The 53,652-nt window shown below is 58.4% G+C and carries 63 protein-coding genes and 2 tRNA genes (2 of these 65 running past the window's edge); 32 read left to right on the top strand and 33 right to left on the bottom strand.

Translation table 11 applies throughout. The annotated features are described in order from the left end of the window. Positions 1-956 carry the final stretch of a caspase family protein gene (locus tag B3527_RS15825; RefSeq protein WP_290480552.1) on the top strand. The gene continues 1,492 nt to the left of window position 1, outside the view, so 956 of the gene's 2,448 nt are visible here — the last part of the coding sequence; its start codon lies off the left edge, out of view; it ends in the stop codon at positions 954-956. A gap of 79 nt (positions 957-1,035) precedes the next feature. Here B3527_RS15825 and B3527_RS15830 read toward each other — a convergent pair. Further along, positions 1,036-1,112: transfer RNA gene (locus B3527_RS15830), tRNA-Arg, on the bottom strand. Positions 1,113-1,243: 131 nt separating this feature from the next. Here B3527_RS15830 and B3527_RS15835 point away from each other — a divergent pair. Then, positions 1,244-2,245 (top strand): TraB/GumN family protein, encoded by a 1,002-nt coding sequence (locus tag B3527_RS15835; RefSeq protein ID WP_206992069.1) that lies wholly within the window; start codon positions 1,244-1,246, stop codon positions 2,243-2,245. 4 nt (positions 2,246-2,249) lie between these two features. Here the strand turns inward: B3527_RS15835 and B3527_RS15840 are convergent, their stop codons facing one another. The 3 genes from B3527_RS15840 to B3527_RS15850 all read right to left on the bottom strand — a co-directional run bounded on the left by B3527_RS15840 (position 2,250) and on the right by B3527_RS15850 (position 4,720). Next, entirely contained in the window at positions 2,250-3,065 is an 816-nt protein-coding gene (locus tag B3527_RS15840) for an inositol monophosphatase family protein (protein WP_206992070.1), read from the bottom strand. A gap of 34 nt (positions 3,066-3,099) precedes the next feature. Beyond that, on the bottom strand, positions 3,100-3,495 hold the full coding sequence (locus B3527_RS15845; RefSeq protein ID WP_034816976.1) for a helix-turn-helix domain-containing protein: 396 nt from the start codon (positions 3,493-3,495) through the stop codon (positions 3,100-3,102). Positions 3,496-3,790: 295 nt separating this feature from the next. After that, positions 3,791-4,720: an N-formylglutamate amidohydrolase gene (locus B3527_RS15850; RefSeq protein ID WP_290481432.1), complete on the bottom strand. Its 930-nt coding sequence runs from the start codon at positions 4,718-4,720 to the stop codon at positions 3,791-3,793. Positions 4,721-4,880: 160 nt separating this feature from the next. Here B3527_RS15850 and cpdR point away from each other — a divergent pair, with 160 nt between their 5' ends. The 4 genes from cpdR to B3527_RS15870 all read left to right on the top strand — a co-directional run bounded on the left by cpdR (position 4,881) and on the right by B3527_RS15870 (position 6,020). Then, positions 4,881-5,240: a cell cycle two-component system response regulator CpdR gene (cpdR, locus tag B3527_RS15855; protein WP_034816978.1), complete on the top strand. Its 360-nt coding sequence runs from the start codon at positions 4,881-4,883 to the stop codon at positions 5,238-5,240. Continuing rightward, positions 5,240-5,560, top strand: coding sequence for a hypothetical protein (locus B3527_RS15860; protein ID WP_034816980.1), 321 nt, complete (start codon positions 5,240-5,242; stop codon positions 5,558-5,560). The genes cpdR and B3527_RS15860 overlap by 1 nt, the downstream gene beginning before the upstream one ends. 44 nt (positions 5,561-5,604) lie before the next feature. Then, positions 5,605-5,679 (top strand) — tRNA-Val (locus tag B3527_RS15865). A 65-nt stretch (positions 5,680-5,744) separates the two neighbouring features. Continuing rightward, positions 5,745-6,020, top strand: coding sequence for a hypothetical protein (locus B3527_RS15870; protein ID WP_290480550.1), 276 nt, complete (start codon positions 5,745-5,747; stop codon positions 6,018-6,020). A 64-nt stretch (positions 6,021-6,084) separates the two neighbouring features. Here B3527_RS15870 and B3527_RS15875 read toward each other — a convergent pair whose 3' ends face one another. The 4 genes from B3527_RS15875 to B3527_RS15890 form a co-directional block, all read right to left on the bottom strand. Beyond that, complete coding sequence (locus B3527_RS15875; protein WP_290480549.1) at positions 6,085-8,172, bottom strand: catalase; 2,088 nt, start codon at positions 8,170-8,172, stop codon at positions 6,085-6,087. Between the two features lie 162 nt (positions 8,173-8,334). Beyond that, positions 8,335-8,778, bottom strand: coding sequence for a PA2169 family four-helix-bundle protein (locus tag B3527_RS15880; protein WP_290480548.1), 444 nt, complete (start codon positions 8,776-8,778; stop codon positions 8,335-8,337). 93 nt (positions 8,779-8,871) lie between these two features. Beyond that, positions 8,872-10,164: an adenylosuccinate synthase gene (locus B3527_RS15885; protein ID WP_290480547.1), complete on the bottom strand. Its 1,293-nt coding sequence runs from the start codon at positions 10,162-10,164 to the stop codon at positions 8,872-8,874. Between the two features lie 158 nt (positions 10,165-10,322). Further along, positions 10,323-10,943 carry a hypothetical protein gene (locus B3527_RS15890; protein WP_290480546.1) on the bottom strand — a complete coding sequence of 207 codons (621 nt, stop codon included), beginning with the start codon at positions 10,941-10,943 and terminating at the stop codon, positions 10,323-10,325. A gap of 323 nt (positions 10,944-11,266) precedes the next feature. Between B3527_RS15890 and B3527_RS15895 the strand changes: the two genes are divergently transcribed. Together B3527_RS15895 and B3527_RS15900 are read left to right on the top strand one after the other, a co-directional pair. Next, on the top strand, positions 11,267-12,010 hold the full coding sequence (locus B3527_RS15895; protein ID WP_206992076.1) for a DUF7003 family protein: 744 nt from the start codon (positions 11,267-11,269) through the stop codon (positions 12,008-12,010). Continuing rightward, positions 11,919-12,860, top strand: coding sequence for a hypothetical protein (locus B3527_RS15900; RefSeq protein WP_290480545.1), 942 nt, complete (start codon positions 11,919-11,921; stop codon positions 12,858-12,860). Before B3527_RS15895 ends, B3527_RS15900 begins: the two co-directional genes overlap by 92 nt. A 34-nt stretch (positions 12,861-12,894) precedes the next feature. Here the strand turns inward: B3527_RS15900 and B3527_RS15905 are convergent, their stop codons facing one another. The 8 genes from B3527_RS15905 to B3527_RS15940 all read right to left on the bottom strand — a co-directional run bounded on the left by B3527_RS15905 (position 12,895) and on the right by B3527_RS15940 (position 20,323). Then, on the bottom strand, positions 12,895-13,260 hold the full coding sequence (locus tag B3527_RS15905; protein ID WP_290480544.1) for a hypothetical protein: 366 nt from the start codon (positions 13,258-13,260) through the stop codon (positions 12,895-12,897). A 355-nt stretch (positions 13,261-13,615) separates the two neighbouring features. Next, positions 13,616-13,819, bottom strand: coding sequence for a helix-turn-helix transcriptional regulator (locus B3527_RS15910; RefSeq protein ID WP_290480543.1), 204 nt, complete (start codon positions 13,817-13,819; stop codon positions 13,616-13,618). Positions 13,820-13,825: 6 nt separating this feature from the next. Further along, a complete protein-coding gene (locus B3527_RS15915) occupies positions 13,826-14,287 on the bottom strand; it encodes a hypothetical protein (protein WP_290480542.1) in 462 nt (153 codons plus the stop codon). A 351-nt stretch (positions 14,288-14,638) separates the two neighbouring features. Then, complete coding sequence (locus B3527_RS15920) at positions 14,639-16,105, bottom strand: flavin-containing monooxygenase (protein WP_290480621.1); 1,467 nt, start codon at positions 16,103-16,105, stop codon at positions 14,639-14,641. A gap of 79 nt (positions 16,106-16,184) precedes the next feature. Next, complete coding sequence (locus B3527_RS15925) at positions 16,185-16,766, bottom strand: acyloxyacyl hydrolase (RefSeq protein WP_290480540.1); 582 nt, start codon at positions 16,764-16,766, stop codon at positions 16,185-16,187. Between the two features lie 67 nt (positions 16,767-16,833). Then, on the bottom strand, positions 16,834-17,421 hold the full coding sequence (locus B3527_RS15930; protein WP_206992082.1) for a flavodoxin family protein: 588 nt from the start codon (positions 17,419-17,421) through the stop codon (positions 16,834-16,836). A gap of 112 nt (positions 17,422-17,533) precedes the next feature. Further along, positions 17,534-19,129 carry a phosphoglycerate dehydrogenase gene (gene serA, locus B3527_RS15935; RefSeq protein WP_290480539.1) on the bottom strand — a complete coding sequence of 532 codons (1,596 nt, stop codon included), beginning with the start codon at positions 19,127-19,129 and terminating at the stop codon, positions 17,534-17,536. Between the two features lie 30 nt (positions 19,130-19,159). Then, a complete protein-coding gene (locus B3527_RS15940; protein WP_290480538.1) occupies positions 19,160-20,323 on the bottom strand; it encodes a phosphoserine transaminase in 1,164 nt (387 codons plus the stop codon). 136 nt (positions 20,324-20,459) lie between these two features. On the opposite strand from B3527_RS15940, the gene B3527_RS15945 reads away from it, so the two are divergent. Further along, complete coding sequence (locus B3527_RS15945; RefSeq protein ID WP_290480537.1) at positions 20,460-21,296, top strand: TauD/TfdA dioxygenase family protein; 837 nt, start codon at positions 20,460-20,462, stop codon at positions 21,294-21,296. Here B3527_RS15945 and B3527_RS15950 read toward each other — a convergent pair. Continuing rightward, the gene (locus B3527_RS15950; protein WP_290480536.1) at positions 21,293-21,946 is read right to left on the bottom strand and encodes a lysoplasmalogenase; all 654 of its coding nucleotides are present in this window, start codon (positions 21,944-21,946) and stop codon (positions 21,293-21,295) included. The two genes, B3527_RS15945 and B3527_RS15950, sit on opposite strands and share 4 nt — an antisense overlap. Before the next feature lie 4 nt (positions 21,947-21,950). Then, positions 21,951-22,352, bottom strand: a complete 402-nt coding sequence (locus B3527_RS15955) for a YkvA family protein (protein WP_206992088.1) — start codon at positions 22,350-22,352, stop codon at positions 21,951-21,953. 65 nt (positions 22,353-22,417) lie between these two features. Between B3527_RS15955 and B3527_RS15960 the strand changes: the two genes are divergently transcribed. Further along, positions 22,418-23,197: an SDR family NAD(P)-dependent oxidoreductase gene (locus B3527_RS15960; RefSeq protein WP_034817023.1), complete on the top strand. Its 780-nt coding sequence runs from the start codon at positions 22,418-22,420 to the stop codon at positions 23,195-23,197. Between the two features lie 118 nt (positions 23,198-23,315). Here the strand turns inward: B3527_RS15960 and B3527_RS15965 are convergent, their stop codons facing one another. Together B3527_RS15965 and B3527_RS15970 are read right to left on the bottom strand one after the other, a co-directional pair. After that, positions 23,316-24,077: a vWA domain-containing protein gene (locus B3527_RS15965; protein WP_206992089.1), complete on the bottom strand. Its 762-nt coding sequence runs from the start codon at positions 24,075-24,077 to the stop codon at positions 23,316-23,318. A gap of 196 nt (positions 24,078-24,273) precedes the next feature. Next, complete coding sequence (locus B3527_RS15970) at positions 24,274-25,167, bottom strand: acyl-CoA desaturase (protein WP_290480535.1); 894 nt, start codon at positions 25,165-25,167, stop codon at positions 24,274-24,276. 224 nt (positions 25,168-25,391) lie between these two features. Here B3527_RS15970 and B3527_RS15975 point away from each other — a divergent pair, with 224 nt between their 5' ends. Both B3527_RS15975 and B3527_RS15980 read left to right on the top strand, forming a co-directional pair. Beyond that, positions 25,392-26,573, top strand: a complete 1,182-nt coding sequence (locus tag B3527_RS15975) for a hypothetical protein (protein ID WP_290480534.1) — start codon at positions 25,392-25,394, stop codon at positions 26,571-26,573. A gap of 350 nt (positions 26,574-26,923) precedes the next feature. Further along, positions 26,924-27,403 carry a thioesterase family protein gene (locus tag B3527_RS15980; RefSeq protein WP_290480533.1) on the top strand — a complete coding sequence of 160 codons (480 nt, stop codon included), beginning with the start codon at positions 26,924-26,926 and terminating at the stop codon, positions 27,401-27,403. On the opposite strand, the gene cdd is transcribed toward B3527_RS15980, so the two are convergent. Then, positions 27,400-27,807, bottom strand: a complete 408-nt coding sequence (gene cdd, locus B3527_RS15985) for a cytidine deaminase (RefSeq protein ID WP_206992092.1) — start codon at positions 27,805-27,807, stop codon at positions 27,400-27,402. The two genes, B3527_RS15980 and cdd, sit on opposite strands and share 4 nt — an antisense overlap. Positions 27,808-27,893: 86 nt before the next feature. Here cdd and B3527_RS15990 point away from each other — a divergent pair, with 86 nt between their 5' ends. The 3 genes from B3527_RS15990 to B3527_RS16000 all read left to right on the top strand — a co-directional run bounded on the left by B3527_RS15990 (position 27,894) and on the right by B3527_RS16000 (position 30,529). Then, a complete protein-coding gene (locus B3527_RS15990) occupies positions 27,894-28,817 on the top strand; it encodes a nucleoside hydrolase (protein ID WP_034817030.1) in 924 nt (307 codons plus the stop codon). Next, on the top strand, positions 28,814-29,650 hold the full coding sequence (locus B3527_RS15995) for a ribokinase (RefSeq protein WP_290480531.1): 837 nt from the start codon (positions 28,814-28,816) through the stop codon (positions 29,648-29,650). Before B3527_RS15990 ends, B3527_RS15995 begins: the two co-directional genes overlap by 4 nt. An 87-nt stretch (positions 29,651-29,737) precedes the next feature. After that, positions 29,738-30,529, top strand: a complete 792-nt coding sequence (locus tag B3527_RS16000) for a S1/P1 nuclease (RefSeq protein ID WP_290480530.1) — start codon at positions 29,738-29,740, stop codon at positions 30,527-30,529. 3 nt (positions 30,530-30,532) lie between these two features. On the opposite strand, the gene rpoN is transcribed toward B3527_RS16000, so the two are convergent. The 7 genes from rpoN to B3527_RS16035 all read right to left on the bottom strand — a co-directional run bounded on the left by rpoN (position 30,533) and on the right by B3527_RS16035 (position 35,776). Next, a complete protein-coding gene (gene rpoN, locus B3527_RS16005; RefSeq protein WP_290480529.1) occupies positions 30,533-32,026 on the bottom strand; it encodes an RNA polymerase factor sigma-54 in 1,494 nt (497 codons plus the stop codon). Positions 32,027-32,047: 21 nt separating this feature from the next. After that, positions 32,048-32,782 carry an LPS export ABC transporter ATP-binding protein gene (lptB, locus tag B3527_RS16010; protein ID WP_034817035.1) on the bottom strand — a complete coding sequence of 245 codons (735 nt, stop codon included), beginning with the start codon at positions 32,780-32,782 and terminating at the stop codon, positions 32,048-32,050. A 98-nt stretch (positions 32,783-32,880) separates the two neighbouring features. Further along, on the bottom strand, positions 32,881-33,402 hold the full coding sequence (locus B3527_RS16015) for an LptA/OstA family protein (RefSeq protein WP_051608017.1): 522 nt from the start codon (positions 33,400-33,402) through the stop codon (positions 32,881-32,883). After that, positions 33,389-34,063, bottom strand: coding sequence for an LPS export ABC transporter periplasmic protein LptC (gene lptC, locus B3527_RS16020; RefSeq protein ID WP_051608018.1), 675 nt, complete (start codon positions 34,061-34,063; stop codon positions 33,389-33,391). The genes B3527_RS16015 and lptC overlap by 14 nt, the downstream gene beginning before the upstream one ends. An 88-nt stretch (positions 34,064-34,151) precedes the next feature. Further along, positions 34,152-34,766, bottom strand: coding sequence for a ribonuclease D (locus B3527_RS16025; RefSeq protein ID WP_206992096.1), 615 nt, complete (start codon positions 34,764-34,766; stop codon positions 34,152-34,154). Between the two features lie 68 nt (positions 34,767-34,834). After that, positions 34,835-35,317, bottom strand: a complete 483-nt coding sequence (locus tag B3527_RS16030; RefSeq protein ID WP_206992097.1) for a YaiI/YqxD family protein — start codon at positions 35,315-35,317, stop codon at positions 34,835-34,837. A 6-nt stretch (positions 35,318-35,323) separates the two neighbouring features. After that, positions 35,324-35,776 carry a GNAT family N-acetyltransferase gene (locus B3527_RS16035; RefSeq protein ID WP_290481135.1) on the bottom strand — a complete coding sequence of 151 codons (453 nt, stop codon included), beginning with the start codon at positions 35,774-35,776 and terminating at the stop codon, positions 35,324-35,326. Positions 35,777-35,871: 95 nt separating this feature from the next. Between B3527_RS16035 and B3527_RS16040 the strand changes: the two genes are divergently transcribed. Continuing rightward, complete coding sequence (locus B3527_RS16040; RefSeq protein WP_290480527.1) at positions 35,872-36,810, top strand: NAD(P)H-dependent flavin oxidoreductase; 939 nt, start codon at positions 35,872-35,874, stop codon at positions 36,808-36,810. Between the two features lie 67 nt (positions 36,811-36,877). Beyond that, positions 36,878-39,076, top strand: coding sequence for a M3 family metallopeptidase (locus tag B3527_RS16045; RefSeq protein WP_290480526.1), 2,199 nt, complete (start codon positions 36,878-36,880; stop codon positions 39,074-39,076). An 82-nt stretch (positions 39,077-39,158) separates the two neighbouring features. Here B3527_RS16045 and B3527_RS16050 read toward each other — a convergent pair whose 3' ends face one another. Both B3527_RS16050 and hpf read right to left on the bottom strand, forming a co-directional pair. Further along, positions 39,159-39,629: a PTS sugar transporter subunit IIA gene (locus B3527_RS16050; RefSeq protein WP_206992101.1), complete on the bottom strand. Its 471-nt coding sequence runs from the start codon at positions 39,627-39,629 to the stop codon at positions 39,159-39,161. A 23-nt stretch (positions 39,630-39,652) separates the two neighbouring features. After that, positions 39,653-40,246: a ribosome hibernation-promoting factor, HPF/YfiA family gene (gene hpf, locus B3527_RS16055; RefSeq protein ID WP_034817049.1), complete on the bottom strand. Its 594-nt coding sequence runs from the start codon at positions 40,244-40,246 to the stop codon at positions 39,653-39,655. A 308-nt stretch (positions 40,247-40,554) separates the two neighbouring features. On the opposite strand from hpf, the gene B3527_RS16060 reads away from it, so the two are divergent. Both B3527_RS16060 and B3527_RS16065 read left to right on the top strand, forming a co-directional pair. Next, positions 40,555-42,339 (top strand): PAS domain-containing sensor histidine kinase, encoded by a 1,785-nt coding sequence (locus B3527_RS16060; protein WP_290480525.1) that lies wholly within the window; start codon positions 40,555-40,557, stop codon positions 42,337-42,339. 25 nt (positions 42,340-42,364) lie between these two features. Beyond that, complete coding sequence (locus B3527_RS16065; RefSeq protein ID WP_290480524.1) at positions 42,365-42,697, top strand: response regulator; 333 nt, start codon at positions 42,365-42,367, stop codon at positions 42,695-42,697. Between the two features lie 8 nt (positions 42,698-42,705). Here the strand turns inward: B3527_RS16065 and pspF are convergent, their stop codons facing one another. Beyond that, entirely contained in the window at positions 42,706-43,794 is a 1,089-nt protein-coding gene (gene pspF, locus B3527_RS16070; RefSeq protein WP_206992104.1) for a phage shock protein operon transcriptional activator, read from the bottom strand. Positions 43,795-44,005: 211 nt separating this feature from the next. On the opposite strand from pspF, the gene B3527_RS16075 reads away from it, so the two are divergent. The 5 genes from B3527_RS16075 (at position 44,006) to B3527_RS16095 (ending at position 45,942) form a co-directional block, all read left to right on the top strand. Next, positions 44,006-44,137, top strand: a complete 132-nt coding sequence (locus B3527_RS16075) for a hypothetical protein (protein ID WP_255342029.1) — start codon at positions 44,006-44,008, stop codon at positions 44,135-44,137. A 30-nt stretch (positions 44,138-44,167) separates the two neighbouring features. Next, a complete protein-coding gene (pspA, locus tag B3527_RS16080; RefSeq protein WP_034817055.1) occupies positions 44,168-44,860 on the top strand; it encodes a phage shock protein PspA in 693 nt (230 codons plus the stop codon). A gap of 113 nt (positions 44,861-44,973) precedes the next feature. Further along, a complete protein-coding gene (gene pspB, locus B3527_RS16085) occupies positions 44,974-45,228 on the top strand; it encodes an envelope stress response membrane protein PspB (protein ID WP_034817057.1) in 255 nt (84 codons plus the stop codon). A 12-nt stretch (positions 45,229-45,240) separates the two neighbouring features. Then, positions 45,241-45,687, top strand: coding sequence for an envelope stress response membrane protein PspC (gene pspC, locus B3527_RS16090; protein WP_034817059.1), 447 nt, complete (start codon positions 45,241-45,243; stop codon positions 45,685-45,687). A gap of 45 nt (positions 45,688-45,732) precedes the next feature. Then, a complete protein-coding gene (locus B3527_RS16095) occupies positions 45,733-45,942 on the top strand; it encodes a hypothetical protein (RefSeq protein WP_206992105.1) in 210 nt (69 codons plus the stop codon). Here the strand turns inward: B3527_RS16095 and mnmC are convergent. Next, positions 45,922-47,772, bottom strand: coding sequence for an FAD-dependent 5-carboxymethylaminomethyl-2-thiouridine(34) oxidoreductase MnmC (mnmC, locus tag B3527_RS16100; protein ID WP_290484026.1), 1,851 nt, complete (start codon positions 47,770-47,772; stop codon positions 45,922-45,924). The two genes, B3527_RS16095 and mnmC, sit on opposite strands and share 21 nt — an antisense overlap. Positions 47,773-47,925: 153 nt before the next feature. Between mnmC and B3527_RS16105 the strand changes: the two genes are divergently transcribed. The 4 genes from B3527_RS16105 to B3527_RS16120 all read left to right on the top strand — a co-directional run bounded on the left by B3527_RS16105 (position 47,926) and on the right by B3527_RS16120 (position 49,214). After that, positions 47,926-48,096, top strand: coding sequence for a CsbD family protein (locus B3527_RS16105; RefSeq protein WP_084333513.1), 171 nt, complete (start codon positions 47,926-47,928; stop codon positions 48,094-48,096). 106 nt (positions 48,097-48,202) lie between these two features. Continuing rightward, complete coding sequence (locus tag B3527_RS16110; protein ID WP_290480522.1) at positions 48,203-48,490, top strand: GNAT family N-acetyltransferase; 288 nt, start codon at positions 48,203-48,205, stop codon at positions 48,488-48,490. Next, on the top strand, positions 48,487-48,768 hold the full coding sequence (locus B3527_RS16115; RefSeq protein WP_034817077.1) for a GNAT family N-acetyltransferase: 282 nt from the start codon (positions 48,487-48,489) through the stop codon (positions 48,766-48,768). The genes B3527_RS16110 and B3527_RS16115 overlap by 4 nt, the downstream gene beginning before the upstream one ends. Then, a complete protein-coding gene (locus B3527_RS16120) occupies positions 48,765-49,214 on the top strand; it encodes a YcgN family cysteine cluster protein (RefSeq protein WP_290480521.1) in 450 nt (149 codons plus the stop codon). Before B3527_RS16115 ends, B3527_RS16120 begins: the two co-directional genes overlap by 4 nt. On the opposite strand, the gene gcvA is transcribed toward B3527_RS16120, so the two are convergent. Next, on the bottom strand, positions 49,211-50,143 hold the full coding sequence (gcvA, locus tag B3527_RS16125; protein WP_206992108.1) for a transcriptional regulator GcvA: 933 nt from the start codon (positions 50,141-50,143) through the stop codon (positions 49,211-49,213). The two genes, B3527_RS16120 and gcvA, sit on opposite strands and share 4 nt — an antisense overlap. 108 nt (positions 50,144-50,251) lie before the next feature. On the opposite strand from gcvA, the gene cysG reads away from it, so the two are divergent. The 4 genes in view from cysG to B3527_RS16145 are tightly spaced (each overlapping or abutting the next) and all read left to right on the top strand, a layout consistent with a single transcriptional unit that may run on beyond the window. Next, a complete protein-coding gene (gene cysG, locus B3527_RS16130) occupies positions 50,252-51,658 on the top strand; it encodes a siroheme synthase CysG (protein WP_206992109.1) in 1,407 nt (468 codons plus the stop codon). Next, on the top strand, positions 51,655-51,960 hold the full coding sequence (locus B3527_RS16135) for a DUF2849 domain-containing protein (RefSeq protein WP_206992110.1): 306 nt from the start codon (positions 51,655-51,657) through the stop codon (positions 51,958-51,960). Before cysG ends, B3527_RS16135 begins: the two co-directional genes overlap by 4 nt. Beyond that, entirely contained in the window at positions 51,960-52,589 is a 630-nt protein-coding gene (locus tag B3527_RS16140; protein WP_290480520.1) for a glutathione S-transferase family protein, read from the top strand. Before B3527_RS16135 ends, B3527_RS16140 begins: the two co-directional genes overlap by 1 nt. Next, a protein-coding gene (locus B3527_RS16145; protein ID WP_290480519.1) for a nitrite/sulfite reductase crosses the window boundary here: on the top strand, positions 52,589-53,652 show its 5' portion. 595 nt of this gene lie beyond the right edge of the window; the window shows 1,064 of its 1,659 coding nt (coding positions 1-1,064); its start codon is at positions 52,589-52,591; its stop codon lies beyond the right edge, outside the window. The genes B3527_RS16140 and B3527_RS16145 overlap by 1 nt, the downstream gene beginning before the upstream one ends.

Consider the following 53,652-nt stretch of genomic DNA (forward strand, 5'->3'; position numbering starts at 1 on the left):
CGCTCGATGCATTTCGAGAGGCACTGAAGGTCTACAATAGAAGTCGTCTGTCCGATTGGGCTGAAACGCAGGTAAATATTGGAAATGTCCTTCTGGCTCTGTATGAGCGCGGGAAGGACGAAGCACTTGAGCCGTCGATAGGGGCATATCGTAAAGCTCTCTCTGTGCAGCGCCAAAAACACGAGCCGCTTGCCTGGGCCTCCACACAAAACAATCTAGGAATTGCTCTGGTGGCTCGCGGCGAGCGAGGAGATGAGGCAGCTCTGAAAGAGGCAGTTTTGTGCTTTCGTGAGGCGCTGCGAGAATACAGGCGAGAGCGACAACCGTTCGATTGGGCTATGACGCAAAATAATCTGGGTTATGCGCTTTCTGCATTGGGGGAAAATGGTGACGATCGTGCGCTGGACGAAGCAGTCGTTTCCTTTAGATATGCTTTGAATGAGTACACTAGAGAAAAAACTCCATTGGATTGGGCAATGGTCCAAAACAATCTCGGTGCGATATTGTTCGCTATTGGTGAGCAAGGTGATGATTTGGCCTTAGCGCAAGCGGTTGTCGCCTATCGTGAGGCGTTGAAGGAACTCACGCGCGATCGAAGTCCGTCCGATTGGGCAATGACCCAGTATAATTTGGGCTTGGCTCTAGCTGCTATGGATGAAGAGAATGGGGGTGAGACGCTTGAGGAAGCTATTGTAGCCTTTCGTCTCGCATTGTCCGAACGGACCCGCGAGCGTGATCCAGTGAAATGGGCATTTACTCAATACAACCTTGGCGTTGCCATCTTGGCTTTCGAGGAACGCGGGAATCGTTCGGGCGGTTCTGAAGCGGTTGATGCGTTATCCAGCGCGCTGGGTGTTTTTGCAGCCGAGCAGATGCAGGTAGAGCACGACACGGCCTTGCTGGCGCTTCGGCGCGCGCAGCTGCTAACCGGAAAGCTTCCAGTAGAGGCGAGGTGACAATACCAGTCGTGCTTACTATGTGATTACTTTTTGGCGTGAGCCCATGCTGGCGGATGGCCTAAGTCATTGAAAAATATGGCGCACCCAAGAGGATTCGAACCTCTGACCTCTGCCTTCGGAGGGCAGCGCTCTATCCAGCTGAGCTATGGGTGCAAACCGAAGCAGGTGAATACGGCAACCGGCGAGTGAGTGCAACGCCGGAGTGCGGTTTGCGCAGCGCTGGGTGCTTGCGCCTTGATCACTTTGGGCTAGGTCTGGAACAGACACAGATTCAGGAGCCAGACATGCGGACTTTCACCATTGCGATGACCGTCACAGCCATGGCGCTGTTGCTGGGCCTTCCGGCCTGCGGGGCACGGGAAGAGCCCAGCCCGGCAGTGCCTCAGGAAGAGCCCGCAGACCGAGCGGCGCAACTGGAAGCGCAGAAGGCTGCTTATGAGGCCGCGTTGAGCGAAGCGGAAGCTTCCCGAGGGGCAGGGGAGCCAGCCTTGTGGACGCTGCAGGACGAAGACACGACGCTTTACATATTTGGTACGGTGCACTTGCTCCGCCCGGAGTTGGAATGGCGCAGCGATGAGATGGATGCCGCCCTCGCGGAGGCTGATACGGTCGTCTTTGAGGCAGATGTCACAAGCCAGGCTGCGGCGTCCGAAATGATGAAGTTCATCTCCACACAAGGCATGCTGCAAAACGGTCAGCAATTGTCGAGTTTGCTCAGCGAACTGGAGCGCGCAGAGCTTCAAAAGGCGCTTGACCATGTCGGACTGCCACTCGGCGCGATTGAGCCGATGCGGCCGTGGTGGGCGGCGGTGAATCTCTCTGTTCTGCAGATCAAGAAGGAAGGCTTCGACCCGAATGCCGGCGTAGAAACCGTTCTGGGCGCAGAAGCTCGCGCGGCAGGCAAGTCATTCGCCTATCTGGAGACAATAGACGAGCAGTTGGGCCGTCTCGCCAATATGCCCACAGATGTGCAGGTCGATTTCCTTGTGAGCTCTGCCGAGTCCATCGAGGAGGGGGGAGATGTGCTCGATACGCTGGTGTCCGAGTGGGTTGATGGCGATGTGCACGGGATTGGCCTGCTCATGTCCAATCCGGACATGATGGGGTCAGACGATGTCTATGATGCACTGTTGAAGTCTCGTAACGAGATCTGGGTTGGCAAGATCGAAGCCATGCTGGAAGAGCCCGGCACGCGCTTGATCGCTGTCGGAGCCGGTCATCTGGCGGGCGAAGACAGCGTTATCGAAATGTTGGAAGCCAAAGGCTACGAGGTCGAGGGCCCGTAGGCGCTCATGTATCGGCAGACCGGCGGAGCGCCAACAGCGCTTGCTCGAGGATTTCTGCGCTGGCACAGCAGACGATCTGACCGCCGAGCTTTGGTTCGTTGCCACGCCAGTCCGTCGCGAGGCCACCTGCGCCCCGCACAACCGGGATCAGCGCGGCCACATCCCATGCTTTCAGACCGCTTTCCGCCACAAGGTCGATCGTGCCGGCGGCTAGCCGGGCATAAGCGTAGGCGTCCAGCCCATAGCGGCTGATCCGAGCTGTAGCTCTCAGATGGGTCCATGCGCCCTGTTCGGCGGGGTTCAGGATAAAGGGATCTGTCGTGGAGATGACTGCTTCGCGGAGGTCTCGGCAGTCGGAGACCTGGATCGGTGTTTGTGTCCCCGCGCGCTGAACCGCTGCACCCCCCGGCCAGCCGAGATAACGCTCGTCCAGAACGGGCTGGTCAATGATGCCGATGACGGGCGTGCCCGTTTCATCGCACAAGGCAATCAATGTGGTCCAACTCGGTAGGCCGGCTACGAAAGCGCGCGTGCCATCTATCGGATCCAGTAACCAAGTGAACCCGTTCTTCGAAGGTTTAGCGGGGAATTCCTCGCCAGTGACGCCGTGATCGGGCCGTTCCGCTTCGATCAGGGCGCGCATCGCCGCTTCGGCGCCCGTGTCGGCGGCCGTCACGGGGTCAAATTCGGCGTGGGGTATTGTGATCTTGTTGTCGACGGCATCCAGTGCACGAAAATGCGGCCGGATCGCTGACCAGGCCGCATCTGCGAGACGACCTGCAAAGGTCAGCTCATCTTCGAGGGAGTAGGAATTTGTCATGCGGGCATGGGATTGCCCCGCCCCGGGCTGGGCGTCAAGCGACGCCCGTGCTGCTGGTGTCGCCTTCCAGCGCCTTGGCCAGTTCCAGGAGGCGTTTGCGGGGGCGCTCGCCGAGGCGATAGTAGGCGCGAACCAGTTCCAACGTCTCTTTTTGCGAAAGAATATCACCTTCCATGCGTTCGGCGTCATTCGCGGCATCCGGTGCGTCTGCTGCGGGAATGCCGTCGAAGAAGTATTGCACTGAGACGTTCATGGCTTTCGCCAGTTCATAGAGTCGAGATGCCGTGATGCGGTTGGCACCGCATTCATACTTCTGGATCTGCTGGAAACGCACGCCTACCTGACTCGCAAGGTCCTGTTGGGTCATGCCCAGCAGGCGGCGGCGGCGGCGAAGGCGTTTGCCTACGTGCAGGTCGGTTTCATCAGCCATGTTCAGCTCCTTGCGGATGGGACCGCTCTCAGTCCCAAAACGGGATGTTCGGGCTGGTCTCTCGCAAATGGCGTGCCGGTGGTCACATTTGCCTAAAATTTGGGCTGCATTTCCAAATTGCAGGAATTTGCCAAATCATCGGTTGCGTTTTGTGCGCCGCAACATAAATCTGGTCTTGCACTCCGGTGCAGACGCCTCTGGCGTTTCCTCCCTTTGACCTTGGCCGCGCTCTCGTAGCGCGGCCTTTTTTTTGGAAGTAACGCGGATCTGTTGCAATTGCAGGGTATTCCGACGATCAGCGCCGACCGATCTGGGTCGCGACGTCGAGGATTTCGACGACAATAGCGGACAAGACTTGCTGCATTTGCGCAAAGCCGGCACTGGTCTCGACCGCTTGTTCATCCATGTACAGTCCGCGATTAATCTCGATCTGTACCGCATGGAAGTCTCGCTTGGGGCGGCCATAACGACGTGTCGTATACCCTCCTGCATAGGGCGCATTCCGCGCAACGCTGAACCCGTTCGCTCGGAATGCGCGCTCAATTCGCCCCGTCAGACGTGGGTCACAGCTGGAGCCGAACCGGTCCCCCAACACAATATCTGCCAGATTGCGACGCCCAGGCTGGACGCTGGGCATTGAGTGGCAGTCAATAAGGAAGGCCCGGCCGTGCCGCTCCTTCAGACTGCCCAGCTCAGTCGCCAGGCACTGGTGATAGATGTCGTGAATGCCAGACAGGCGCGCTTCTCCTTCTGATCGGGTAAGGCGGCGCGCATAAATCGCCTCTCCCCTGGCTGCGACACGCGGCAAGCAGCCGAGCCCGGCTTCCACACGCGCTGTCGGCATGCCGCAGGGGCGAGGGACTCCATCACTGAACATGTTCGGGTCGAGTTCCCGTGGGTCGCGATTGAGATCAGCGACTGTGCGAGCATATTTCGCCGCCATGAGTATGCCGCCCTGCTCAGGAACGGCGCTGAACAACTCGTCCACGAACGCATCTTCCGTCCGGCGTACGGTGTCCACCGGTACGCAGAGTGCCTCGCGCATCTCATGTGGATAGAGACTGCCCGAATGTGGCGAGGCAAAAATGACTGGCGCCAACATTTTTTCCGGGGTTACCAGCCGGTACGGCGTTTCATAACGAGGCGTGGCCGCAGGGCTGTCCTGCGAACCGGCCGTTCGCTGAAAATGCTCAGGTCTGTCAAGAAATTGGGGGGCGTCTGTCATTCAGCACATCGTTTCTTTGTTTGCCTGAAGGTCAAGCCTTTTCACGAGAATCCAGCCGGTGCCCGCAGTAATTTCCGACTTTAAGTCCGCAGATATTCACGCCTGATTTACCGAACTGCGTCTTTATGCTTAGGGTTCTACCGAGAAGAGGGTATTCCGCGTGACCAAGATTTTGCTGGCCGAAGATGACGATTCCATGCGCTTGTTCCTGGCCGCCGCTCTGCGTCGCGCCGGACACGAGATCCAGGATTACGCTGACGGCGAAAGCGCGTTGTCCGCGTTGGAGCGCGAAGTGTTCGATCTGCTGCTGACCGATATTGTCATGCCCGGCCTTGATGGAATCGAACTGGCACGCCGGGGCGCCGAACTCGACCCGGCCATGAAAATCGTCTTCATTACGGGGTTCGCCGCCGTGGCGCTCTCCTCCGGGGCTCCGACACCTGCAGGCGCGAAAGTGCTGTCCAAACCCTTCCATCTCCGCGAAATCGTGGATGAGGTCGACAAGGTGATGGCGGCCTGATGGGGCGGGGCTCCGACATTGAGCCTCCCAAGCTGCTGAAATCCCTATCCCATGACGCTGGCCGGCACTTCTTTGATGCGCCGGCTGCGATGAGTATGGATGAATGCATGCTGCGCCTGAATTTTCTGGATGGCGCGAACATAGTGTCTCTTACGCCCTCGGAGCTTGGACATTGGTTGTCTTTCGAGTTTGAGGGACATGCCTTTTCCGCAAATGATCCGTTTGGCGAAGTCTGGTTTTTTGCCGAAGATCCTGCGACACCGGAGCCAATACTGCAGAAAATTGCGCTCTGCGTCGTTACACCGCCAAACCCGGCTTGACGGCGCGCGCTGAATTATCCATTACCCCTGCTTCCGAATGGATCGGGCGGTTAGCTCAGTGGTAGAGCACTACGTTGACATCGTAGGGGTCACAAGTTCGAACCTTGTACCGCCCACCATTCCGAAGTCTTCCGAAACCTCCTGAAACCTGCCGCGTTGTTTTAAAAAATGACGGGATGTTTCCATGATTGATCCAGATTTGCCGGACGCCAATATGTTTGTCGTCTATTATACCGGCGGGAAAATGCTGCAGGCCTCCAATATCTCGCTGATGACCAGGAAGCTGGATGAACGTCTGTTTCTTGTTTCGACGCCGGAGACGCAGTCCAGACTCTACCACCACGTCAAACGCCTGGCCCAGCCGGACGCCCTGTTCGTCGGTCGCTTGGACTCCCTGCCCAAATTCAAAGGGATGGAAGAAGGCACCACGAAATGGGTCCGCCGTATGATGGACGTATAAAAAAGGAAGGCGAACTGGCCGCCTTCCTTCATGTTCGTTTCAATTCCGGGGCAGGGGCCTTGTCCTAGCCGTCAAGGTCAACCATCGGTTCGCGATCCCAATGGCGGAGCTTGCCGAGTGTCTTCACGAAACCGGGCACATCTCCGGTCTTGCTGAGCGCGACGCAGCCCTCATCCTTCGCATCCCAGACGCTGGCCTTCTCCATGAGAGGTTGGGCCGTTTCGACATAGCCGATGAATTTGCAATGCGCGAACGCGTCGGCCACGAAATCCCGGCTAGGGGCGTCGTTCTTGACCATGTCTGCCCCCTCTTCGGAGATCAGCAGGGCGACGGCATCGAAGAGGACCGATGGACCGCCATCGATTTTCTCGTCGGCCTCCATGTGCGACCCGTCACTGAGTGTGATGCCGCCCACTTTCGGGCTGATTAGCATCGTCATGCCGCCAGCGGAGGTCACTTCCTTCTTCAGCGCGTTCAGGAGGTCTGCATCCGCGCCGTCCGTAGCAAAGATACCCAGTTTTCGGCCTGCGAAACTGTCTGGAGCGTTCTTCAGGATGCTCAGGGGATCGGAAGCAGGCAAGTCCGTGATGGGAGGGCTGGCCGGATCAGCCGCTGGCGGCATGTCGGTTACGCCGAGGCCATCCGCCACTTTTTTCGCCAAGTCTTCATCGATGTTCAGCAGGTGAGACAGCATGCGAAGACGGATTTCCATCTTCTGAACCTTGCTGAGCTCGAAGGTCAGGGCGTCTGCCATGTGTTTTTGCTCGACCTTGGTCTGGCTCACATAGAATTGGCGGGCCTGGCTGTAATGATCGGCGAAGGATTCCGGGCGCAGGCGCGTCTTTTCTCCGCCAACCGGCTCGGCATAGGATCGATACCCCTTGGCGGGATCTTCGCGCGGTCCGCCTTCTTCCGGTCCCCAGCTGTTCGGTTCGTAATTGGCGCGGCCTTTGGGATTCTCCATCGCCATATGGCCATCCTGCTGGAAATGGCGCATCGGGCATTGCGGACGGTTGATCGGGATATGTGTAAAGTTCGGGCCACCAAGGCGCTTCAACTGGGTGTCGAGATAGGAGAAGTTACGGCCCTGCAGCAGCGGGTCGGCCGTGAAGTCGACGCCGGGCACGATATTCTGTGTGCAGAAGGCGACCTGTTCAGTCTCAGCGAAGAAATTGTCGACGACGCGGTTCAGGACCATGCGTCCGACAATGCGGACGGGCACTTGTTCTTCCGGAATGATCTTGGTCGCATCCAGTACGTCGAACTCAACATTCTCGGCAAATTCCTCGTCGAACAATTGCACACCGAGTTCCCATTCCGGATAGTCGCCCATCTGGATGGCATCCCACATGTCGCGGCGGTGGAAGTCCGGGTCGGCGCCATTGATCTTCAGGGCTTCGTTCCAAGCTACCGATTGCAGGCCCTGCTTTGGTTTCCAGTGGAACTTCACAAAGGTTGCTTTGCCTTCGGCATTCACAAACCGGAATGTGTGGACGCCGAAGCCTTCCATGAACCGCAGGGAACGGGGAATGGTCCGGTCGGACATGATCCACATGACCATGTTCATGGATTCCGGAGACAGGGAGATGAAATCCCAGAAGTTGTCATGTGCTGTCTGGGCCTGCGGGAAGCCCCGGTCCGGTGCCGGCTTGGCCGCATGAATCAGGTCTGGAAACTTGATGGCGTCCTGAATGAAGAAGACAGGAATGTTGTTGCCCACAATATCCCAGTTGCCTTCTTTCGTGTAGAACTTCACGGCGAAACCCCGCACATCGCGCGCAAGATCGGGCGAGCCCTTATTGCCAGCCACAGTAGAGAAGCGGGCGAAGACATTGGTCTTCTCACCTTTTCTCTGGAAAATGTCTGCCGTGGTGACGTCCTCAAGCGTATCCAGTGTCTCGAAATAGCCATGCGCACCGTAGCCGCGGGCATGCACGACGCGCTCAGGAATGCGCTCATGGTCGAAGTGGAAAATCTTTTCACGGAAGATGAAGTCTTCGGTCAGCATCGGTCCGCGCGCGCCCGCTTTCAGATGGTTCTGGTCGTCGGCAATGGGCACGCCTTGCTGGGTGGTCATGGTCTCGTAGCCATCCTCAGTTGACTGATGAGGTGCGCCGCCCTCGTCGAGGGAAAGATCTGGTTTGTCGGACATGAGAGAAATCCATCTGCTGGTTGGAGGGTGTTCTAATCAACTGCGCGACGGGCTCATTGGTTCCTCGCATATGCGGCTTTCATCCCCCTTCGAGGGAATCCAATGAAAGGGGGCGGCTCCAGAAAACAGAACCGCCCCTCAAAATTTCTGCTATGCCTGTATTCAGCCCAAGCTGTCCGCAAAGGCTTCGCCAGAGCGGGCGCTCGAATAGGCTTCTTCCAGAAGGGCGCGGGACTGGCCCTGGACTTCGGACTTTTCAAGGCGATCCTTGATCGAGTCGGCCAGGTGTTCTTCGCCGTCATCAATCGCCTCAAGGGCAGCTTTTCTGTCGTCCTGAAACATGGACGAGAACTCGGTCAAGGCGCGATGAAGCGACCCAAGCGTACCACCCTCAGTTTGGGGTTCGCCGCCGAGAGTACGGACCTGCTGCTGGAAGCGGCTGATCAGTGCTGCGCGATCACTGGCGCGCTTCTGGAACTGGGTGCGAAACGCAAAACTCTCATCTGAGAGTTCAGCGCATTTCTCATAGCCTTTGCGGCTGTCGATCAGTACCTTGGTGACGTCATTGAGGGCGTCAATTTCGGTTTTGTTGATTGTGTCGGTCATTTGGAAACTCCTCGTTGTCTGTCCTGACCAACAGGGAGACAAGGCATGAGTTCCAGACAGAAAACCTTAAATGACGGACATGATCAAAGGCGCTTAGCCCTCGAACGGGTCTTTCATCAGGATTACGTCTTCGCGCTCCGGCGACGTGGAGACCAGCGCGCACGGTTTGCCGACCAGTTCTTCGAGGCGGCGCACATATTTGACCGCTTCTGCCGGAAGGTCCGCCCAGGATCGCGCACCGGCGGTTGAGCCTTTCCAGCCCTGAAGCGTCTCATAGACGGGCTCTACGGCGGCCTGATCGGTCAGGCCGGCAGGGTAGTGGTCAATCGTCTCGCCATTCAGCCTGTAGGCGACGCAGACCTTGATCTCGTCAAAGCCGTCCAGCACGTCGAGCTTGGTCAGGGCGAGGCCGGTGACGCCGGAGGTCGCGCAGGCCTGACGTACCATGACGCTGTCGAACCAGCCGCAGCGGCGGGCGCGGCCTGTGTTCACGCCGACTTCGCGGCCGACCGTGCCGAGGCGTTCGCCGATCTCATTGTCCTGTTCGGTGGGGAAGGGGCCGGAACCGACGCGCGTCGTGTACGCTTTGGCGAGGCCCAACACATAGGAGATTGCGCCGGGGCCAACGCCTGAGCCGGCAGAGGCATTTCCTGCCACCACATTGGACGATGTGACGAAGGGATACGTGCCGTGGTCAACATCCAGCATCACGCCTTGAGCGCCTTCGAACAGAATGCGACTGCCTGCGCGGACCTGTTCGTCGAGCAGTTTCCAGACCGGCTTGGCATAGGCCAGGATCTGGTCAGCGATCTTGAGCAGTTCTGCTTTCAGCTCGGCGCCGTCTGGTTCTGGCAAGCCGACACCGATGCGCAGCGGCTTGTGGTGGGCCAGAAGGCGCTCGATCTTCATGTCGAGGGCGGCGGGGTCTGCAAGGTCTGCGACGCGGATGGCGCGGCGGCCGACGCGGTCTTCATAGGCCGGGCCGATGCCGCGCTTCGTGGTGCCGATCTGGCCAGCGCCGAGCGCGCCTTCGCGGGCGGCGTCGATGTCCTTGTGCCACGGGAGAATGAGCGAGGCATTGTCAGCGAGCACGAGCGTCTCAGGCGTGACTTCGACGCCCTGGGCCTGAATGCCCTTTATTTCTTCCAGCATGTGCCATGGATCGACCACGACGCCATTGCCGATCACCGAGAGCTTGCCGCCGCGCACGAGGCCGGAGGGCAGCAGGGCCAGCTTGAACACCTTGCCGTCAATGACCAGCGTGTGGCCAGCATTGTGCCCGCCCTGAAAGCGGACGACCACATCGGCGCGGCTGGACAGCCAGTCGACGATCTTGCCCTTGCCTTCGTCGCCCCATTGGGCCCCGACAACCACTACTCCGGTCATGATTCCTGCTCCTGCAAAGTCCGCGGCGACATGGGCAGGATTTGGCCACCAATTGCAAGAGGGGGGAATGAAATCCCTTTGTCGCAGGCGGGCGCGGATGCGCCCCTATCCGGACACGCGGCCTGCGCTCCGGCAATCCATCTGCATGTGGAGGGGCCTCAGCCGGACTCCTCCCATGTCGCCTCAAGCGAGGCATTGAGGAGCCCCGGCAGGGCCGTGGACAGCGCCCCGAGTTCCGGGGACAGCCGGAACGCGCTGTGTGCATGTCCCGTCATGGGCCTTGGTTCGCCGCTGGCCTTGAGGCGCTGGAGGGAGCGGGCAAGGCGCTTGGCGGCGCTGTCCGGGGATTTCAGGACGCGGCGGATCGCCCGGATGCGCGCGAGCAGTCTCGCGGTCGGGACCGGTCCTTGTGGTCCATAAGTGGTCCCGAAAGTGTCCATAACCGGTCCAGACGGAAATGGACCGCCCGCACGGGGCGGCAGCGCGAAACAGGGGTCTGCCGCGCCGGGGAAGGTGACCAGCTCGACGCCCTCCGGCAGGCCGGGGGCTGGCGCGCGCTTGCGCGGCGGCGCGAACACGATGTGCAGGCTGAGCGCCATGAGGGTGAGCAGCCGCCGGACGATCTGTTCAATTTGTTTCAACCGGCCATTCGCCTTGGCACGGCGCGTGCGCGGCATCTTTTCGGGCCGCAAATGCAGATTGTCGCGCGCGACCAGATCGGTCAGCGCGCGCTCGGCAACTTCCAGCCCCATGCTGAGGAAAGACCGGTCAACACTCATGGGCCCAAGTGTGAGGGCGATGTGCGTCAGACGAACTGGGGGACGCTTATCCTCGTGAGCGGGGGCGATAGGAGAGGACAAATCCTCGCTAATTTCATGAGGTGGAGGCTTTGTTCGTATCTTCTGCTTTGGGCGCATTTCCAGACGTAAGGATTCGCGCTTGATCAGATCAATTTTGACCCTTCGTCATCGATCGCGCTACAGAAACCAATGACTTAAGTCGCCCTAAAATGGCCGCTCGCAATCTTCATTGAAGCACATGTAAGCATTTTGCTTTTTGTGATGATGGATCTATTCTGCGTTCGGATCGAAGCGGAGATCGCATGTTCGGGAACAAAAAGAAGAAACGAAAAGTTCTGAGACTGCTCGATGACGCGGCGGACAACTTTCAGTTCCCAATGCTCGACAATGGAAACTTATATCTGGCCGCATCGCGCTTATCGGTTTTTTGCAACGATCGAGACTGGGCATTCGTTTTCGAGATCTTTGGGTTTTCACCCAGAGCTGGTCAACCTGACCTGAGTGTGCAGACAATTGCCTCGTCAGTTGAGAACAGAAACCCTCGATCCAACTATGCTAGCGATGAGGCTTACAACAACTACCTTAAACACAATCAAAATTACGAATTCAGAAGTTTCTTTCCCATAGAGAACGACGACTGGATCGACGAAGAAAATCCAGAGCTAGTCGCGTTATCGGGTGAGGTTATAATTCGAGGCAAATCTATTCCGCTTCCGTCAAACCCAGAGTATGAGGCGGCCGGCATCCGCTTGGAGTTTGATCGGCCAGCTGTTCACGAACTATGCAGACTGCTCGCCGAACAACACCGAGAGCTGTTACTTGCCTCGCAAACGGAGCGGAAAACAAATCTCCCTAATTCACTGCCGCATTTGATTACTCTCGATGATTGGCAGCACCCAGATTTAGCCAACGGGCAAAAACCAAGTGAGGTTGCCACGTTCAGTAAACTCGCCAATGTCGTTCAAACTGGAGACCCCAACAAGTTTTCAATCGGCGAAGCCGGAAATACAAATTGGCGTAATTGGCCAGAAGGTGGCCTTCTCTAAAGCGCCCGAAAGCACTTTGAGAGCTCACAGGCGATCATCGGAGAGAGTCCTATTCTCGCCCCACAACGGCCGCTCGCAGATTCCGAAAAGGGCGCAAAGCCAGACATTAGAATCTCAGCACCATCCGGCGGCTTTTGGCCCTAACCCGCCTTTCGGCGATCAAAAACCGATGACTGCTCTTGGCGTCAGAACGGACGTTGGCATTTATAGAAAAATGTCGCTACTTGATTACCACTTAGAACAACGAGCAGTGCGAATGCCGACAGCCGAACACTTTTGGGATTGGTTCCTGCAGCACGAAGAAGAACTTCGCAGCATTAGGCGAGACCGCAGGCTGTTTCAGCTACTGGGAGAGCATTTGCTGATTTTGGACATTCCCAAATGGGAAATTGGACCGTTTGATACGAATGGTTCCAAGCACTTTCTGGCGCTGTCAGGGTCCAAGGTTACTGAGACCGGTAAGAGAAATCGCGAACAACTTCTCGAGATGGACGCTCCATCGACTTGGATGATTTTGCCTTTTCGACCACCGAAACGATGGAGCCGTCAGTTTCAATGGGGACCTGATAGGGTGAGCATCAATGCGAATGGTTGGCTATTCGAGGTCCATAAATTTGATGATGGCATGTTCGACCTAATTCTGCATTCCGACATTCACGAGATTTCGAACGCCGCGGAGAAGAGAGACGCTCTAATCACAGCGCTAGACAATGAGTTGGGAGAGGCCGGCATGATCGAGAAAATCAACGCCGTTGAGTTGCGTGTAAATGTAGATTCATCTGATCGCGAGCGATTGATACCGATGAGCCACCTTAAAGAAATTATCTTGTCTGAAGCCCGCAAGCGGTAGGGCAGCTCCCGGCGTCGAAGGGATCAATCCTGCTTTAGTCCATTGTCGGCCAAACCGGACGAAACCGACTATTGAAAATCCGAAAAAGTTCTGCATCGATGCCCTGGCGGATTCTTGTCAGACGGTTCAACAGCTCGTCGCTGTAGCCTCTTTTTTCCCACCTAAACTGATGACCCATAATCCATCTCGGCATCTGCCATATCTGAGAGATGAGCTCTGGTGATGACAAAACTTCATCAATCTCCAGCTCTTTGAGTTCTTCGATCAGAATTTCCAGTTGTTGGAGGTTCGCGCGTGCGTGGTCGTCACCTCTATCATAACGTAGTTCAATCAAGGGACCATTTTGTCCTTTGATACCACCATCAACCTTCCAGTAACTCGCAAAATCCTGGTCGCTCATAAGTTTACCTGTGTTGGAATTACGAAAACACCAATAGACGGGAAAATCTCTAACGTCCCTTCCTGCCCCAAAGCTGTCTAAATGGCTGGTTTTGAGTTATTTTGCCATTCGAGTATCGAGAATTTCTGACCGCTTCTGGCGATTTCTTGCCCCTCAGAAATCTGGCGGGATTAGAAAAAAATTCAGGGGAAATTCTAGATAGCTGATCGCGCGTTAGTCGGTCTTAGCCGGGATCGAGGGCAGCTTTTGGCCCTTTTTGGACATCGGCGAGGGTCGACGTGAGTGGCTTAAGTCGCCCCAAGAAGGACGCTGGCGATGTCTTTTCTGGCGGAGGAGCGGACCAAGGCCGTGTTGCTCAATCCGTTTTCGATGCAGGTTGAAATACGTCTTCTATCCTCATTTCGAAGGCAGCGGCCAGCTCGAAGGCGAGCGGCAAAGAAGGATCAAAACGACCGTTCTCGATCGATATGATCGAATTGCGAGACACGCCAACCCTCGCTGCGAGCTCTGATTGGCTCCAACCCCGTTCGCGGCGCAGCGATTTCATTCGGTTCTTCATTGGCTGTTACTCAGATCGCGACATCCAGTATCGCCATCCTGCACTGAGCAAGAGCGTGCAGACCATTTGCGCAAGCACCACGCTCATGAAGCCGCCAGTGAAGGCCATCAAGACGAGTTTTCTATCCGGGGCGGCTACGTCCCCGAGACTTCCAGAAACAGCAACAATCGCATTCTGCAAGGCAGGAAAAGAGAGCAAAATTGCGATGGTCCCAGCGCCCGCGAGCCAGCCCCATTGGCTCGAGAAACGGGCGGCGCTGCGGTGCCACTCGTCGAATTTCTGATGCTTCTGGATCGCAAGCACGAAGCTCGCAACCACGGTCCCCGTCGCGGCAATGCCTGCGCACAAGTAGACGACGGATTCGGGTTGCTGTTTCAGCCAGGGAATTGCGGCAATGAACATGACCGGTAGACCGATCATGATCGTGGTGAGCGCGAGCATTGAATAGGGTTTATTGAGCCAAGACATTGTGCGTTCCTTTATTGCGTCGCCTGCAGAGGCTCTGAAGCGACTGAGATATGCAAAGCTTACTTGGCATGCCCAAACTGAAATGACAAGTGTGCTTTGCATGCAATGCTGAAACAAACTGTGTAGATGGATTTTCAAACGCTAAAATAGACCGCTGCGCCGACGCCGAGAATAGACCTGAGCTGAGCGGCTTAAACTCGCCCCAAGTCGGCCACTCAGCGATTCTTACGCGATGACCACTCTTGGCGATTTTCTGACATTCAATTTCGTTTAGCCGTTTCGGCTGCTTTCGGGATGAACCGGTCTCCCGAGCATTGGTTCGCCTGAGGTTCCAAGTCACCCTCAAGCCCCTCACACCAGCTCATAATCCTCCAGCTTCACCTCGGCGACGGCGTCGGCATAGGCGCGGGTGTGGCCGGACCAGTTCTGGGTGATCTTGCCGGAGCCGGTCTTGTACCAGCTGTTGCAGGCCGGATCGGCCCAGACCGTTTTCGAGAGCTTTTCCTGCAGATCCTTGTTGAAGGCCTCCTGGGCCGCTTCGGTCGGAACGAGGGCGGCGGCGCCTTTCTCGTCCAGCGCTTGCAGGGCCTTAATCGTGTATTCGACCTGACGCTCCAGCATGAAGGTGATGGAGTTGTGGCCGAGATTGGTGTTCGGGCCGTAGAGGACAAAGAGGTTCGGGAACCCGTTCACGGTGATGCCGAGATAGGCTTCCGGGCCGTCGTTCCACTGATCTGCGATCGTCACGCCATTGCGGCCGACCACGTCGACAGACCAGCGCCAGCCCGTCGTTTCGAACCCTGTGGCAAAGGCGATCACGTCGTATTCATGCACCTGGCCGTCTACCGTTTTGATGCCCTCCGGCACGATCTCCGCGATGTGCTCGGTGACAAGGTCGACATTCGGTTCCATCAGCGTGGTGAGATAGTCGTCTGAAATCAGAATACGGCGGCAGCCGACCGGATAGTCCGGCGTCAGCTTCTTGCGCATCTCTTCATCAGGGACCTGTTCCTGAAGGTGATCAGTGGCCAGCCGCGTGAAATGGGCCCGGCCTTCAGGTGTCCATTCGAAAGCCTGCCAGAAGAAATAGTCGGCATTCTCATAGATCAGCTTGCGGTTCATTTCCGCGAATTCCATCGCCTTTTCCGGGATGGTGAACATCAGCGCCATTTCCTCTGGCGCAATGAAGCGGTCATTGCGGGGGATGACCCAATTGGGCGAGCGCTGGAACACGCCGACCTTGGCGCAGGTCTTGGCGACTTCGGGAATGATCTGCACCGCGCTGGCGGCAGAGCCCACAATGCCGATCCGCTTGCCTTCCAGTTCAACCGAATGGTCCCATTCGGCAGAATGCATCACCGGTCCGTTGAAGCTGTCCTTGCCGGGAATGTCCGGCCAGAAGGGGCGGTTCAGCTGCCCCAGCGCGCCGATCACAGCATCCGCCTCTAGCGTGTCGCCCTTCGCTGTGGTGACGGTCCATTTCTTTGTGCCTTCGTCCCAGACGGCTTTTTCCGCAGCCTCGTTCAGGCGGAGGTTCGGGCGCAACTGGAAACGATCTGTGATCTCCTCGGCATAGGCCTGAATTTCGGGCTGCTGCGGATAGACGCGCGTCCAGTTCATCGACTGCGCAAAGGAGAGCTGGTAGGCGGCGACGGGAACGTCACAAGCACATCCCGGATAGGTGTTTTGCGCCCAGGTGCCGCCGACCCGGTCTGCCTGTTCCAGAATCGTGAAATCGTAGCCGGCTTCCTGCAGCTTGATGGCGGCGGTCAGTCCGCCCAGGCCAGCGCCGATGATGACGATATGCTTGTCCGGCATGCGTGTATCCTCCCATTATTTTTATGGGAGAAGAGTGTCACGATACCTGCGTTTCACAAGGGGTTCCGCCGCGCGAGCCTTACCCGTCGAATTTGTAGGATATGCGCACGCCGATATTGTCCAGGCCCTGATTGCGGCCATTGCCGAGAATCTGGCCGTGACTGAGATGTTCATAGAGCAGCTCTGCGCCCCAGGCCTCGTTGATGTCATAGTGCAGACCAAACGTGGTGCGGAACAGGTCGCGTGACCCGAGCAGGACATGGTCTTCGGTGAACGCATCACCTTCCGGGCTGCCCTGCGGGAAGGGGCTGTTCAGTTCGCCATCATGCAGCACATAGCCCACGCTCGGTTCAAAGGACCATTTGTCCGAGAAAGGGAAGGACCAATGCAATCCGACGCCGCCAAAGCTTGTATTGCTGTTGGTGCTCAGGCTGCCCATCACATAGGGCTTGGGACTCCAGATCAGGTCCAGAAACTCCGGGGATTTAAAAAGGAGCTCGGCGCTGATGTTCTGGCCGGGCTCCTTATTGGCATTGTTGCAGTCGGTGACGCAGATATTTTCCTGCATCACGCCCAGCCGGGCTTCGCTCAGAATATCGGCCTGCGCGGATCCGGCGAAGACGGTTGTGGCGGAAAACAGCAAAATGGCGGCGCGGTTCATACATTACCCCGAATTAACGTTAATACACAAAGATGGAAGTCAATGCGGCACCGTCAAGCGCGTTCCGTCAGCTTTTTCCTCGCGCCCAGCGTTGGGTGGCATTTGCGACACGTTCACCGAACAATTCCGCCGTCTTCAGATCAGCCGCGTCGGGCCCATCTTCGGCGGATAGATCGGTGAGGGCCTGTGTGGCGAGTCCATTGGAATGCCCAGCGCGGTTGAGCGCTTCCGAGAAATCGTGGCCCGAAGCATTGAACCCGGACTTCATGCCGAAATTCACCCAGATCATGCCTTGCTGCGCGGCGAGCGTGGCGAACTGGGCGAGCGTGCCGGACTTGTCGCCGGCCAGAGAGCCGGAATTGGTGAAGCCTGCGGCGATCTTGTCTTTCCAGGCATCGGTGAACCAGGCCTTGGACGAGGCATCCATGAACTGTTTCATTGGTGCCGAGGCGGAGCCCATATAAGTCGGCGCGCCAAAGATGATGGCGTCGGCCGCAGCCAGCTCGTCCCAAGGGCCGGTGTCGGGGGAGGCGAGATCTTCGGCCTTGTAGAGCGTGACCTCGGTGCCGGTGGTTGTGGCGCCCTTGCGCACATGTTCGGCAACCTTGGCCGTGTGGCCATAGCCGGAGTGATATACGATAGCGATCTTGGTCATGAGGATGTCCTTTCGTGGTGAAAGGAGCAAATAGGGCGGGCGATCCCCCGGATCAGCCCGCCCCATTCGAATAGGATTTATGCAAGTCCGGTATGAAAGCCGGCCTGAATTACTAGAAGGTCAGCACTTTCGCATAGCGTACCTGAGGCAAGGCCTCGAGCGTCTCCATCATGTCTGCGGGTGGCACCGCATCAATGCCAATCAGCGCAATCGCCTCCTCGCCAGCCGCTGTGCGGCCGAGATGGAAGGTGGCGATGTTGATGCCGGATTCGCCCAGCAACTGGCCGAGCGCGCCGATGAAGCCCGGCTTGTCGAGATTGTTGACGTAGAGTGTGACCGGCGAGAAATCGCCTTCCAGCGCCATGCCCTTCACTTCGACAATGCGGGGCTGACCGGCGATGATCGTGCCGGCCAGCGTGCGCCAGCCGCCCTCGGGGGCGTTCTTCGTTGCCTTGGTCTTCACCTTGACGCGGATCAGGCTGTCATAGACCGGGCTGTCCTCGGTCTTGGTCTCGGTCAGCTTGACGCCGCTGTCGGCAAGGATTGCCGGGGCGGACACCATGTTCACATCACCGCGCGAGGCACGCAGCAGGCCAGCCAGCAGGGCGGCGGTGAGCGGCTTGCGGTTCAGGTCAGCGACTTCGCCTTCATATTCGATGACGACTTCATCATAGCCGAAATCCGAAATCTGGCCTGCAAAACTGCCGAGCTTTTCGGCAAGCGCCGCAAATGGCTTGATGCGGGGGGCTTCCTCGGCCGTGATCGACGGCATGTTGAGTGCGTTGGTCACGGCGCCGGAGAGCAGATAGTCCGACATCTGTTCGGCAACCTGCAGGGCGACATTTTCCTGTGCCTCGGCCGTTGCCGCGCCAAGGTGCGGCGTGGCGATGAAGTTCTTTGTGCCGAACAGCAAATTGTCCTTGGCGGGCTCCACCGCAAACACGTCAAAGGCAGCGGCCTGGATATGCCCGCTTTCGAGCAGGTCTTTCACGGCTTCCTCGTCGACAAGGCCGCCGCGGGCACAGTTGACCAGGATCAGGCCTTTCTTTGTCTTCTCCAATGCTTCGCGGGAGAGGACATTCCTGGTCTGCTCCGTCAGCGGAACGTGTAGCGTGATGACGTCTGCGCGGGTGAGCAGGTCTTCGAGTTCAACCTTTTCGACCCCCAGTTCCACGGCGCGTTCGTCCGTCAGGAACGGATCATAGGCAGCGACCTTCATCTTCAGGCCGATGGCGCGCTCGGCAACACGGCTGCCGATATTACCACAGCCGATCAGGCCGAGCGTCTTGTAGGAAACTTCCGTGCCCATATAGCCAGACTTCGGCCATTTGCCCTCTTGCGTCTCGGCATTCGCCGCAGGGATCTGGCGGGCGGCGGCGAACATCATTGCGATGGCATGCTCGGCCGTCGTGATGGCGTTGCCGAAGGGCGTGTTCATGACGACCACGCCCTTGGCGGTGGCGGCCTTGATGTCGATATTGTCAACGCCAATACCGGCGCGGCCAATGACTTTCAGGTTCTTGGCGGCGGCGATGACGTCCGCATTCGGCTTGCAGGCGGACCGGACGGCGAGGCCGTCATACTGCGGAATGATCTCGATCAGCTCGTCTTTCGACAAGCCGACCTTGATATCGGTTTCAATGCCGCGGGCCTTGAAGATGTCCACGGCGGCGGGGCTGAGTTTGTCAGCAATCAGAACTTTGGTCATTTCAGTATCTCTTTTGAAAAGTAGCGCGGGCTAGAGCGTTGCGGCCTGTTCGGCGAAGGCCCAGTCGAGCCATGGCGTCAGCTTGGCGACATCGGATGGCTCAACAGAGCCGCCACACCAGATGCGCAGTCCCGGAGGGGCCTTGGCGTATCCGGCCGCATCAAAGCAGGCATTCTCGGCTTCGAGCCGCTTCATCATGGCCTTCACGAAAGCGCGCTGGGCGTCCTCGTCGAGACCGGCCACGCGGGGATCAACGATCTTGAAGGTCACGCCCGTATTGGAGCGGACATCCGCATCCGGACAGAGGAAATCGACCCAGTCGGTCTTGGCGACCCAGTCCGTGAGATGCGCAAGGCTCTCATCGGAGCGGGCCTTCATGCCGGTCCAGCCGCCGAGGCTTTCGCACCAGTCGAGCGCCTGAAGATAGTCTTCCACGCACAGCATGCTTGGCGTGTTGATCGTGGCGCCTGCGAAGAGGTCCTCGTTCAGCTTGCCGCCCTTGGTCATGCGGAACAGCTTCGGCAGGGCGCGATCCGGCGTATAGGTTTCGAGACGGCGGACGGCGTTCGGCGACAGGATCAGCATGCCGTGGGCCGCTTCGCCGCCAAGGCATTTCTGCCAGGAATAGGTCACGACATCGAGCTTGGCCCATTCAATGTCCTGCGCGAAGGCAGCAGAGGTCGCATCGCAGATAACGACACGGTCCGGGTTCGGCTTGATCCAGTCTGCATTCGGCACGCGCACACCAGAGGTCGTGCCGTTCCAAGTGAAGATGATGTCCGCATCATCGCGCGCCTTGGAGAAATCCGGCAGCTGGCCATAGTCGGCGCCGTATGTCTCACACTCAGGCAGCTTCAATTGCTTGGTGGCATCGGTGACCCAGTCCTGGCCGAAGCTTTCCCAGGCGAACACGTCCACGGGCTTTGCGCCCAGCATGGACCACATGCACATCTCGACGGCACCGGTATCAGACGCGGGCACGATCGCCACGCGATAATCGTCCGGAATACCGAGAATGGCTTTCGACCGGTCAATCGCGGCTTTCAGCTTCTTCTTCGCATCACCGGAACGGTGAGAGCGGCCAAGAGCGGCGGTTTCAAGTTTTTCGAGGGAAAATCCGGGACGCTTTGCAGTCGGACCGGAAGAAAAGTGCGGGCATGCTGGCAGCACGCCGGGTTTGGCGACATTCGTCATCTGTTTTTACTCCTATCCTCACAGATAGGCTGGGCACCGTTGGGGGCGCCTGGCCCGCCGCGTCTGTCTCACATTTCCAAGGGACGCGCAAATGACATTATTGCGTCTGGTGTAGCGGGGTGCTTCACTTCGGCTCATGACCCTCACCATTCACCGCCTGTCGGGCACTCTGGGTGCCGAAATCCATGGAGCAAACCTGCTCGCTGGGCTGTCCAATGCCGATTTCAATGAGATCCATCAGGCTTTCCTGGATCACAAGGTGATTGTTCTGCGCGGCCAGCATGGCCTGTCGCCGGACCAGCAGAAGGATTTTGCCCGCCGCTTCGGCACGCTGAACATTCACCCTTACGTGAAGGGCATGGATGACCATCCGGAACTGATGGAGATCATCAAGGAGCCGGACGAGAAAACCAATTTCGGTGGCGGCTGGCATTCCGACATGAGCTTCCTTGAGGAGCCAGCACTCGGCTCGGTCCTGCACGCCATCGACGTGCCGCCCTATGGTGGGGACACGTTATTCGCAGACCAGCAGGCCGCCTATGATCGGCTGTCCGATGGGCTGAAGGCCACGCTGCAAGGCATGACCGCCATCCATACGGCCAGCAAGGAATACGGCGCGGATGGCTATTCCGCTGCCGTGCGCCAGTCGATGGACGCCAAAGCCGCGCCCGATGCGCCGGAATACGAACACCCCGTCATCCGCACGCATCCCGAGACGGGCCGCAAGGGTCTGTTCATCAACCCCGCTTTCACGCTGCGCTTTGCGGGCTGGAGCCGGAAGGAAAGCCGACCGCTGCTCAACTATTTGTTCGACCTGTCACGGGAAGAGCGCAATACGTGCCGCGTGCGCTGGCAGGAGGGCGACGTCACCATGTGGGACAATCGCTGTGTCTGGCATTATGCGCTGAATGATTATCACGGCCATCGCCGCCACATGCGCCGGGCGACGATCAATGGTGACAAGCCGCGCTAGGCGAGGTTGCTGAGCACGCCCCAGGCGATCAGGGCCTGACCGCCATAATAGAGAAACCAGAGCGCGATAGAGGGCAGGGCGGGCTTCGGCGCGTCCGCTGGCCTGACAAATAATTGAAATGACAGGATCACATCTGACGCGATGAACATGAGCGCGCCCAGCAGGACAAGAAGATAAGCGGGCTCGAGCCTGAGGGCGGCAGCGCCCATCATCAGGATGATGCCGCCATATCCGATCACCGGCAGGCGCATGCCCTTTGTGACCCACGGCGCCAGCCAGCGAATGAAAACGACCCCGCAGGCGATCAAGCCAATCTGTGCTGCGAGGATCAACAGGGTCCGGTCGGCCTGGGGCAGCGCCCAGAACAGGGCGATATAGGTGACATGCGCGGCAAAGAACGCGCCCATGCCAGGCAGAAGGAATTTGTCATTTTCGTCTGCCTCAAGGAAGAAATCACCAAGAGAACTGAGGGCCAGCCCGGCCACCAGCAGGACTGGGCCGCCCAGCAAATATGCCCACAGCGCCAGCAGGGCGGTGGAGCCGGTTTTCACGATCAGCTTGAGCAGGCTGTGCGGTCGCCAGCAGAAGGCCGTGCCGTACAGGACGCCGAGGACCATCGATGCGAGCAGGACGCCAGTTGGAAGTGTCACCGGATCAGTCTGCGCGCTTGACTGGTTCCGGCAGGCGGAGCAGGCGTCGTGCCATTCCGCGATGCACGTCTTTCACATGCATGCCGACAATGCCCAGTGCCGTGGCCAGCACGGTTGCGTCATCTGTAAAACCGAGCCCGGCCAGGAAATCCGGCAGCAAGTCAATTGGCATTACGAAATAGGCGCCGGCGGCAAACAGAACGCCTTTTGCCTTGAGTGGCGTGTCAGGATCGCGCGCGGCGAAATAAGCTGCCGCAAGGTCATCCGCGAACGGTATCTTTCCGGCAACGCGCAGCAGCTTGGGCACGAGCCCTCTCGTATTGCGTTCAAGGCGCTCGACCGATTGCGGTGTGAACCGTCCCTCGGCGTCCTTGACCATGTTGATAATTTCCGCTGCGTCAGACATTGCGAACTCCTGTCAGCACTATAGACCAACAGTGTATCAACAAAAACAAGGGAGGGCAGCAGCCCATGGAACTGAACTCGAATATCTCTGCCGTTATTACAGGTGGCGCGTCTGGCCTTGGTGCTGCAACCGCCCGTAAGCTGGCATCGCAGGGCGTCAAAGTCGCCCTTTTTGATCTCAATGAGGAGAAGGGCGAAGCTCTCGCCAAGGAACTCGGCGGCGTTTTCTGCAAGGTGAACGTGACTGACGAAGAATCTGTGGACGCTGGCTTTGCAAAATCCCGCGCTGCCATTGGCCAGGAACGCATCCTCGTCAATTGCGCCGGTACGGGCAATGCCATCAAGACGGCCAGCCGTAATCGGGAAACAGGTGAGATCACCCATTTCCCGCTCGACAAGTTCAACATGATTATCCAGATCAACCTTGTCGGCACCTTCCGCTGCATCGCGAAGTCTGCGGCTGGCATGATGACGTTGGATCCGATCGACGGTGAGCGCGGCGCAATTGTGAACACGGCGTCTGTTGCTGCTGAAGACGGCCAGATGGGTCAGGCATCCTACTCCGCCTCCAAGGGCGGTGTTGTCGGCATGACCCTGCCAATCGCGCGCGACCTTGCTCGCGAACTGATCCGCGTCAACACGATCCTGCCGGGTATCTTCAACACCCCGCTGATGCAGGGCGCACCTGACAATGTGAAACAGGCGCTTGCCGCTTCGGTGCCAAACCCTGCTCGTCTCGGTAACCCGGACGAATATGCGTCACTCGCATGTGAGATGCTCAGCAATGGCTACTTCAATGGCGAAGACGTTCGCCTCGACGGTGCCATTCGCATGGCTCCGCGCTGATCGGCTCACGCCGTCTCAGTAACGCTTCAAAGGCCCGCTCCCGGTTCTCGGGGGCGGGCCTCTTTAATGGAAGCGGGCTACGAGGACGGAAAGGGAGCCCGGCTCCCGGTCGTCCCCTTTACTGTCCCTTGCGTTGTTTAACGCCTTCCTCGTCAGCAATTGCGCGATCTTCGTCATTGAAGATGATTTCTGCTTCCTCGCCCTTGCCATAGGCGCGGGATTTCTTGGCCAGCGCCGACATGGAGTCTCGCATTGAGCCCTGGCCCACCGCCATTGTTTTCGAGGCGGAAACACCGACGGCTTCGGCATCGTCAAAGCGGGCAAATTCTGCGCCGAGGAAGACAACTTCCCAGCCTTTTGCCTCGGCCCTGTCGAGCGCAGCTTTGGCACCATCGCGGGTAAGCTCACGAGATGAGTTCTCCAGGCCGTCCGTCATGATCACGATCACAGCCTTTTCCGGGTCGTCAGCCTCGGCCAGCGATACCATCCGGCCAATTGCGTCGAACAGGGGCGTCATCCCCCGCGGATTGGCTTCCTCATTGGTAACATCCGTCCAGTCTTCGGCGCCAACTTTCTCGCGCAAGACATCAAACTGCATGCTCTCCTGAAAATCGAAGATGGCCAGCGTCACATCGGTTTTGATGTCGCTACCTTCGATTTCCCCTTCATCGGCCTCGCCAACGCTCGCAGCATACGCATTCACGGATGTGAGGGCTTCATCCCAGATGCTGCTCATTGAGCCTGTTCGGTCGAGCAGGATATAGGAATGCACCGCCCCCGGATCATCGTCCGGCTCCGGTGCGGGTATCTTGGCGGAGGCTGGCCCCATCAGGGCGATGGCGGCTGCGCCGGCGGCGAGTGTTGTAATGAGCTTTTTCATGCGTGCGTCCCTGTCCAGAAATCTACATCGGGCCACCCGGCCTGATGCATGTTAATCTCCGGGCGAAATCGGGCACACATGTGGCATTAACGCGTTGTTAGAAAGGAAATCGGGTGCGAACGACTGTCCGCACCCGGTGAATATGAGCAGCTGTTCATATTGGCTGCTATAGGCGTAGGAATTCCGAGCTGGAAGTTTAGGCGAACTGGGGCGCGATTTTCAGATTCCGCACCCACCCGATCTTTTCCATGACCAGAAGGATCGTGCCATTATAGTCGACAATCCGGTTCCAGACGCCGCGACGCGGACGGTGCAGCGCGCTGATTGGTTCATCATGGTGATGGTCATGGAAGGCTTCGCCGCCAGTCAACAGCGCCATCATATGGTCAGCCCAGATTGGGGTTTTCAGATGGCCCAGCACGTTGATGCCATAGACCGTGGCGTGGAACTGAATGGCGCGGCCAATCACAACCGACGCATGGATCAGCGCAGTTAGCAGCAATGAGCCACCAGCGGCCCAGACGATCAGATAGATCGCCGCCGGGATCACGAGATGAACGACGAGGCTGATCTCATTATAGAAACGGTCCATCCACACTACAGCTGGCTGGTTCTTCAACCACATTGCCAGAGGGCGCTGAGTGTCGCGGTGGTCACGCCAAAGGATCCAGCCGACCCAGGCCCAGCGTTTGGACTCGAATGGGTTGTGGGGATCACCGGGCTTGTCTGAAAAGCGATGGTGCTGGGAGTGATAGTTCACCCAGTCCTTCACATTGCCCTGCATGGCAATCACGAGATTGATCATGGTCACGATTTGGCCGGGCATTGCCAGTTCGCCTGCGCGATGCTGAAGGATGCGGTGAAGCGGCCCAATGCCGGCATTGCAAACGAAGATCGATGCGCCGATCACGGCGATGGCCAGCGGAACGTACCACCAATGGAAGGTCAGTTGGCTCAGGGCAACGCCAAGCACGATCATGGTGATGAACAGCGCCAGGCCGAGTGCCGGATAGCCGAAGGCTGAAAAGAAGCTCGCATAATTGAAATTCTTCCACGTCTTGGGAATGGCGAGCGAACGCGGCAGCGTCATTGAGTGTCCTCCTGAGAGCCTCACATCCTGTGGGCCTTGATTTTCCTGAGTGTCCAGCGGACTGAATTAATACAGACTTAAGGCCTCAAAGCTGTTGTCGTAAAGATGGAACCGCATTGTTGACGGGCTTGTGACCGAAACGTGCGGTGCAGGGGTGACGAACTGGCTCCTAACCCGCTAGAACACGTCAGGAACATGTGCCGGGCTGGTATGGGAGGCGCTGCATGGCAGACGATCGTCGCCAATTTGATCTGCAACGCCTTCGGGACCTGGGACTGGATCTGGATTCCAGTCAGGATGAAGCTGAACTCAAAAGTACATGCCCCCTGACCCCGGACTGTATCGAGGCCGGCGATAATAGTCTGACGCTGAACCAGCTGACCGAAAAGTTCCATTGCGCCAATTGTGGTCAATCGGGCTCTTTCCGGGAGCTTGTTCGCGCGCTTGAAAGCGGCGAGCTGGCCCAGGAAGCCCGGGCGCCCGCCATCCTGGATGCTGAATTCTCAGAAGCGCCGATCCGGGCAACCCACGCGGTCGTTCGCGCCGAGCCGAGAGTGATGCAATTGGGGGAGGGGCAGCGGGTCCGGTCCGACGCCGAAATACGACTGGAGCGCAAACAAGCCCGCAAGGCGGCGCGTCAGGGTCGTCACACAGGCGAGAAGATCATCATCACATTGCTGGCCCTCGTCTTCCTCGGGGCAGGCCTCGCGGCAGCGGGCCTCTCCGGTTTTGCAAACTATCAAGCCTTTTCCAAATCCGTGGCCGACCCGCTTCAGTCGGGCGTCTGGGGATGGACCGGCGTGATCGCGGCGATCATTTCATTCGGTGGCTTCACTTTCTTCTATTGGCATTCGGCCAACCACCGAATGAAAGAGGGGGTTCGTGCCTTGCTGTTCGCCCTTGCTGGAGGGGGCACTTCTATCGTCGGCACGCAAATGTACATCGCCGCCAACAATCAGGCCGCCGAGGCAGAGCTTGTCCGGGCTGGTTCAAACCGGGACGTGCTCGCCACACAGATCGCTGACTGGCGGCGCCAGTTGGAAGGCATCCCTCCAGAAACCCGATCAGTCGATGGATTGGAGGCCTATATAGAAGAGGTCGAGCGGGTCGGACGAACGCACCAGAAGCCCTACCGAGACGCACAGAATGAACTCGGACTGGCGCGCCGCCGTGACGACCTGCTGGCGCGAATTGAGACCGCAAATGCGGAACTGCTGGGCACGGGCTCGGGAGACATTCTCGTTGAAGCGCAGACCCGTACATCGATTCCCGGCTGGTTTTTCGCGCTCATGCTTGAACTTTTTTCCAGTCAAGGCACGTCGATTGGTCTGGTCGCGCTTCTGATCCTGTATGGCAGGTCGCAAGTAAACGCCGAACCTGAAAGCGTTAACCAAGACATTTCCTGAAAAATGAACTCTTCTGCGTGTCACGCATAGAACTATTGAAGCAACGACATGGTGCTTCTCCATCTGAACTAAACCGGCACAGAATGTGCCGGTTTTTTTCTGTCTTGCGGAGCATTTACTACGTTTCTGGCCTGCGACTTGCGAAAGCTGGTCGTACCGGCGCTCTTCATTCTATTGCATGACGTTCAGAGCAAAGGTGCAGTTGTTACGCAGCGTGATCTGGTGCTTGAGAGCGAAATCTCTGTTTACCATGATACGCGTCCACGGGTTAGAGTAAGTCCATGAATCTGTTCTTCAGGTTTCTTCGTATTTTCCTTCCGGCTTTCTTCACGAAAAAGCGGAGCGGACTGATGGATGTTCACACAGTCCGCTCCTCCGTCTGGATAGGTGACCAGGACCCGTTGGGTCACATGACCAATTCGCGCTATTCCTCGTTCACCGATCTCGGCACGATGAACTATATGGGCCGTACCGGTGCGCTGATGACGTATCGCAAGCGCGGCTGGAGTCCGATCATCCAGCACGAGTCCATCACCTTCTATCGGATGATGAAATTCCCTCAGAAATTCGAACTGACGACGCAACTGGTTGGGTGGGCTGACTGCTATATTTGTTTCCGTCATCAGTTTCACAGCAAGGGCAAGCTGATTGCGGAGAGCCGCATGGTGGCGCGGCTGGTGGGGCGAGGTCGGAAAAAGGTGGACACGCAAATGGCGCTCGAAGCAATGGGGCTCAACCTCGAAAGCCCGCAGCTGAGCCAGCGCTATCTTGACGCGATCGCAGACTTGCAGGCGAAAGACGCTGCGCGGAACGCGGAAAGAAGCACCTAGCGATCAAACGAAAAGGCGTTTGGGAGCAGATCTGCCATCTTCCACTCTTTCAGGGCGGTCCCGTCCGCTGCTACCGCGTAGACGATGCAGTCCGGACCACACAATTCGGCAATACGCTGGCGGCAGCCACCGCATGGCGAAAGGTCTCCGTCCCCGCCTATTACCAGCACGTGCGAGCAAGTCTTTCCGCCCGAAACCACCATGGCACCCAGGGCGACCGCTTCAGCGCACGTTCCTAATGGATAGGCCGCATTCTCGACATTGCAGCCCGCGAAAATCCTGCCCTGTTCATCCAAGACGGCGGCGCCAACCTTGAATTTGGAATAGGGGGCGTGGGCCTGTTCACGCGCGGCGCTCGCGGCAGTTTGAAGTCGGTCAATCAGGGAAGGGGACGGGTCGGTCACGCAGGTATCCTCTGGCCAAGTGCGGGCTTCCTGCTTAGGCATTGTCGCCTGTCTTGTCACTTGATTGCCGAATCCTGCGAAGCGCCATGTCCCGTATTCCCCTGATAATTGATTGTGATCCCGGTGTGGATGACGCCGTCATGTTGATGATGGCGCTGGCCAGTTCAGATCTGGACATACGTGCCATCACGACCGTTGCCGGCAACGTGCCGCTTCATCTGACCAGCCGGAATGCGCGCATGATGTGCGACTTGATGGACCGCAGGGAGGTCCCCGTATATGCCGGGTGCCCGCGTCCAATGGTGCGCACGCCGGTCACTGCGGAGGATTTCCACGGCGAGAGCGGGATTGCCGGGCTTGAACCGTTTGCGCCGGAAACGCCGCTGGCCGAAGCGCATGCCGTCAACGCGCTGATCGACATGCTTCGCGCCGCCGGGCCGAAGGGCCTGTCGATCGTGATGACAGGGCCGATGACCAATCTCGCGACAGCGCTGATCATGGCGCCGGATATTGCGGAGAGTATTGACCAACTGGTCCTTATGGGCGGCGCTGACAGCGAGGGCGGCAATATCACGCCCTTTGCCGAGTTCAATGTCTTTGCAGACCCCCATGCGGCGGCTGTTGTGCTGGGGAGCGAGACGTCAGCCACAATACTCTCTCTGGATGTGACACATCAGGTCCGGGCGCTCGACTCCCATCTGGCTCCCTTCCGCACACTGGAGGGCGACCGGCCGCGCATCATGGTCCAGCTGCTGGAAGCGGCGAATGCCCTGGAACAGAAATGGAAGGGCAAGCGCACGCCGATGCATGATCCCTCCACAATCGCATTCCTGCTTGCGCCGCACCTGTTCGAGGGCCGAAGGGCTGACGTGACGGTTGAAACAGAATCGGGCGCGCGTTTCGGACAGACCCGGCCATCCAAACTGGAAACGGGTCGCCATACCTGGATCACCAAGGCGGATGCCGCGGGCTTCTTTTTGTTGGTGAAGGATTTGCTGGAGACATCATGATCACGATTGTTGGATCTATCAATCTCGATATCGTCGCGACGGGTGCGAGTTTGCCTCGGCCGGGGGAAACGGTGACGGGTGCCACGCTTGCCCGCCATCCCGGCGGCAAAGGCGCGAACCAGGCTTTGGCGGCGCGCCGTCTGGGCGCGGATGTCCTTCTGGTGGGGGCTGTCGGCGCGGACGATATGGCAGAGGAAGCTTTGAAGCTGTTGCAGGCCGGCAGCGTGGACCTGTCTGGAGTCCAACACGTGAATGGGGAAACAACGGGCGTCGCGCTGATCGCGGTGTCTGCCGATGGCGAGAACCAGATAGTGGTCTGCCCCGGCGCGAATGCCGTGTTGCGCCCTGCTGATGTCGAATTCGTCGAGATTGAACACATGATGGGGGTTCTGGAAGTCAGCGCAGACACGTTGCTTGCAGCAGCGCGCAAGGCCACCGGATTCGTAAGCCTGAACCTTGCTCCGGCCATGGTCGTGCCCGACGCATTGCTAGCTGAAGCGGACCTGATCAGCGTGAACGAGACCGAAGCGGCCTTTTATGGCGGGGCGTTACACCAGTTGGATGCGTATGTTGCGATCTCGCTTGGCGGTGACGGGGCAACGCTCTGGAAAGATGGCAAGCAGATCGCTCAGGCGTTACCCCCGAAAGTGAACGTGGTCGACACGGTCGGAGCCGGGGACACGTTCACCGCGGCGCTGACCGTGGCCCTGATCGAGGGCCAGTCTCTTCAGAAGGCGCTGGAGTTCGCGGTGGCTGCGGGCGCTGTTGCATGTACGAAGCCCGGCGCGCAGCCGAGTTTGCCGAAGCGTGTCGATCTCGATCCATATCTCTGATTGGCGGGCGCAGGCGTCTTCATGCAATTGACGCATGGTCGCGCTAGGGCTTTCTGGAATTAGGTTTTGATGGTTGGAGGTTTCCCCATGTTTCGATTGATTGCCAGCGCGCTCGCGGTGACGGCGCTCGCCCTTCCGGCCTCAGCCTGGGGCAAGACCGGCCACCGCATCGTGGGGGAGGTCGCGACGACCTATCTTAGCGAACCCGCTGCAACAGCTATCGAAGACGTTCTCGGACCCGAAGGTCTTGCCGAAGCGTCCGACTGGCCAGACTATATGCGTTCCAATCCAGACTCCTTCTGGCGCTCGGAAGCCAATCCCTGGCATTATGTCACGATCCCTGAAGGGCAGACCTATGCGGATGTGACACCGCCCGCGAACGGAGACGCCATCACGGCGCTTGCAAATTTTCGGGCCACCGTGCTCGATCCTGCCGCGTCCCTTGAGGAGCGCCAACTGGCACTTCGGTTCATTGTGCACCTTGTCGGGGACCTCCAGCAGCCGCTCCATGCCGGCAACGGCACCGATCGGGGCGGGAACTGGGTCGATGTCGTCTTCTTCGAGGAAATGTCGAATTTGCACGAGGTCTGGGACGAGAAGCTCATTCAGTATGAAGAGCTCTCCTACACCGAATGGGCCAATTGGCTGGTTCAGAAGATCACGCCGGCTGACCTGGGCGAGTGGGGCGCGGCCACGCCCGGACAATGGGCCGATGAGAGCGCCGCCATTCGCGACACGATCTATCCGGAATCGGAAATCCTGTCCTACGACTACGCCTATATGGCGCGGCCAATCCTGAACCAGCAGATGAGCAAGGGCGGTGTGCGCCTTGCGGCCTATCTGAACGCGATGTTCGAGCCGGTCCCGGAGACTGAATAGGGGTCAGGCGCTCGCGCGATTGATGCGGCGGCGCTGGACACTGGACGGGATGTTGAGGCTTTCGCGATACTTCGCGACGGTGCGGCGGGCGATATCCACGCCATAGCCTGTCAGGATTTCGACGATCTGGTCGTCCGACAGCACATCATCAGGCTTCTCGTTCTCAATGAGATTCTTGATCCGATGGCGGACTGCCTCGGCTGAATGTGCTTCGCCGCCACCTGTTGCAGGGATTGAGGCGGAGAAGAAGTATTTCAGTTCAAACAGGCCGCGTGGGGTCGACATGTACTTGTTCGTCGTCACGCGACTGACCGTGGATTCATGCATCTCGATCGCGTCTGCGACCTGCTTCAGATTCAACGGTCGCAAATGTGCGACGCCATGCGCGAAGAAGGCGTCCTGCTGGCGGACGATTTCACTGGCGACTTTCAGGATGGTGCGGGCGCGCTGGTCTAGCGACTTGATCAGCCATGTGGCCGATGCGGCGCATTCGGAGATGAATTCCTTTTCCTTGTCGCGCATCGGCAAGGCCGTCACTTCGGCATAATAGGCCTTGTCCATCAGGACACGCGGAAGGTTTTCCGAATTCAGCTCAACGGCAAACATGCCGTTGGGCATTTCGCGCACATAAACGTCTGGTGTCACCGCGACCGATGCATCGCCGGCAAAGCTGGAACCCGGCTTCGGTGACAGCTGGCGCAGCTCCGTCATCATGTCGAGCAGATCTTCCTTGTCGACACCGCAGATATCCGCAAGGCCTTTCAGGTCATGCTTGGCAACGAGTTGGAGATTCTTGACCATAGCTTCCATGGCCGGATCATATCGACCCCGCTCCTTCAGTTGCAGGCCCAGGCATTCCGGTATCGAGCGCGCCATGACGCCCGTCGGATCAAAGCCCTGGCATACACCCAATACGGCCTCGACATTCGCGATGTCAGCGCCGAGCGCCGTGGCGACTTCCTCCAGATCGGCGCGCAGATATCCCGTATCGTCGGTTTCGTCGATCAGGCGGGCCGCGATCAGTCGGTCGGCCGCTGAAAGGCCAGCCAGGTTCAGCTGTGTGTGCAAATGTTCGTGAAGGGATATTTCGGAGCTTATATTTGCGGTATAATCGAAGTCCTCCCCGGATCCGCCGCCGCTGCTGGCGGTGGACCAGTCCGTCGTTGCCGATGGTCCGGAATTTCCGGCTGGCATCGCCGCATCTGAACCTGTGCCCGGTTCATAGACGTCTTCACCCGGTGCATCGAGTTGCTCGCGGGCCGCGCCGAGGCCAGATGTGTCATCCAGCGAAAGTTGTTCGCGATTTTCCGTTCTCGGGGCGTCGCTTTCCGCGGCACCCTCTTCTTCGGCCTTGTTGAGCAGGGGATTGCGTTCAATCTCCGCTTCGACGAATTCCGACAGTTCGTGGTTTGACAGTTGCAACAGCTTGATCGCCTGCTGAAGCTGTGGCGTCATTATCAGGGATTGACCCTGGCGCATGTCGAGTGACTGTTTCATTCCCAAGCCCGCGCCTTTTTCCTAAGCGGCGAACTGCTCACCCAGATAGACCCTGCGTACATCCTCGTTGGTGAGCACGTCTTGCGGCGTCCCATCAAACAGGACTTCACCTTCATACATTACATAGGCCTTGTCGACGATCTGCAAGGTTTCGCGCACTTGGTGGTCCGTGATCAGAACACCCAGGCCGCGCTGCTTGAGATAGCGGACAAGATCGGAAATGTCGGAAATGGCGAGCGGGTCGATACCGGTGAACGGTTCATCCAGTAGCATGAAGCTTGGACGCGATGCGAGCGCACGGGCAATTTCCACCCGGCGGCGTTCGCCCCCGGATAGCGACGTGGCTGCCTGGCCACGAAGATGTTCCACATGCAATTCGCTGAGCAGGCTATCGACCTGTGCCATACGCTTTGCCCGGTCTTTTTCGACCAGTTCCGCGACGGCCATCACATTTTCTTCCACCGTCATGCCCCGAAAGATCGAGGCTTCCTGTGGAAGATAGCCCACGCCAAGGCGCGCGCGCTGGTACATGGGTAAACGGGTCACGTCTTCGCCATCGATGGAAATCGATCCGGAATCCGCGCCGATCAGGCCCATGATCATGTAAAAGCAGGTCGTCTTGCCGGCCCCATTGGGTCCAAGCAGGCCGACAATTTCCCCACGTTGAAGGCTCAGAGACACATCCCGCACGACCTGTCGCTTGCCAAAAGACTTGGCAATGCTGTTTACGACAAGGCCTTCGGCCGAATCCGTCATCTTTTCTGAATTCCCTCAATCTACTGGGATATTGCCACCCGGAAACAGGCTTAACCTTACATACTTAAGATCGGCTTCACGTGCGCGCCAAAATTTTTTCAGTTTCCTGACTGATTGTCCGGATCAATCACCATTCGGGTGCGTCCGTCACCCCCGTCCAGCGTTGTCCGGCGATTGCCGATCTCGACCCGTAGTACGGCGCCTTCGGCCACGTCGCGCTCGCGCAACAGGGCCACATTCCCGGTCATGGTAATGATATCGCTGGCCGCATCATATACGCCGCGATCGCCCTTGGCCTTCATATCTGCCGTGATGTAGAAGACATTGCCCTCGGCGATCATTGTCTTGACCTGGCCGAAACCGCCGCCGACGCTGGTGGATTGCGTCGTACCAGCCGGCTTTTCCGCAAAGATCATGGTCACCGTATCCGCGCGCAAGCGGGCATCGCCCTGCTGGATATCGACATTGCCGATCAGCAGCACCTTGCGCTCGCGCTCCAGACTCTCGGTACGTTCCGAATTGATGTAGATCGGGCCGCCTTCAGAAGAGATCTGCGCGGCGGCCGGCATTGCGAAGGCTGCCAGAGCGGTCAGCGAAACAAGAATTCTATTGAGAGCCATCTGTCTCACCTTCAATCGTTTCATTTGTGTCTTCCGGGGCAGGGTAGAGCACCGTTTTGACATTGCCTTTGCAGATGACGCGGTTGCCATCTTCCAGAACTTCATACGAGTCACAGCTGATATCGCCAAGAGGCCCTCTGCCTTGTAATGGCGAAAGACCTTCGACGCGCCCCTCATCGACGAACACGCGCGCGCCAGATGTCATGAAGGTGAATCCATTGGCATCCGCGATGCGGACATCCTCATACAGTTCCAGAATTCCGGCATCACGGTCATACATCCCCGATGGTGCGCGGATTTCGCTTCCAGTCTGGTCCAACAGAACAGGATTGACGAGATCGACCAGTGTACCGGTGGTTTGGCGCCGTCGCGCCGCATCTGCCGTGATGTTGAAGCTCTGCCCGACCGAATCCCGGCCTGAAAAACGCGGATTGAGCATGGTGACGGTTTCACCCTGCGCCACCTGGACAGGTGTCGCATCCTTCGCGATAGCGCTGCGCACAATATATCCAAGAAACAAGCCAATCGAGATGGCCGCGCAAGCCGAAAAGGCGAGGCGTAACAGGCGCACGCCTTGAGACCGCTTGCGGGCCTGGTCCAGCGTCAATTGGCGCCGCGGAGCCCATAATGATGCCGGATCGTGATGCTTGACGGCGTCCATGGATACGCGGTTGCCTGTTTTCTTAACTACAGTAATCGTTTAGCGGCCCATGCTCCGAAACAAAAGCGGCGAAGGCATGACGACTATGTCAGCTATGCGCAAAAATGTCGGTTTCTGCCCACCCGGACAAGTCGAGCGTCGCGCGAATTGGCAGGAATGCAAAACAGGCCTCGGCCAGTTCCAGCCGGCCTTCGCGCTTCAGCATGGCTTCCAGCCCGTCCTTGATCTTGTGCAGGTAAAGCACGTCAGAGGCGGCATACTGGAGTTGCGCGTCGGTCAGTTCGGCTGAGCCCCAGTCTGAGCTTTGCTGGGCCTTGGACATGTCAGCGCCTGCGATTTCGCGTGCGACGTCCTTCAGGCCATGGCGATCCGTATAGGTACGCGCCAGCTTCGAGGCGATCTTGGTGCACCAGATCGGCGCGCAATCGATGCCCATCCAGCGTTTCATCATCGATACGTCAAACCGCGCGAAATGGAACAGTTTGAGCACTTTCGGGTCGGTCAGGACTTTTTTGAGGTTCGGGCAGTTATAGTCCCGGTCCAGCTGTACCAGGTGGGCCGTGCCATCCCCGGACGAAAGTTGGACGAGCGTGAGATTGTCGCGCAACAGGTTCAGGCCCATTGCCTCGGTATCCACCGCCACAACAGGGCCAAAGTCGATACCAGCGGGCAGGTCGCCCTTGTGAAGAGTAATGCCGTTCATGCCGAGGCTCTAGCACTTCAGGCGTTAAGGGCAAGTATCTCCGCGCTCCGGAAACAATCGGCTCACACTTAGCTGCGGGTTTTCTTCAGCGCGACGAGGGCTGCGTCCAGAGCTGAGAGAAAGCGCGACCTATCCGACTTGGAGAAGGGGGCTGGTCCGCGGGCGATGCCGTCGCCGAGGCCTGCACGAAGATCGGAATGAATTGCGCGCACGGCCACGGCATTGCCAATTGAGGCATCCGTGAAGGGCTTTCCATTCGGGGAAATGACGGCTGCGCCCGCCTTCAGGGCGCGGTCGGCCAGCAGGATGTCCGCTGTGATGACGACCGACTCTGGTGTGGAAGCTTCCGCAATCCAGTCATCGGCCGCATCGAAGCCATCTGACACGATTTTGCGGCTGACCAATCTGTGCTCGGGAATGCGGATATAGGAATTGGCAACGATCACCACAGGCGTGTCATGGCGTAGTGCAACCTTGTATATCTCGTCCTTGACGGGGCACGCATCTGCATCGACGAGAATTTGTGGCGGGGGCGGCTGGGTGTCAGACATGCGAGACTACAGCTTGTGCACCAGTCGGGGCAGCAAACGTCCTGGAATAGAGCCAGACTCGGCTTCTCCGGCCGGCTCTGCTCCCATATGGACATAGAAGGGCGCCGCATCCGGATCGGCCTCGATGACCATCTCCTTTGCTCCGGAGCCCTGTGCATACCGGCACGCCCAGACATACAGCATCTTTCCGGTGCCTTCGCCGAGCCGGACCGGCTCGACAAACAGTTTGTCCAGATAGCTCGATCCGGTTTCATCAAAAGATAGTTGAGCTACCCCTGCCACACCGCGCAAATCCTCCGCCACAATGATGACGTCCGATTCCAAGTCGTCCTCGGTCAGCGTGAGTTCGTCTTTGAATGCGTCCAGCATGGCTTCGTCATAGTCCCACACCGCCTTTGATCGCAGGCACAGGTCCGACAAGTATGGCAATTCGTCCAGGCGTGGCGGTCTCAAGATCATTGGCAAGTCTTCCCGCCCGCAGGCACTGACGCAAGGCAAGGGCTTGCAGGCCTCGCCATTCCCCCTTCTTTTATCGGCAAAATGGAGGAAGTCACATGGCAACAGCACCCGTCCAAACCCGCATCACCGAAATGCTAGGAATCGAGAAGCCCGTCATTCAGGCCGCGATGGGCTGGATCGCTCGCGCGCCACTCTCCTCGGCCTTCTCGAATGCTGGTGGCATGGGCATCATCGAGACGTCTTCTGGCGAGTTGGATGTGATCCGCGAGGAAATCCTCAAGATGCACGACCTGACGGACAAACCGTTCGGTGTGAATGTTGCCCAGGCCTTCGTGCGTGACCCGAACATTGTCGACTTCATCATCGATCAGGGCATCAAGTTCGTCACAACATCTGCGGGCGATCCGATGAAGTATACGTCGATGCTGAAGGAGGCAGGCCTCACCGTGTTCCATGTCGTCCCATCGCTTCAGGGCGCGCTAAGGGCGATTGAAGCTGGCGTGGATGGCCTGATTGTCGAAGGCGGGGAAGGGGGCGGCTTCAAGAACCCGAAAGATGTTGCATCGATGGTTCTCATCCCGCTGGTTTGCGAACATGTGAATGTTCCCGTGGTTGCAGCAGGGGGCATAACCGATGGGCGCAGCATGGCCGCTGCCTTTGCGCTTGGCGCGGAAGGTGTTCTGATGGGTACGCGTATCCTGTCCTCGGAAGAGAGCCCGGTGCACCAGAACTGGAAGGACGCGATCTTTGCTGCGGATGCGACCGACACCGTGTTCCTGAACCGATCAGGTCCGGGGCCGGCACTGCGCGCCTTGAGTACGGAGCGTACAGAGCGCCTCCTGAAGGAGGGCGTGGAGAATATTTTCGGAGAATTTGCCGGGACGCAGAAAGTCTATTTCGACGGAGACCTCGAAGCTGGCATTGCCCTTACGGGGCAGGTCGCAGGGCGGATTCACGCGGTCAAGCCCGTCGCTCAAATCCTCGAAGAAACCCTGGCCGAGTATCATGAAGTCGTAGCCCGCCTGCCGAAATAGGCCGCGACGGGTCTGGTTTTTGCCGTGATTTATCGCTAAACGGCATTAACTGACCTGAGAGGATCCCATGACCAGAAAATCATTGCTCGCGGGCAGCGTTGCTGCGCTCGCCCTTGCCGTGTCCGCCTGTGGCGAGAAAGCGGAAACCCCGGAAACGCCCGCTGCAACCGAGGCGACCGCCAGCGAGACCGGGCTGCCGGAGATTGTCGTCAGTGATGAGGAACTCGCAGGTAATCCATTCCGTCAGGAGTGGACGGCCGACTATGGCGTACCACCCTTCGCCGAAATCGATGATGGGCATTACATGCCGGCAACGAAGAAGGCGATTCTGGAGTTGCGTGCGGACATTGATGCCATTGTCGACAATCCGGACGCGCCGACATTCGAGAACACAATCGTCGCGATTGATGTCGCCGGTGGGTCGCTGAACAAGGTTTTGAATGTTTTTGGCAACATCACAAATACAGATACCAATGACACGCTGAGCGAGTTGGAGGCTGAAATTTGGCCCATGCTGACTCGCGAGATGAACGCGATCAATTTCAATCAGGATCTCTTCGAGCGCGTTAAGACCGTCTACAGCCAGCGTGATCGGCTGGGGCTGGACGAGCAGGATGCGCGGCTGCTGGAGCTTGTCCATCGCGAATTCGTCCGCAATGGCGCGGACCTTTCCCCGGAAGTCAAAACCAAGGTCGCCGCGATCAATGAGGAATTGTCGGGCCTGACCACCAAGTTCGGTCGCAATTTGCTCCTGTCGACCAAGGCTTTCAAGATCGAGGTCACTGACGAGGCAGAGCTTGTCGGCCTTTCAGACGATTTCAAAAGCGCCCTGAAAGTCGACGGCGAAGACAAGTGGGTCCTGACCGTTGATCGCTCTGTCTACGAGACCTTCATGACGCAGAGCGAGAACCGCGATCTGCGCGCGAAGATGTTCGATGGCTATCGCCTGCGTGCGTCCGAGGGCGAGTTCGATAATGGCCCGCTCGCGATCAAGATTGCCCAGCTGCGTGCCAAGCGTGCCGAATTGATGGGATACAAGTCCCACGCACACTACCAGTTGGAAACACGCATGGCCAAGACGCCGCAAGGCGCCGAAGAGTTCCTGCTCCGCGTCTGGGAACCGGGCCTCGAGCGTGCCAAGGAAGAACGCGCGGCCATGCAAGACATGGTTGGCGACGAATTCCAGATTGCCGGACATGATTGGTGGCACTATTCCGAAAAGGTCCGCCAGGATCTCTACGCCTTCGATGACAATGCGTTGAAACCATATTTCGAACTTGGTGCTGTGCGGGACGGGGCGTTCGATGTTGCCTCCAAATTGCTCGGCATCACGATCGAGCCGGTCGAGGTTGACGGCTGGAATCCGGTTGTGACCGCGTATGACGTCAAGGATGCGGAAACCGGTGACCATCTCGGCCTGTTCATGGTCGATATGTATGCCCGCGATTCCAAGCGTGGTGGAGCGTGGATGAGCTCGTTCCGCGACACGTCCAACGTCAATGGCAACAATATTCGCCCGATCATCACCAACAATCTCAATCTGATCACTCCGGCCGAGGGTGAGCCGACCCTCATGCGGTTTGACGAAGTTGAGACGCTGTTCCACGAATTCGGCCACGGTCTGCATGGCTTGCTGACGCAGATCCGTTATTCCACATTCTCCGGTGTTGATGGTCCTCGTGACTATACTGAATTCCCCGCCCAGATCCTCGAACATTGGGCTGGCGCCCCCGAAGTGCTTTCAACCTATGCAAATCACTACGAAACCGGCGAGCCAATTCCGCTCGAACTGATCGACAAGATGAACGCTGCTGCGACCTTCAATCAGGGGTTCAAGACGACTGAGTTCATCGCTGCGTCGCTGCTGGACTTGCGTTGGCACATGCTGACTTCGGAGGAAGCCGCCGAAATCACCGATGCCCGGGCATTTGAGCAACAAGTGCTGGAGGAATACGGCCTGATCCCGGAGATCGAACCGCGCTATCGCAGCCAGTATTTCAGCCACATCTTCGCGGGTGGGTATTCGGCAGGCTATTACGCCTATCTCTGGTCCGAGATTCTGGATGCCGATGGCTTCACCGCGTTCCGCGATACGGGCGACATCTATGATCCCGAACTGTCGGCGCGGCTGAAGAAATGGGTCTATGAATCTGGCGGTCTGCGCGAAGCAGACGAGCTGTACCGGAATTTCCGTGGCTCCGACCCAACCATTGAGCCGCTGTTGAAGCTGCGCGGTTTCTCTGAGCAGCAGCCAAGCGAAGGCTGATCGGCGCTCGGTCGACATCCAAACGAAAAGCCCGCCGGAAATATTCGGCGGGCTTTTTCATGTCAGTGGAGTGAGACGTGTCTCAGGCAGATTGTTCGACAGCTTCGCGGCAGACAATCGCTTTGACTTCTTCTTCCGTATTCGCTTCGCGCAAGGCGTCACGTACGGCGCTCTGGCGGAATGTGCGGCTTACCTGGGCCAAGGCCCGCAAATGGTCAGCGCCCGAAGATTTCGGAGCCAGCAGCATGAAAATCAGGTCGCAAGGGCGATCATCAATCGCTTCGAAATCGACGCCGTGGACCAGTCTCAGATAGCCTCCGACAGGTGCGTCGACGCCCTCAAGACGGGCGTGCGGGATGGCAACGCCTTCGCCGACACCGGTCGATCCGAGGCGTTCGCGCTCCATTACGGCATCCTCAATCTCACGCAGGCCAATGCCTGTCGCTTCGGCAAGAGCCTCTGCGAGCGCGTGAATTGCCTGTTTGCGGCTTTTCGCTTCCAAAGATGGTATGATTACCCCGCCCGTGAGCAGGGATGTCAAATCAGTCGCCATGAAGTTACTTTCCGTGTTCCGGACTAGTTCCTCGGGACGTTCGCTGGATCCACCCATCCAATATGACCGTCTGGTCGGCGGTAGACCATATTAAGCCCGTCATGGCCAGCATTTCTGAACATTAGGGCAGGCACTTCCTGCAGTTCGAGCTGCATAACAGCTTCTGAGACACTCATTGTCCGAATTGAGTGCGATGTTTCCGCGACAGTCAGCGGTGTGTCATCCGGCTCTTCGTAATGCTCTTCCTCGGCGGCATCGTGACCATTCACCTGGAACACGGCTTCCGGAGCCAGTTCGTTCGGCATTGGAGCCGATGTACCGGCATGATGGTCCTTCAGTCGGCGCTTGTAGCGACGCACCCGCTTTTCCATCTTGTCGAGGCTGTTTTCCAGCGCCGCATAAGGGTCTTCCGCCTTGCCGGTCGATTGGAGGATAATGCCAGAGGGCAGGTGCACATTGCAGTCAACTTCGACGAAGGGGCCCTGTTGGGACACGAAAACGCGAGCGTCGCCGGTTCGGTTGAAATACTTACTGACTGCCGCCTCCAGTCCGTCTTCGATGCGGCTCCGCAGAGCCTCTCCGAGATCCATATGCTTGCCAGTAATCTGTATCTGCACGGGCGGTCTCCTTTGTTTTTTCAGGATTCAAGTATGGCGCAGAATTGCCGATGAGGCGAATCGAATTCCTCATTTTCCTGACTTGGGAAGGGGAAGAACCGGCCTCAAGAGCCGAGCGATACATTGCGTGTGAAATATGTATTCTGGCGTCGCCACACTAGGATGCGTCTGCAACGCCCTGTGTGCAGTCTGGCGTCAAAAATTACATGGTTACAATGACCTATGATGAGTACAGTCAGGGTAACCTGATTTACATCTTCGCGTAGTTACCTGAATTAATAACTCTCCATCAAGGATGAACTCAAGGCATGTCGACCGGTGAGCCCGAGGAACCGAATAAACCGGCAGTCATGCTGGTTGAAAGTGATGCCATGTTCCGGGCCACGTTCGAGCATGCCAGCGTGGGGATCGCGCATGTGGGCCCTCAGGGACAATGGCTGAACGTCAATCGGCGCGTCTCCGAAATTGTGGGCTATCCGCGCGACGAATTGCTCAAGATTACGTTTCAGGACATCACTCACCCGGATGATCTGAACCTGGATGTCGGGCTCCTCAACGAGGTGCTTGAGGGCAGGCGCGAGACCTATCGGATCGAAAAACGTTATTACCACAAGTCCGGCCGGATTGTCTGGGTCCTGCTTTCGGTCAGTTGCATTCGCAATCCGGATGGCACGGTCGCCTATTTCATTTCGATCCTTCAGGACATAACGGAAAAGAAGCGCATCAGCCGGGCGCTAACAGACAGCGAAACCCGGTTCCGCATCGTGCAGGAGACCAACCCGGACGGATTCATGATCCTGCGAAGTCAGCGCGGCGTTTCCGGTGAGATCGAGGATTTCGTCTGGGAGTTCGTCAATCCCGCAGCAGAACAGCTGACGGCGCGCTCGGCGAATGTCCTGATCGGCAAGCGGCTATCGAAAGTCATGCCCGAGGCCTTTGCAAGAGGTCTGTTCAACGTCTTTTGCAACACGGTAGAGACCGGAACGCCTTGGAGGCGAGAGCTCTACTATCCAGACAATGGCGTTCCGCGCTGGTTCCGCTTCACGGTCGCTCGGGTCGGGGACGGCTTCGCTGTGTCATTTCAGGATGTCACCGCGCGCAAGCAGGCCGAACTCCAGTTGCATGCAAGCCAGCAACGCCAGCGCACCATTCTCGATGGCATTGTTTCGATGATCGGACTTACCACACCCAGTGGAATCCTGCTGGAAATCAACGAAGCCTCCCTTCGACTAACCGGGGCGGCGAGCCAGGACCTTGTCGGGAAGCCGATCTGGCAGCATCCGGCATGGTCTCACACGCGCGCGATGCAGGATCGCCTGATCTCGGCCTTTGCCAAGGCAGAAGCGGGACGCCGCATGCGGTTCGATGCTGAAATCCGGGATTCTCGAGGCTTGCTGATACCGGTAGACGTGCAATTGGCGCCCATTTTCGACGAATCCGGCCAGGTGACAGATATTGTCATGTCCGCAGTGGATATCTCGGAACGCAAGCGGGCCGAAGCACACCGCGAAATGTTGCTCAGTGAACTGAATCACCGGGTCAAGAATTCGCTGGCGACCATTCAGGCCATCGCCGCCCACACGCTGCGGGAGGCGACAGACTTTGAAGGCTTTCGCCAATCATTCACCGGGCGCCTGCGCGCCATCGCGGCCAGCCATGACCTGCTTGTATCCACGACGCAGGACTCATCGGATATTTCTCGTCTCATCCGGGATCAGGTTCTTGGCTATGCGCCCGCTGATGGCACGCGGCTGGAAATGACGGGGCCGCCGCTTGTCTTAGGGCCGCAAGGGTCACACGCTTTCGGATTGATCCTGCACGAACTGGCCACGAACGCGTCCAAGTATGGTGCGTTTTCGAACGATAGCGGACGGCTCAGCATCAGCTGGTTCATAGAAGAGACGGATGATGACCCTGACGTGATCATCGACTGGGTCGAAACAGACGGTCCGCCGGTGGTGCCTCCCAGCCGAAAAGGCTTTGGCAGTGTGCTTATCGAACAGAGTCTGTCACACGCTCTTGGTGGGAAATCGAACTTAACCTTTGACCCGAAAGGATTAAAAGCTCAATTTCGCTTTCCAGCTAGAAGGTAGGGGGACTATGCCGAAGATATTACTGTTGGAAGACGACTTCCTGATCGCATTTGATATGAAGACGCAACTGGAAGATGCAGGCATGGAAGTGGTGGGGCCTGTTGCGAGCAATGAGGACGCCAAAGCGCTCATCGAGCCGGGGTCAATCCATGCGGCTGTGCTCGATATGGATCTCGGAGGGGTTGCCTCGTTTCCTACGGCGCATCGCCTGAAGGAATTCGGAATTCCGTTCGTGTTTGTCACCGGCAACAACGAAGCCGACTTGCAGGACGGGCTTGCCGACAGTCCGATCCATACAAAGCCTGTGCATTACCCGCGGCTGATCGAACAGTTGAAGGGTTTCGCAAGTTTAGACTGAAGCGAGGCCTACATGGCCCTCACAGGTCCTTTGATGGGGGTGCCAGCCTCAGGATCGGCCGGCTTACCGGCATTGCGCCCATAGTCATGCTTTTTCAGAAGACCCCGGAATTGATGATAGGAGAGTCCCAGCAAATCTGCGGCGCGGCCCTGATGGCCTTGTGACAGGCTGAGGGCTTCGTCAATCAACTGCATCTCGAAAGCGGCGACCTGCGCGCTGAAATCCGCGGCGATCTCTGGATTGTCGCGAATGCGTACCGGGTCGGCCTGAAGCGTCTCGGAGTGACCTGTCTTGCCGGAGCCAGTCGGGCGCCAGGGAGAATCGAATGGGTCGAGTACGGCCGGATCGAACAAGACCGGTTCGTCCGGTGCCATCAGCATGGCGCGATGTGCGAGCCTTTGTGCGAAATTGCGCAGTTCACGTACATTGCCGGGCCAGTCATGAGCTTCGATAGCGGCAATGGTCGAGGGGGCAAAACCGGGGAAATCCTGCGCCATTTCAATTGCCATACGCCGAGCGAAATGGTCGGCCAGCAGGCTGGCATCACCGGGCCGGGCCCTCAGCGGCGGCAGGGTAATGACGTCAAAAGCAAGTCGGTCCAGAAGATCGGCGCGGAATTCGCCTGCCTCCACCATGCCCGGCAGGTCGGCGTTTGTGGCGGCCACTATGCGAACATCCGTTGAGAGTACTTTTGAACCGCCCACCCGCTGGAATTCGCCATACTCGACAACACGCAGCAATTTTTCCTGAACCTGCGCGCTGGCGGTGGCTATTTCGTCGAGGAAGATCGTACCGCCATCGGCCAGTTCAAACCGGCCTCGCCGCATTTCGGTCGCGCCGGTAAAGGCCCCGCGCTCATGCCCGAACAGTTCAGAATCCAGCAGGGTCTCCGACAGTGCGGCGCAATTGACCTTCACGAACGGTCCGTCCCAGCGCTTGGACAGGAAGTGAAGGCGTTCTCCGATCAACTCCTTGCCGGTTCCCCGCTCCCCGATGACAAGGATGGGGCGATCCAGCGGGGCGACGCGGGAGACATGCTCCTGCGCGCTGAGCCATGCAGGGGCTTGGCCCAGCAATTGTGTATTCTGATCAACCATTTAGTCAAAATAACCAAAAGTGGCGATTAAATCTACAATGCATTTGGCGAGAAATACTAAAAATTAAAAACGGCATCCAGTCAAAATGATAAAATATCGATATAAAACAACGTACTATAAAATTAATTTTGAACTGGCACGGTCCTTGAAATGACAGAAGGGCTCGGAGCGACAGGGCGTTGCTCACAAACACAAGAAGGACAAACTGAAAATGGAAGATCGCTACAACACTTCGGAAGCCCGCTCGGATGCTGGCCGTTTCGGTCGGTGGCTCGCGACGCGCCCGGCGGAAAGCTGGATGTTCTTCGTCGTCGGCATCTTCTTCGGCGGTTTGTTCTTCTAATCCTCCCCCCACTCACGAAAGGACACCAAAATGGGCTTGTTCTCCCGACTCGGTGACATCATCAATTCCAACATCAACGCGATGCTCGACAGCGCCGAAAATCCTGAAAAGATTGCCCGGCTCATCATCCAGGAAATGGAAGATACGCTGGTTGAGGTTCGCACCGCCGCGGCCCGCGCCATGGCAGACAAAAAGGAAATGGAACGCGAAATCGTCCATTTCACGCAGACCCGCGACGAATGGGCTGCAAAGGCTGAACTGGCCATCGACAAGGGTCGTGAAGACCTGGCCCGTGGCGCTCTGACCGCCAAGCAGAAAGCTGATGGCGAAATCGAACGCCGCAAGCTGGCAATGGACGCGGCAGAAGAAGCCTTCGAGAAGCGCCAGGACGATCTGGCCAAGCTTCAAGCCAAACTCGACGAGGCGAAGGCAAAGCATCGGGCACTGATGATGCGCCGCGAAGCGGCCGAGCAGCGCATTCGCATTCGCAGCCAGGTCTATGACGGCAAAGTGGATGATGCGCTGGCGCGCTACGGCAATATCGAGCGCAAGGTCGACGAAATGGAAGCCTATGCTGACACGATCAAGGGCCGTGAACCGACCCTCGAAGCCGAATTCGCCGCGCTGGAGCGTGACGAGAGCGTCGAGAAGGAACTCGAAGCCCTGAAAGCGAAGCGCGCCAAGTCATCGGCGAAGTCTTCCAGCAAGAAATCGGAGGACTAATCGATGTTGTTTTCACTCGCTTGCCTCACCGGCTTCATGACGTTGGTCTGCGCTCCGGGCCTCATCGCCCAGGCGCGCGCCAACCGGCAGCCATCTGCTGACGAGGCCGCCTGATGGATGAGTTTATTCCAATCATAGCGATCGTCTCGCTGTTCATCGTCCTCCCGGGCATGATCTTCCACTACATTACCCTGTGGCGGAAGCAGAAAACCCTGATGCCCGACGATGAGCGCATGATGGAGGATCTCTGGCGCTCGGCCAAGGCGATGGAACGCCGGATCGAGACGCTCGAATCTCTCCTTGAGCAGAGCGAAGCGGACAGCCCCCGCAGGCCGCCTCGTTCTTCCCGCCCCACTTTTGACGACTAAGGACCCAGACATATGTCCCGCCAATCCCGTGCCTACCGTGATACAGCCCCAGAAGGCGACCAGTACGGCTCCCCGAATCCAAAGCGCTATTACCGCTCGCGTCATGACAAGGTCATTGCCGGCGTCTGTGGCGGCCTTGCCGAACGCTTTGGTTGGGAACCCATCCTGGTGCGCCTGCTGGCCGTGCTCGCCTTTTTCTTTGTCGCCGGACCGATCGCCCTGATTGCCTATATCGTCGTCTGGATGATCACGCCGCGGACACCTTTGGGCGGTCGTACCATATCACCGGAAGAAGATGTTTTCTGGCGCAACGTGAACGACCGCCCCAGAGCCACTTTCGGGAACCTGAAATACACTTTCATGGATCTCGATGAACGCCTCAGGGATATCGAACGCAAGGTCACATCTGACGAGTGGCGACTGCGCAAGGAATTCCGCGACCTGGAGCGTGGCAACTAGACCGCGCCCATTCACCCTAACCATCCGACAAGAAGGACCGGAAAAATGCGTAAGGGGACGCTACTGACGAATAACTGGCTGCTCGGAGGGATCTCCATCCTCATCCTGATGATGGTACTCTTTCTCTCCAGCCTCCAGGGACAGACAGCACTGGAGTTCGGCGGGCTTCAGATGACGTTTGCGCCGCACGAAGAGGGGGGCGTTCGCCTCAGCATCGCCCGCTCTTTTGGTGAGTCAGACTTCACCGCGCTTTAAGGCGCGAACAATCAGGCGCACGGGGCTGACCGCCTCGAGCGCCGCCACTTCGGCGGGGGAGGGCCCGCCAAGGCACATGGCCGCCAGCACCCGGCCGGCCCAGGGGCCCCAGGTAAAGCCGCGCGCGCCAAAACCGTTCACCATGAATATGCCCGGCAACACGGGGGCGTCCGCATCGACAGGGCGCCCTTTTCGCATGCCGGAAAATGTCTCCAGCGCTGCAGAGTAATCGGGCACGGCGCCGACCAGGGGTAATCGATCAGCGGTGGTCGCACGAATGGCAGCACGAGACTGAACGGGCAGCGACGTTGCGCTTCGTTGCCACCATGGAGACAATTGTCGCAATGCGTCGGCATTGGTGGCGCGGGCAGCGGCGGACGTTGCAGCCGGTACACCATCTTCGATTTTTTCAAAGGTAGCGCCCCAGAGCCTCTGATCTTCCAATGCCAGTGCGTAGTGCCCGCTCGCCATTGCCTCTGCTTGAACGGGTCTGGCGTCCGCGACGCTCTCGACCTGACCCAATCGGCCTTCCAGCCCGACCCAGCCAAGTTGCCGGTTCGTCTCCATGGCGGTGGCGAGGACAATGATGTCGAACACCTCGGCATTCACCAAGCGATCCTGTAGCGAAATCTCGACCGTCCCGGTCCGGACCCGAACATTGTCGAGCAATCCGGAAATGATCCGCGCAGGCTCAAGGACCAGTGCGCGCTTGTGGAGCAGGCCGCCGCCGGAAATGGCTTCAAGGTCTTCCAACGGCAGAGGCGGGTCCGCAAGCAATTTCGCGAACCGGGTCTGCTCGGCCTTGTCCTTTGGCATTTGGCGTACTGTGGTTTCGTGTGCGCCTTCCATGCCTGAATAGGCGCGGCGGGCGGCAAGATAAGCGTCGATCAGCAAGCGGGCTTGCGCCGTGTCGCCCGCATCGAGCCGAGGCATCATAAGGGCCAGCGGATTGCCACTTGCGCCGCTTGCGGGGCCAACTGGATCAAACACAGTCACATCTGCGCCGCGCTCTGTCAGGGCGTAAGCCGCGCTCGCCCCGGCAATTCCTGCGCCCAGAATGGCGATCTTTTGGCGAGGGCCATTATGCGCGCGCAGGCCGTAAATGTCCGGCTTGGCGGGAGAGGCAAGTGCCAACCTTGCTTCCAGTCGCTGCCGCTTGCGGCCGTGTCCCGGTGCTTTGACGACATCGAAGCCGACCTCTGTCAGTCCGCGCCGAACTGCGCCTGCCACGGTGAACGTGCCGATGCTTGCGCCGGGCTTGGAGCGCTCTGCAATCAGTCCGTAAAGATCAGCTGACCACATGGCTTCATTCTTTGCCGGGCTGAATCCGTCGAGAAACCAGGCATCGGCCATGAACTGGCTCTGGGGCAGCGTGTCGTGAATATCGCCGAGATGAAGCGTGAGAGTGACGCCGATATCAGGCCAGACGAGGTGGTGTACACAGCGCACAGGCCCAGGCCAATCGGCGAGCAGTCGCGCTGCCAAGCATGCCAGTTCGGGCCACGCGCCCAACGCGCGCGCCGCATCGGCCTCAGTCAGGGGAAAGCCTTCGAAGCTGACAAAGTGGAGCCATGCATTCGGGGTTGGTCGGTGCGCTTGCCACAGTTCGCACAAGGCGAGGAAGTTCAATCCTGTGCCAAACCCGGTTTCCGCTACCGTGAACTCGGTCTTGCCTGCCCAGGCTTCTGGAAGGCCGCAGCCCTGCAGGAAAACCGCGCGGGTTTCAGCCAGTCCATCCCCCGCCGTGAAGTACACGTCCCCCGCCTCGCGAGCGACGGGCGTGCCGTCGTCCTTCCAGTCAATCATGGGATGCGTGAGCAAGCGGGCCATGCGAGACGGGTTAGCCGGGCCATACCGTTTTGAACAGTCCTCCGCGGCTGCATGCTTTCTGACACCGAATTAATCGGATCGCTCTTGTCCGTCGCGCGTTGATTGACTGACCGCGATCATGCGGCCGACACAAACAAACTGAAGGAGACCCAAATGGACAAGGAACATCTCAAGGGCGGTGCCAAGGAAGCTGAAGGCGAAGTCAAGGAAACTGTCGGTGAAATGACAGACAACAAGAAGATGCAAGCCGAAGGCAAGATGGACAAGGCCGAAGGCGAAGCTCGCAAGACAGCGGGTGACGTAAAGGACGCCGTCAACAAATAGGCGACCCCCTGAACCACTGTGAAAGCCGCTCCTCCGGGGGCGGCTTTTCCTTGCGTGCTGCCGGATGGCGCGCCACATAGGAGCTCTCAGCAGAAGGCATACACTCATGAGCGAGTTTGAGATCAAGCGCGAAGACGGAGAGACCGGCGGGCGCTACGTCACCCTGGTCAACGGCCACGAGGCCGAGATGACCTATTCGAAGGCGGGTATGGAGCGGATCATCATCGACCATACCGGCGTTCCGAAAGCGCTCGGCGGCATGGGTGTCGGCGTAGCCCTGGTCAAACGCGCGGTTGAGGATGCGCGCCGGGACGGAATCAAGATCATTCCGCTGTGCCCTTTCGCGAAGGCGCAAATTCAAAAACATGCAGAATGGCAGGATGTACTGGCATGACCACGATACCCATCACCCATGATGAAAATCATATGCGCTACAGCTATTTCGAGAACGGGCTGGAAGCATATCTGACCTATGAGCGTCCGCGGACCGGGCTGCGCCATATCACGCACACGATCGTGCCGGGAGAACTGGGTGGACGCGGCCTTGGCAAAAATCTGGTGACGCGTGTGATGAATGACATCATTGCTGCGGGTGAGACGGTTTCTTCGTCTTGCTGGTTTGCAACGGCACTGATCGAAAAGACGCCGGAATGGGCTGCCCTGAGGGGATGACCAAGTCTTTCTGGAAAACCACACCACTGGCTCAGATGTCATCGCAGGAATGGGAATCCCTCTGCGACGGCTGTGGCAAATGCTGCCTGCTCAAACTGGAAGATGAAGATACCGGTGAGATCGCTTACACGCGACTCCATTGCCGCCTGTTTGACGGGGATAACTGTCAGTGTGCCGACTACAAAAATCGCAAGAAGATCGTCGAAGACTGCGTGATTCTTACTCCGAAGAAGGTCGAGGAAATCCGCTGGATGCCAAAGACCTGCGCCTATCGCCTGATCCATGAGGGCAAGGAGCTGCCGGACTGGCACTATCTCGTGTGTGGTGACCGCAACCGCATCCACGAAGAGGGGCATTCGATCCGGGGACGCACCGTATCCGAGGACACGGTCTTCGATGAGGACACAGAAGACTGGATTGTCGACTGGGAAGGCAATGAGCCCTAGACGCCGACCACTTCACTATTGGTCGCCTCGGTCTTCAGCCATTTGATGAAGTTGCGTACATCTGGCGTCAGGTGACGGCCTTTCGGATAGACGATCCAGTACCCGAAATCGATCAGGTGGGAGCCATCCGCGAAGGGTGCGACCAGCCGACCAGAGGCGAGATCCGCTGCTGCAATCGCGCGTTTGGCAAGCGCCACGCCGCGTCCGGCGGCAGCCGCCTCGATCACGAGGATCGCCTGGTTGAAACGTGGGCCGCGTGAGCCATCAACATCTTTCACATTCCGCGCACGCAGCCAGCTGGCCCAGTCGGGGCAGGACGGGTCATTCTCGTTGCTCTCATCATGGATCAGTGTGTGATGCCGCAAATCCGAGGGCTTGCGGATCGCGTCGGTTCCTTCCAGCAGGGCAGGGGAACAGACCGGCAAGACAGTCTCGTCCATCAGCTTTTCAGATTTCAGGCCGTCATAATTGCCCCGGCCATAGCGGATTGCGAAATCGGCATCGGCCGTGGTGAAATCGGTCAGGCCCATATCGGCCGAGATCCAGGCCTCGGTCTCCTCATGTTCCCGGTGGAAGCCATCAAGGCGGGGCGCCAGCCATTTCGCGGCGAAGGACGGCGCAGATGACACCATGACCCGGCCTTTGCGCGCTGGAGCCTGCATGATCCGCCCGGCTTCAGAAATTCTCTCGAATGCATCGCGCACCAGCGGCAGGCTGGCCTGGGCGGCATCTGTCAGCAAAACTGAACGGCCCGTTCGCTTGAACAGGGGCGTGCCGGCATATTCTTCCAGCTGCCTTATCTGTTGTGAAATCGCGCCGGGCGTGACATTCAGCTCTTCGGCAGCCTGTGTAAAAGACAGGCGCCGCGCGGCGGCCTCAAAGGCTCTCAGCGCGTTCAATGGGGGAAGTCGGTCGGATGGGTCTGACATGGATAGTTTCTCTAAAGGATCGCTGTAGGGGTTCATGCTTGCGTCCGCCGCGTCAAGAGCCATTTTGACACCTGACTGATCAGCTTGCCTAAAAAGAGGTCCGCCCGCATGCGCCAATTTCCGGCTTTCTTCAACATGGATGACGCGCGCGTCGTCGTGTTCGGCGGTGGTGAGGAAGCGCGCCGCAAGGTGCGACTGCTCGCCAAAACACCGGCGCATATCACTGTGATTATTGGAAAAGACATCGATTCCGGCTTCGCTCAGGAGTTTGCCGGGCGCATAACGATTGCGCCGCAGGACCAAGCTGGCGCCGCGCTCGATGTTGCCCGTTTCGCAATTGTGGCCTGCCGAATTGATGAAAACACAGATCGCGCGATCACTTGGGCGCGCCAATATGGCGTGCCTTTGAATGTCGTCGATCGGCCAGATCTCTGCGATTTTACGGTTCCATCCATCATGGACCGCGGCGAGATTGTTGCTGCCGTGGCCTCGGGCGGCTCTGCGCCTGTACTTGCCAAATCGGTGCGAGCCAAACTTGAAGCGCTTACACCCGCACGCATCGGCGATCTGGCGGAACTGGCAGGACGCATGCGAGAAGAGGTGAAGTCCAAATTGCCGGATGCTGGCGCGCGTCGGAAGTTCTGGGAGAGCGTGCTCAATGGCAAGGCTGCCGAACTTGCCTATGCGGGCGAGTTGGAAGCTGCTGAACAGGCGATGCGCGACGCACTGTCCGGCGGCCGGACGCAAGGCGTGGTCCATCTGGTTGGCGCGGGTCCGGGTGATCCGGAGCTGCTGACCCTGAAGGCGCTGCGCCTGCTGCAGGAAGCCGACATTGTCTATTATGACCGTCTGGTCAGCGACGATATCCTGACGCTCATTCGCCGGGATGCCGACCGCGTGTCTGTCGGCAAGAGCAAGGGCGACCATTCCGTCCCGCAGGATGAAATTCACGAAATGCTGATCCGCTCGGCCCGCGATGGCAAGCGCGTTGTACGCCTGAAGGGCGGCGACCCGTTTATCTTCGGGCGTGGCGGTGAAGAGATGGAAGCGGTGCTGGCCGCAGGCGTCGAAGCCTTCGTGGTGCCGGGTATTACGTCGGCGCTGGGATGCGCGGCGCAGGCAGGTGTACCGCTGACCCATCGCGATCATGCCCAGAGCCTGACCTTCGTCACCGGCCATGCCAAGGCGGGCGGCGTGCCCGATCTCGATTGGGACTCGCTCGCCAAGCCGAACCAGACCGTCACCGTCTTCATGGGCGTCGGCACAGCGGCCGCCATTACTGACAAGTTGATCGAAGCCGGGCGCGCGCCAGACACGCCGGTCGCAGTGATCGAGAACGGCACGCGGCCGAACGAAATTCAGGTTTTCGGTATTCTTGCTGAACTGCCTGACCTGATCACAGACAATGGTATCGAGGGTCCAGCATTGCTCATCATCGGCAAAGTGGCGGGCCTGCCTTTCGCGAGTGGCGCAATCGGCCTTTCAGGCTGCGTCAGCCAGGAGACTTTCGTATGACATCCGTTCGCCCGAAACTTAAGCCGGATACGCCAAAGGCCGTCACCGCATGGGAGACCGCGACCGGCCAGAATGTCTGGATGGCCGCCGACGGCAGCTGGACCCAGGACGTTTCAAAAGTTGCCGCCTTTACAGGCGATGAGGCCGAAGCGCGCCTTGCAGATGCTCAGACGCAGGAGGGGATCGTTACCGATCCCTACTTCATGGAAGTCACCGAGACCGGCGAAATCACGGGCCGCGAGACCCTGCGCGAAACCATCCGCGCAAAAGGGCCGACCGTTTCCTATGGAGAGGGCGCATAATGCCCCATCGCGAGATTCAGCGACTCACACTTTACGGCGATTCCATTTCCGGCAATTGCATGAAACCGAAATGGACCGCTGACTTGCTTGGCATCCCATATGATTGGGTAGAGGTCGATATCCTTCAGGGCGGCACCCAGACCGAAGACTTCCTGTCGCTGAACCCGGCGGGTCAGGTGCCGCTGGCGCGCTGGCCGGATGGCCGTGCGTTGCCACAGTCCAACGCCATCATGTTGTATCTCGCCGAAGAGGCAGGCAGTGACCTGGTCCCTTCTGACATGTTCCGCCGGGCCCAGATGATGAGCTGGCTGTTCTGGGAACAATACTCTCACGAGACCGCCATTGCTGTGAGGCGCTTCCAGAAACATTATCTCAATACGCCGGATGACCAGATCGATCCGCAGCTGATGGCCAAGGGGCGCCGCGCGCTCGGTGTGATGGAGCTGCAATTGACCTATACCGACTGGCTGGTTGGCGATGCGATGACGCTCGCCGATATTGCGTTGGTCGCCTACACACGGGTCGCCCATGAGGGTGGCTTTGACCTGTCTGATTTTCCTTCCGTGGAAAGATGGGTCAGCCGCACCGAAGTGGCCCTGAATCTACCGCACGCAAAAGAGGCTGCGTAATGTACAGATATGATGAGTTTGACGCCCGGATCGTCTCCGAGCGGGTCGCGCAATTCCGTGGACAGGTGGACCGCCGCCTATCGGGCGAATTGCTGGAAGACGAGTTCAAGCCGCTCCGCCTGCAGAATGGAGTCTACCTGCAGCTGCATGCCTACATGCTGCGCGTGGCTATTCCATATGGTCAGCTGAATGGCCGTCAGCTGCGCCAACTGGCCATCGTCGCGCGCGACTATGACCGGAATTACGGCCATTTCACCACGCGCCAGAACATACAGTTCAACTGGGTCGCGTTAAAAGACATCCCGGACGTGCTGGCCAAGCTGGCCGAGGTCGAGATGCATGCCATCCAGACCTCCGGTAACTGTATCCGCAACGTGACATCCGATCATTATGCCGGTGCGACGAAAGACGAATTGATGGATCCGCGCCCCTGGTGCGAGATCATCCGCCAGTGGAGCACGTTCCATCCGGAGTTCGCCTTCCTGCCGCGCAAGTTCAAGATTGCCGTCACGGCGGCCGAGCATGATCGCGCTGCAATCCGCGTGCACGATATCGGCCTGCATATCCGCAAGCGCGGCGACGTGGTCGGGTTTGAAGTCCATGTCGGCGGCGGGCAGGGGCGCACGCCGCACCTCGCGACCCTGGTCAACGAGTTCGTGCCGGAAGCCGAATTGCTCGACTATCTCGAAGCCATCATGCGCGTCTACAACCGCTTCGGCCGCCGGGACAACAAATACAAAGCCCGCATCAAGATCCTTGTCAGCGAACTGGGCGAAGCCGAGTTCCGCCGCCTCGTGGAAGAGGAATATGCCGCCCAACGCGACAATGAGAAAATCGACCTGCCACAGGCCGAGATCGACCGTATCCATGCCTATTTTGCGCCGCCGGAACTGGCCGCGAAGCCAGACACGTCTTCGGCATTCGAGGCCCTGAAGGCCGATGATGCAGAGTTTGCGCGCTGGGCGCGAATCAACCTCCATCCGCACAAGTCCCCTGGCTACACGTCCGTCACGGTCAGCCTGAAGCCGATTGGCGGTCTCGCCGGAGACGCCACCGACGCTCA

Origin of the sequence: Hyphomonas sp. UBA4505 (genome assembly GCF_002388685.1) — a bacterium.
Classification (GTDB): domain Bacteria; phylum Pseudomonadota; class Alphaproteobacteria; order Caulobacterales; family Hyphomonadaceae; genus Hyphomonas.

What these genes read in the sequence shown, in the direction of transcription:
- B3527_RS15835 (WP_206992069.1), top strand. Translation starts at nt 1,244, where the DNA reads ATGCGGACTTTCACCATTGCGATGACCGTCACAGCCATGGCGCTGTTG.
- B3527_RS15840 (WP_206992070.1), bottom strand. Translation starts at nt 3,065, where the DNA reads ATGACAAATTCCTACTCCCTCGAAGATGAGCTGACCTTTGCAGGTCGT.
- B3527_RS15845 (WP_034816976.1), bottom strand. Translation starts at nt 3,495, where the DNA reads ATGGCTGATGAAACCGACCTGCACGTAGGCAAACGCCTTCGCCGCCGC.
- B3527_RS15850 (WP_290481432.1), bottom strand. Translation starts at nt 4,720, where the DNA reads ATGACAGACGCCCCCCAATTTCTTGACAGACCTGAGCATTTTCAGCGA.
- B3527_RS15860 (WP_034816980.1), top strand. Translation starts at nt 5,240, where the DNA reads ATGGGGCGGGGCTCCGACATTGAGCCTCCCAAGCTGCTGAAATCCCTA.
- B3527_RS15870 (WP_290480550.1), top strand. Translation starts at nt 5,745, where the DNA reads ATGATTGATCCAGATTTGCCGGACGCCAATATGTTTGTCGTCTATTAT.
- B3527_RS15875 (WP_290480549.1), bottom strand. Translation starts at nt 8,172, where the DNA reads ATGTCCGACAAACCAGATCTTTCCCTCGACGAGGGCGGCGCACCTCAT.
- B3527_RS15880 (WP_290480548.1), bottom strand. Translation starts at nt 8,778, where the DNA reads ATGACCGACACAATCAACAAAACCGAAATTGACGCCCTCAATGACGTC.
- B3527_RS15885 (WP_290480547.1), bottom strand. Translation starts at nt 10,164, where the DNA reads ATGACCGGAGTAGTGGTTGTCGGGGCCCAATGGGGCGACGAAGGCAAG.
- B3527_RS15890 (WP_290480546.1), bottom strand. Translation starts at nt 10,943, where the DNA reads ATGAGTGTTGACCGGTCTTTCCTCAGCATGGGGCTGGAAGTTGCCGAG.
- B3527_RS15895 (WP_206992076.1), top strand. Translation starts at nt 11,267, where the DNA reads ATGTTCGGGAACAAAAAGAAGAAACGAAAAGTTCTGAGACTGCTCGAT.
- B3527_RS15900 (WP_290480545.1), top strand. Translation starts at nt 11,919, where the DNA reads ATGTCGTTCAAACTGGAGACCCCAACAAGTTTTCAATCGGCGAAGCCG.
- B3527_RS15905 (WP_290480544.1), bottom strand. Translation starts at nt 13,260, where the DNA reads ATGAGCGACCAGGATTTTGCGAGTTACTGGAAGGTTGATGGTGGTATC.
- B3527_RS15910 (WP_290480543.1), bottom strand. Translation starts at nt 13,819, where the DNA reads ATGAAGAACCGAATGAAATCGCTGCGCCGCGAACGGGGTTGGAGCCAA.
- B3527_RS15915 (WP_290480542.1), bottom strand. Translation starts at nt 14,287, where the DNA reads ATGTCTTGGCTCAATAAACCCTATTCAATGCTCGCGCTCACCACGATC.
- B3527_RS15920 (WP_290480621.1), bottom strand. Translation starts at nt 16,105, where the DNA reads ATGCCGGACAAGCATATCGTCATCATCGGCGCTGGCCTGGGCGGACTG.
- B3527_RS15925 (WP_290480540.1), bottom strand. Translation starts at nt 16,766, where the DNA reads ATGAACCGCGCCGCCATTTTGCTGTTTTCCGCCACAACCGTCTTCGCC.
- B3527_RS15930 (WP_206992082.1), bottom strand. Translation starts at nt 17,421, where the DNA reads ATGACCAAGATCGCTATCGTATATCACTCCGGCTATGGCCACACGGCC.
- serA (WP_290480539.1), bottom strand. Translation starts at nt 19,129, where the DNA reads ATGACCAAAGTTCTGATTGCTGACAAACTCAGCCCCGCCGCCGTGGAC.
- B3527_RS15940 (WP_290480538.1), bottom strand. Translation starts at nt 20,323, where the DNA reads ATGACGAATGTCGCCAAACCCGGCGTGCTGCCAGCATGCCCGCACTTT.
- B3527_RS15945 (WP_290480537.1), top strand. Translation starts at nt 20,460, where the DNA reads ATGACCCTCACCATTCACCGCCTGTCGGGCACTCTGGGTGCCGAAATC.
- B3527_RS15955 (WP_206992088.1), bottom strand. Translation starts at nt 22,352, where the DNA reads ATGTCTGACGCAGCGGAAATTATCAACATGGTCAAGGACGCCGAGGGA.
- B3527_RS15960 (WP_034817023.1), top strand. Translation starts at nt 22,418, where the DNA reads ATGGAACTGAACTCGAATATCTCTGCCGTTATTACAGGTGGCGCGTCT.
- B3527_RS15965 (WP_206992089.1), bottom strand. Translation starts at nt 24,077, where the DNA reads ATGAAAAAGCTCATTACAACACTCGCCGCCGGCGCAGCCGCCATCGCC.
- B3527_RS15970 (WP_290480535.1), bottom strand. Translation starts at nt 25,167, where the DNA reads ATGACGCTGCCGCGTTCGCTCGCCATTCCCAAGACGTGGAAGAATTTC.
- B3527_RS15975 (WP_290480534.1), top strand. Translation starts at nt 25,392, where the DNA reads ATGGCAGACGATCGTCGCCAATTTGATCTGCAACGCCTTCGGGACCTG.
- B3527_RS15980 (WP_290480533.1), top strand. Translation starts at nt 26,924, where the DNA reads ATGGATGTTCACACAGTCCGCTCCTCCGTCTGGATAGGTGACCAGGAC.
- B3527_RS15990 (WP_034817030.1), top strand. Translation starts at nt 27,894, where the DNA reads ATGTCCCGTATTCCCCTGATAATTGATTGTGATCCCGGTGTGGATGAC.
- B3527_RS15995 (WP_290480531.1), top strand. Translation starts at nt 28,814, where the DNA reads ATGATCACGATTGTTGGATCTATCAATCTCGATATCGTCGCGACGGGT.
- B3527_RS16000 (WP_290480530.1), top strand. Translation starts at nt 29,738, where the DNA reads ATGTTTCGATTGATTGCCAGCGCGCTCGCGGTGACGGCGCTCGCCCTT.
- rpoN (WP_290480529.1), bottom strand. Translation starts at nt 32,026, where the DNA reads ATGAAACAGTCACTCGACATGCGCCAGGGTCAATCCCTGATAATGACG.
- lptB (WP_034817035.1), bottom strand. Translation starts at nt 32,782, where the DNA reads ATGACGGATTCGGCCGAAGGCCTTGTCGTAAACAGCATTGCCAAGTCT.
- B3527_RS16015 (WP_051608017.1), bottom strand. Translation starts at nt 33,402, where the DNA reads ATGGCTCTCAATAGAATTCTTGTTTCGCTGACCGCTCTGGCAGCCTTC.
- lptC (WP_051608018.1), bottom strand. Translation starts at nt 34,063, where the DNA reads ATGGACGCCGTCAAGCATCACGATCCGGCATCATTATGGGCTCCGCGG.
- B3527_RS16025 (WP_206992096.1), bottom strand. Translation starts at nt 34,766, where the DNA reads ATGAACGGCATTACTCTTCACAAGGGCGACCTGCCCGCTGGTATCGAC.
- B3527_RS16030 (WP_206992097.1), bottom strand. Translation starts at nt 35,317, where the DNA reads ATGTCTGACACCCAGCCGCCCCCGCCACAAATTCTCGTCGATGCAGAT.
- B3527_RS16035 (WP_290481135.1), bottom strand. Translation starts at nt 35,776, where the DNA reads ATGATCTTGAGACCGCCACGCCTGGACGAATTGCCATACTTGTCGGAC.
- B3527_RS16040 (WP_290480527.1), top strand. Translation starts at nt 35,872, where the DNA reads ATGGCAACAGCACCCGTCCAAACCCGCATCACCGAAATGCTAGGAATC.
- B3527_RS16045 (WP_290480526.1), top strand. Translation starts at nt 36,878, where the DNA reads ATGACCAGAAAATCATTGCTCGCGGGCAGCGTTGCTGCGCTCGCCCTT.
- B3527_RS16050 (WP_206992101.1), bottom strand. Translation starts at nt 39,629, where the DNA reads ATGGCGACTGATTTGACATCCCTGCTCACGGGCGGGGTAATCATACCA.
- B3527_RS16060 (WP_290480525.1), top strand. Translation starts at nt 40,555, where the DNA reads ATGTCGACCGGTGAGCCCGAGGAACCGAATAAACCGGCAGTCATGCTG.
- pspF (WP_206992104.1), bottom strand. Translation starts at nt 43,794, where the DNA reads ATGGTTGATCAGAATACACAATTGCTGGGCCAAGCCCCTGCATGGCTC.
- B3527_RS16075 (WP_255342029.1), top strand. Translation starts at nt 44,006, where the DNA reads ATGGAAGATCGCTACAACACTTCGGAAGCCCGCTCGGATGCTGGCCGT.
- pspA (WP_034817055.1), top strand. Translation starts at nt 44,168, where the DNA reads ATGGGCTTGTTCTCCCGACTCGGTGACATCATCAATTCCAACATCAAC.
- pspB (WP_034817057.1), top strand. Translation starts at nt 44,974, where the DNA reads ATGGATGAGTTTATTCCAATCATAGCGATCGTCTCGCTGTTCATCGTC.
- pspC (WP_034817059.1), top strand. Translation starts at nt 45,241, where the DNA reads ATGTCCCGCCAATCCCGTGCCTACCGTGATACAGCCCCAGAAGGCGAC.
- B3527_RS16095 (WP_206992105.1), top strand. Translation starts at nt 45,733, where the DNA reads ATGCGTAAGGGGACGCTACTGACGAATAACTGGCTGCTCGGAGGGATC.
- mnmC (WP_290484026.1), bottom strand. Translation starts at nt 47,772, where the DNA reads ATGGCCCGCTTGCTCACGCATCCCATGATTGACTGGAAGGACGACGGC.
- B3527_RS16105 (WP_084333513.1), top strand. Translation starts at nt 47,926, where the DNA reads ATGGACAAGGAACATCTCAAGGGCGGTGCCAAGGAAGCTGAAGGCGAA.
- B3527_RS16110 (WP_290480522.1), top strand. Translation starts at nt 48,203, where the DNA reads ATGAGCGAGTTTGAGATCAAGCGCGAAGACGGAGAGACCGGCGGGCGC.
- B3527_RS16115 (WP_034817077.1), top strand. Translation starts at nt 48,487, where the DNA reads ATGACCACGATACCCATCACCCATGATGAAAATCATATGCGCTACAGC.
- B3527_RS16120 (WP_290480521.1), top strand. Translation starts at nt 48,765, where the DNA reads ATGACCAAGTCTTTCTGGAAAACCACACCACTGGCTCAGATGTCATCG.
- gcvA (WP_206992108.1), bottom strand. Translation starts at nt 50,143, where the DNA reads ATGTCAGACCCATCCGACCGACTTCCCCCATTGAACGCGCTGAGAGCC.
- cysG (WP_206992109.1), top strand. Translation starts at nt 50,252, where the DNA reads ATGCGCCAATTTCCGGCTTTCTTCAACATGGATGACGCGCGCGTCGTC.
- B3527_RS16135 (WP_206992110.1), top strand. Translation starts at nt 51,655, where the DNA reads ATGACATCCGTTCGCCCGAAACTTAAGCCGGATACGCCAAAGGCCGTC.
- B3527_RS16140 (WP_290480520.1), top strand. Translation starts at nt 51,960, where the DNA reads ATGCCCCATCGCGAGATTCAGCGACTCACACTTTACGGCGATTCCATT.